61 protein-coding genes, 2 tRNA genes and 2 pseudogenes (1 of these 65 running past the window's edge) are annotated in these 56948 nt (G+C 46.9%); 24 read left to right on the top strand and 41 right to left on the bottom strand.

The window, feature by feature from the left end:
* The 8 genes from B0181_RS03405 to bioC all read left to right on the top strand — a co-directional run.
* Positions 1-267, top strand: the 3' end of a protein-coding gene (locus B0181_RS03405; RefSeq protein ID WP_078276082.1) for a Na(+)-translocating NADH-quinone reductase subunit C. The gene continues 543 nt to the left of window position 1, outside the view; 267 of the gene's 810 nt are visible here — the last part of the coding sequence; its start codon lies beyond the left edge, outside the window; the stop codon is at positions 265-267.
* Between the two features lie 2 nt (positions 268-269).
* Entirely contained in the window at positions 270-932 is a 663-nt protein-coding gene (locus B0181_RS03400) for an NADH:ubiquinone reductase (Na(+)-transporting) subunit D (protein WP_078276081.1), read from the top strand.
* Positions 932-1540: an NADH:ubiquinone reductase (Na(+)-transporting) subunit E gene (gene nqrE, locus B0181_RS03395; protein WP_078276080.1), complete on the top strand. Its 609-nt coding sequence runs from the start codon at positions 932-934 to the stop codon at positions 1538-1540. Before B0181_RS03400 ends, nqrE begins: the two co-directional genes overlap by 1 nt.
* Positions 1541-1556: 16 nt before the next feature.
* Complete coding sequence (gene nqrF, locus B0181_RS03390) at positions 1557-2792, top strand: NADH:ubiquinone reductase (Na(+)-transporting) subunit F (protein WP_172462143.1); 1236 nt, start codon at positions 1557-1559, stop codon at positions 2790-2792.
* A gap of 200 nt (positions 2793-2992) precedes the next feature.
* Positions 2993-3069, top strand: a tRNA-Pro gene (locus B0181_RS03385).
* Positions 3070-3395: 326 nt separating this feature from the next.
* Positions 3396-3728, top strand: coding sequence for a hypothetical protein (locus B0181_RS03380; protein WP_078276078.1), 333 nt, complete (start codon positions 3396-3398; stop codon positions 3726-3728).
* Between the two features lie 18 nt (positions 3729-3746).
* Positions 3747-4949, top strand: coding sequence for an aminotransferase class I/II-fold pyridoxal phosphate-dependent enzyme (locus B0181_RS03375; RefSeq protein ID WP_078276077.1), 1203 nt, complete (start codon positions 3747-3749; stop codon positions 4947-4949).
* Between the two features lie 51 nt (positions 4950-5000).
* Positions 5001-5771 carry a malonyl-ACP O-methyltransferase BioC gene (gene bioC, locus B0181_RS03370; protein ID WP_078276076.1) on the top strand — a complete coding sequence of 257 codons (771 nt, stop codon included), beginning with the start codon at positions 5001-5003 and terminating at the stop codon, positions 5769-5771.
* Between the two features lie 693 nt (positions 5772-6464).
* Here bioC and B0181_RS03365 read toward each other — a convergent pair.
* From B0181_RS03365 to ubiE, 25 genes are all read right to left on the bottom strand, one after another.
* Positions 6465-8684, bottom strand: a complete 2220-nt coding sequence (locus tag B0181_RS03365; protein ID WP_078276075.1) for a DUF927 domain-containing protein — start codon at positions 8682-8684, stop codon at positions 6465-6467.
* Complete coding sequence (locus tag B0181_RS12030; protein WP_158078927.1) at positions 8684-8854, bottom strand: hypothetical protein; 171 nt, start codon at positions 8852-8854, stop codon at positions 8684-8686. The genes B0181_RS03365 and B0181_RS12030 overlap by 1 nt, the downstream gene beginning before the upstream one ends.
* Positions 8851-9705: a hypothetical protein gene (locus B0181_RS11880; protein WP_133141516.1), complete on the bottom strand. Its 855-nt coding sequence runs from the start codon at positions 9703-9705 to the stop codon at positions 8851-8853. The genes B0181_RS12030 and B0181_RS11880 overlap by 4 nt, the downstream gene beginning before the upstream one ends.
* Before the next feature lie 92 nt (positions 9706-9797).
* The gene (locus B0181_RS03355; RefSeq protein ID WP_078276073.1) at positions 9798-9980 is read right to left on the bottom strand and encodes a hypothetical protein; all 183 of its coding nucleotides are present in this window, start codon (positions 9978-9980) and stop codon (positions 9798-9800) included.
* Positions 9974-10279 (bottom strand): hypothetical protein, encoded by a 306-nt coding sequence (locus B0181_RS03350; RefSeq protein ID WP_078276072.1) that lies wholly within the window; start codon positions 10277-10279, stop codon positions 9974-9976. Before B0181_RS03350 ends, B0181_RS03355 begins: the two co-directional genes overlap by 7 nt.
* Positions 10273-10479: a helix-turn-helix transcriptional regulator gene (locus B0181_RS03345; protein ID WP_078276071.1), complete on the bottom strand. Its 207-nt coding sequence runs from the start codon at positions 10477-10479 to the stop codon at positions 10273-10275. Before B0181_RS03345 ends, B0181_RS03350 begins: the two co-directional genes overlap by 7 nt.
* Positions 10480-10569: 90 nt before the next feature.
* Positions 10570-11559, bottom strand: a complete 990-nt coding sequence (locus B0181_RS03340; protein ID WP_078276070.1) for a hypothetical protein — start codon at positions 11557-11559, stop codon at positions 10570-10572.
* A gap of 95 nt (positions 11560-11654) precedes the next feature.
* The gene (locus B0181_RS03335; RefSeq protein WP_078276096.1) at positions 11655-12776 is read right to left on the bottom strand and encodes a GTP pyrophosphokinase; all 1122 of its coding nucleotides are present in this window, start codon (positions 12774-12776) and stop codon (positions 11655-11657) included.
* A 19-nt stretch (positions 12777-12795) separates the two neighbouring features.
* Positions 12796-13161: a type II toxin-antitoxin system death-on-curing family toxin gene (locus tag B0181_RS03330; protein ID WP_078276069.1), complete on the bottom strand. Its 366-nt coding sequence runs from the start codon at positions 13159-13161 to the stop codon at positions 12796-12798.
* Entirely contained in the window at positions 13158-13292 is a 135-nt protein-coding gene (locus B0181_RS12440; RefSeq protein WP_278044951.1) for a hypothetical protein, read from the bottom strand. The genes B0181_RS03330 and B0181_RS12440 overlap by 4 nt, the downstream gene beginning before the upstream one ends.
* A gap of 18 nt (positions 13293-13310) precedes the next feature.
* On the bottom strand, positions 13311-14342 hold the full coding sequence (locus B0181_RS03325; RefSeq protein ID WP_242620150.1) for a GTP pyrophosphokinase: 1032 nt from the start codon (positions 14340-14342) through the stop codon (positions 13311-13313).
* Positions 14343-14393: 51 nt separating this feature from the next.
* Positions 14394-14660, bottom strand: coding sequence for a DUF4298 domain-containing protein (locus B0181_RS03320; RefSeq protein WP_078276067.1), 267 nt, complete (start codon positions 14658-14660; stop codon positions 14394-14396).
* Entirely contained in the window at positions 14660-15040 is a 381-nt protein-coding gene (locus B0181_RS03315) for a rhodanese-like domain-containing protein (protein WP_078276066.1), read from the bottom strand. Before B0181_RS03315 ends, B0181_RS03320 begins: the two co-directional genes overlap by 1 nt.
* A 30-nt stretch (positions 15041-15070) precedes the next feature.
* The gene (locus B0181_RS03310; RefSeq protein ID WP_078276095.1) at positions 15071-15448 is read right to left on the bottom strand and encodes a type II toxin-antitoxin system VapC family toxin; all 378 of its coding nucleotides are present in this window, start codon (positions 15446-15448) and stop codon (positions 15071-15073) included.
* Complete coding sequence (locus B0181_RS03305; RefSeq protein WP_078276065.1) at positions 15445-15684, bottom strand: antitoxin; 240 nt, start codon at positions 15682-15684, stop codon at positions 15445-15447. The genes B0181_RS03310 and B0181_RS03305 overlap by 4 nt, the downstream gene beginning before the upstream one ends.
* A 105-nt stretch (positions 15685-15789) precedes the next feature.
* Complete coding sequence (locus B0181_RS03300; RefSeq protein WP_078276064.1) at positions 15790-16068, bottom strand: BrnA antitoxin family protein; 279 nt, start codon at positions 16066-16068, stop codon at positions 15790-15792.
* Positions 16055-16336 (bottom strand): BrnT family toxin, encoded by a 282-nt coding sequence (locus B0181_RS03295; RefSeq protein ID WP_078276063.1) that lies wholly within the window; start codon positions 16334-16336, stop codon positions 16055-16057. Before B0181_RS03295 ends, B0181_RS03300 begins: the two co-directional genes overlap by 14 nt.
* Positions 16337-16365: 29 nt before the next feature.
* Positions 16366-16776, bottom strand: coding sequence for a BrnA antitoxin family protein (locus B0181_RS11875; protein ID WP_147285854.1), 411 nt, complete (start codon positions 16774-16776; stop codon positions 16366-16368).
* A gap of 17 nt (positions 16777-16793) precedes the next feature.
* Entirely contained in the window at positions 16794-17129 is a 336-nt protein-coding gene (locus B0181_RS03285; RefSeq protein WP_078276061.1) for a type II toxin-antitoxin system HicB family antitoxin, read from the bottom strand.
* Complete coding sequence (locus B0181_RS03280) at positions 17122-17391, bottom strand: type II toxin-antitoxin system HicA family toxin (protein WP_078276060.1); 270 nt, start codon at positions 17389-17391, stop codon at positions 17122-17124. The genes B0181_RS03285 and B0181_RS03280 overlap by 8 nt, the downstream gene beginning before the upstream one ends.
* A gap of 248 nt (positions 17392-17639) precedes the next feature.
* Entirely contained in the window at positions 17640-19004 is a 1365-nt protein-coding gene (locus B0181_RS03275; RefSeq protein WP_078276059.1) for a tyrosine-type recombinase/integrase, read from the bottom strand.
* A gap of 151 nt (positions 19005-19155) precedes the next feature.
* Positions 19156-19242, bottom strand: a tRNA-Leu gene (locus B0181_RS03270).
* Positions 19243-19358: 116 nt separating this feature from the next.
* Positions 19359-20990, bottom strand: a complete 1632-nt coding sequence (locus B0181_RS03265; RefSeq protein ID WP_078276058.1) for an ABC1 kinase family protein — start codon at positions 20988-20990, stop codon at positions 19359-19361.
* Positions 20991-21122: 132 nt separating this feature from the next.
* A complete protein-coding gene (locus B0181_RS03260; RefSeq protein WP_078276057.1) occupies positions 21123-21824 on the bottom strand; it encodes a hypothetical protein in 702 nt (233 codons plus the stop codon).
* Positions 21825-21871: 47 nt separating this feature from the next.
* Entirely contained in the window at positions 21872-22750 is an 879-nt protein-coding gene (gene ubiE, locus B0181_RS03255) for a bifunctional demethylmenaquinone methyltransferase/2-methoxy-6-polyprenyl-1,4-benzoquinol methylase UbiE (protein WP_078276056.1), read from the bottom strand.
* 448 nt (positions 22751-23198) lie between these two features.
* Here ubiE and tauD point away from each other — a divergent pair, with 448 nt between their 5' ends.
* Both tauD and B0181_RS03245 read left to right on the top strand, forming a co-directional pair.
* Positions 23199-24044, top strand: a complete 846-nt coding sequence (gene tauD, locus B0181_RS03250; protein ID WP_078276055.1) for a taurine dioxygenase — start codon at positions 23199-23201, stop codon at positions 24042-24044.
* Between the two features lie 47 nt (positions 24045-24091).
* Positions 24092-25378, top strand: a complete 1287-nt coding sequence (locus B0181_RS03245) for an APC family permease (RefSeq protein WP_078276054.1) — start codon at positions 24092-24094, stop codon at positions 25376-25378.
* A gap of 57 nt (positions 25379-25435) precedes the next feature.
* Here the strand turns inward: B0181_RS03245 and B0181_RS03240 are convergent, their stop codons facing one another.
* Positions 25436-26107 carry a LysE family translocator gene (locus B0181_RS03240; protein ID WP_078276053.1) on the bottom strand — a complete coding sequence of 224 codons (672 nt, stop codon included), beginning with the start codon at positions 26105-26107 and terminating at the stop codon, positions 25436-25438.
* 272 nt (positions 26108-26379) lie between these two features.
* On the opposite strand from B0181_RS03240, the gene B0181_RS03235 reads away from it, so the two are divergent.
* Positions 26380-26871, top strand: coding sequence for an FKBP-type peptidyl-prolyl cis-trans isomerase (locus tag B0181_RS03235; RefSeq protein ID WP_078276052.1), 492 nt, complete (start codon positions 26380-26382; stop codon positions 26869-26871).
* A gap of 194 nt (positions 26872-27065) precedes the next feature.
* Here B0181_RS03235 and B0181_RS03230 read toward each other — a convergent pair whose 3' ends face one another.
* From B0181_RS03230 to B0181_RS03205, 6 genes are all read right to left on the bottom strand, one after another.
* On the bottom strand, positions 27066-28025 hold the full coding sequence (locus B0181_RS03230) for a PHP domain-containing protein (protein WP_078276051.1): 960 nt from the start codon (positions 28023-28025) through the stop codon (positions 27066-27068).
* Positions 28026-28175: 150 nt separating this feature from the next.
* A complete protein-coding gene (gene ftsZ, locus B0181_RS03225) occupies positions 28176-29333 on the bottom strand; it encodes a cell division protein FtsZ (RefSeq protein ID WP_078276050.1) in 1158 nt (385 codons plus the stop codon).
* A gap of 70 nt (positions 29334-29403) precedes the next feature.
* The gene (locus tag B0181_RS03220) at positions 29404-30717 is read right to left on the bottom strand and encodes a cell division FtsA domain-containing protein (protein ID WP_078276049.1); all 1314 of its coding nucleotides are present in this window, start codon (positions 30715-30717) and stop codon (positions 29404-29406) included.
* Between the two features lie 252 nt (positions 30718-30969).
* Complete coding sequence (locus B0181_RS03215; protein ID WP_078276094.1) at positions 30970-31707, bottom strand: cell division protein FtsQ/DivIB; 738 nt, start codon at positions 31705-31707, stop codon at positions 30970-30972.
* Positions 31708-32006: 299 nt separating this feature from the next.
* Positions 32007-32222, bottom strand: a complete 216-nt coding sequence (gene rpsU / locus B0181_RS03210) for a 30S ribosomal protein S21 (RefSeq protein WP_078276048.1) — start codon at positions 32220-32222, stop codon at positions 32007-32009.
* Positions 32223-32569: 347 nt separating this feature from the next.
* The gene (locus B0181_RS03205; protein WP_078276047.1) at positions 32570-32845 is read right to left on the bottom strand and encodes a hypothetical protein; all 276 of its coding nucleotides are present in this window, start codon (positions 32843-32845) and stop codon (positions 32570-32572) included.
* Positions 32846-33198: 353 nt separating this feature from the next.
* On the opposite strand from B0181_RS03205, the gene B0181_RS03200 reads away from it, so the two are divergent.
* Complete coding sequence (locus B0181_RS03200) at positions 33199-34113, top strand: DUF808 domain-containing protein (protein ID WP_078276093.1); 915 nt, start codon at positions 33199-33201, stop codon at positions 34111-34113.
* Between the two features lie 247 nt (positions 34114-34360).
* Here the strand turns inward: B0181_RS03200 and B0181_RS03195 are convergent, their stop codons facing one another.
* Complete coding sequence (locus B0181_RS03195; protein WP_078276046.1) at positions 34361-35128, bottom strand: SPOR domain-containing protein; 768 nt, start codon at positions 35126-35128, stop codon at positions 34361-34363.
* A 10-nt stretch (positions 35129-35138) separates the two neighbouring features.
* Entirely contained in the window at positions 35139-36980 is a 1842-nt protein-coding gene (gene argS / locus B0181_RS03190) for an arginine--tRNA ligase (protein WP_078276045.1), read from the bottom strand.
* Positions 36981-37407: 427 nt separating this feature from the next.
* Between argS and B0181_RS03185 the strand changes: the two genes are divergently transcribed.
* Positions 37408-37623 (top strand): DUF2788 domain-containing protein, encoded by a 216-nt coding sequence (locus tag B0181_RS03185; RefSeq protein ID WP_078276044.1) that lies wholly within the window; start codon positions 37408-37410, stop codon positions 37621-37623.
* Between the two features lie 204 nt (positions 37624-37827).
* On the opposite strand, the gene cmoB is transcribed toward B0181_RS03185, so the two are convergent.
* Together cmoB and cmoA are read right to left on the bottom strand one after the other, a co-directional pair.
* Entirely contained in the window at positions 37828-38838 is a 1011-nt protein-coding gene (cmoB, locus tag B0181_RS03180; RefSeq protein WP_078276043.1) for a tRNA 5-methoxyuridine(34)/uridine 5-oxyacetic acid(34) synthase CmoB, read from the bottom strand.
* A gap of 153 nt (positions 38839-38991) precedes the next feature.
* Positions 38992-39750: a carboxy-S-adenosyl-L-methionine synthase CmoA gene (cmoA, locus tag B0181_RS03175; RefSeq protein ID WP_078276042.1), complete on the bottom strand. Its 759-nt coding sequence runs from the start codon at positions 39748-39750 to the stop codon at positions 38992-38994.
* Positions 39751-39995: 245 nt separating this feature from the next.
* On the opposite strand from cmoA, the gene msrA reads away from it, so the two are divergent.
* A complete protein-coding gene (gene msrA / locus B0181_RS03170; protein WP_078276041.1) occupies positions 39996-40523 on the top strand; it encodes a peptide-methionine (S)-S-oxide reductase MsrA in 528 nt (175 codons plus the stop codon).
* A gap of 173 nt (positions 40524-40696) precedes the next feature.
* Here the strand turns inward: msrA and smc are convergent, their stop codons facing one another.
* Both smc and B0181_RS03160 read right to left on the bottom strand, forming a co-directional pair.
* Positions 40697-44302 (bottom strand): chromosome segregation protein SMC, encoded by a 3606-nt coding sequence (gene smc, locus B0181_RS03165; RefSeq protein WP_078276092.1) that lies wholly within the window; start codon positions 44300-44302, stop codon positions 40697-40699.
* 272 nt (positions 44303-44574) lie between these two features.
* Positions 44575-45381 carry a sulfite exporter TauE/SafE family protein gene (locus tag B0181_RS03160; protein ID WP_078276091.1) on the bottom strand — a complete coding sequence of 269 codons (807 nt, stop codon included), beginning with the start codon at positions 45379-45381 and terminating at the stop codon, positions 44575-44577.
* Positions 45382-45523: 142 nt separating this feature from the next.
* On the opposite strand from B0181_RS03160, the gene B0181_RS03155 reads away from it, so the two are divergent.
* Complete coding sequence (locus B0181_RS03155) at positions 45524-46453, top strand: biotin--[acetyl-CoA-carboxylase] ligase (RefSeq protein WP_158078926.1); 930 nt, start codon at positions 45524-45526, stop codon at positions 46451-46453.
* 266 nt (positions 46454-46719) lie between these two features.
* Positions 46720-47445, top strand: coding sequence for a type III pantothenate kinase (locus B0181_RS03150; RefSeq protein ID WP_078276039.1), 726 nt, complete (start codon positions 46720-46722; stop codon positions 47443-47445).
* Between the two features lie 114 nt (positions 47446-47559).
* Here the strand turns inward: B0181_RS03150 and B0181_RS03145 are convergent, their stop codons facing one another.
* Complete coding sequence (locus tag B0181_RS03145) at positions 47560-47979, bottom strand: MAPEG family protein (protein ID WP_078276038.1); 420 nt, start codon at positions 47977-47979, stop codon at positions 47560-47562.
* Positions 47976-48392 (bottom strand): OsmC family protein, encoded by a 417-nt coding sequence (locus B0181_RS03140; RefSeq protein ID WP_078276090.1) that lies wholly within the window; start codon positions 48390-48392, stop codon positions 47976-47978. The genes B0181_RS03145 and B0181_RS03140 overlap by 4 nt, the downstream gene beginning before the upstream one ends.
* Before the next feature lie 400 nt (positions 48393-48792).
* On the opposite strand from B0181_RS03140, the gene B0181_RS03135 reads away from it, so the two are divergent.
* From B0181_RS03135 to ubiM, 7 genes and pseudogenes are all read left to right on the top strand, one after another.
* Positions 48793-49290, top strand: a complete 498-nt coding sequence (locus B0181_RS03135; RefSeq protein ID WP_078276037.1) for an RNA pyrophosphohydrolase — start codon at positions 48793-48795, stop codon at positions 49288-49290.
* 284 nt (positions 49291-49574) lie between these two features.
* On the top strand, positions 49575-50447 hold the full coding sequence (gene lgt / locus B0181_RS03130) for a prolipoprotein diacylglyceryl transferase (RefSeq protein ID WP_078276036.1): 873 nt from the start codon (positions 49575-49577) through the stop codon (positions 50445-50447).
* An 83-nt stretch (positions 50448-50530) separates the two neighbouring features.
* The gene (thyA, locus tag B0181_RS03125) at positions 50531-51373 is read left to right on the top strand and encodes a thymidylate synthase (protein ID WP_078276035.1); all 843 of its coding nucleotides are present in this window, start codon (positions 50531-50533) and stop codon (positions 51371-51373) included.
* Positions 51374-51464: 91 nt separating this feature from the next.
* Positions 51465-52007 (top strand): annotated as a pseudogene (locus tag B0181_RS03120) (dihydrofolate reductase); the annotation flags it as partial.
* A 62-nt stretch (positions 52008-52069) separates the two neighbouring features.
* Positions 52070-53164, top strand: a complete 1095-nt coding sequence (locus B0181_RS03115; RefSeq protein WP_078276033.1) for an FAD:protein FMN transferase — start codon at positions 52070-52072, stop codon at positions 53162-53164.
* A 206-nt stretch (positions 53165-53370) separates the two neighbouring features.
* The gene (locus tag B0181_RS03110; protein ID WP_078276032.1) at positions 53371-53796 is read left to right on the top strand and encodes a hypothetical protein; all 426 of its coding nucleotides are present in this window, start codon (positions 53371-53373) and stop codon (positions 53794-53796) included.
* A 148-nt stretch (positions 53797-53944) separates the two neighbouring features.
* Positions 53945-55141, top strand: a complete 1197-nt coding sequence (ubiM, locus tag B0181_RS03105) for a 5-demethoxyubiquinol-8 5-hydroxylase UbiM (RefSeq protein ID WP_078276031.1) — start codon at positions 53945-53947, stop codon at positions 55139-55141.
* Positions 55142-55190: 49 nt separating this feature from the next.
* On the opposite strand, the gene B0181_RS03100 is transcribed toward ubiM, so the two are convergent.
* On the bottom strand, positions 55191-56576 hold the full coding sequence (locus tag B0181_RS03100) for a bZIP transcription factor (RefSeq protein WP_143821567.1): 1386 nt from the start codon (positions 56574-56576) through the stop codon (positions 55191-55193).
* A 191-nt stretch (positions 56577-56767) separates the two neighbouring features.
* Here B0181_RS03100 and B0181_RS03095 point away from each other — a divergent pair.
* Positions 56768-56948 (top strand): annotated as a pseudogene (locus B0181_RS03095) (IS1595 family transposase); the annotation flags it as partial.

Below are 56948 nucleotides of genomic sequence, written 5' to 3'. Positions count from 1 at the left end.
ACTCCGGGTCTAGGCTCACGCATTGAAGAAGCCCCTTGGCAAGCACAATGGGTAGGCAAAACGCTGTACAACGAAGACGGCTCAATGAAAATGGCTGTTACCAAAGCAGGTACAGCGCGTGAAGGTCAAGTGGACGGCATCAGCGGTGCAACTTTGACCATTCGTGGCGTGAACAATCTACTACAGTTTTGGCTGGGCGAAAAAGGGTTCAAGCCATTCTTGGACAACCTAAAAGCTGGCGCAGCTGGCAACGGTGAAGGAGCGTAATCATGGCTAATACCAAAAGCATTCTGACGACGCCGATTTTTAACAATAACCCAATCGCCCTACAAATCTTGGGTATCTGTTCGGCACTTGCGGTAACCACAAGCGTGGCAAACGCCTTGGTAATGTGTATCGCATTGACGCTAGTAACTGCGTTTTCTAGCTTTTTTATCTCGATCATTCGTAACAAAATCCCATCAAGCATTCGTATCATCGTACAGATGGTCGTAATCGCTTCTTTGGTGATTGTGGTAGATCAGATTTTGCAAGCCTTTGCCTATGAAATCAGCCGCTCGCTGTCGGTATTCGTAGGTCTTATCATCACCAACTGTATCGTAATGGGTCGCGCTGAAGCCTTCGCCATGAGCAACCCACCAATCCCAAGTTTCCTTGACGGCATTGGTAACGGTCTTGGCTACTCTGCGGTGTTGATTTTCGTTGCCAGCATTCGTGAGCTTATCGGTAACGGCAGCTGGTTCGGCTTGCAAATTTTGGAAAAAGCCACCGATGGCGGTTGGTACATTCCAAATGGCTTGCTGCTATTGCCACCATCGTCGTTCTTTATCATTGCAGGTTTTATCGCGATTATTCGCCTATGGAAAAAAGACCAACAAGAGCCTGCTGAATTTGTGATGAAGCCGCAGTCTAAAGGCATGGGGAGTCACTAATGGGACACTATATTAGTTTATTTATCACTTCTGTTTTCGTTGAGAACATGGCACTTGCCTTCTTCCTAGGCATGTGTACCTTCATTGCGATTTCAAAGAAAGTATCTACCGCCATCAGTCTTGGTATTGCTGTTGTGGTGGTGATGGCAATCACCGTACCGCTAAACAACCTACTTTACCAATACCTACTAAAAGACGGTGCATTGGCGTGGGCTGGCTATCCAAACGTTGATTTGTCGTTCCTAGGCTTGCTAAGCTACATCGCATTGATTGCGGCAACCGTACAAATCATGGAAATGTTCCTTGATAAATTCGTACCAAGCCTGTACAACGCACTGGGCGTGTTCCTGCCATTGATTACGGTAAACTGCGCCATCATGGGCGGCGTATTGTTCATGGTTGAGCGTGATTACAACTTTGGTGAATCTATCGTTTATGGTATTGGTTCTGGCTTCGGCTGGGCATTGGCAATCGCCGCCCTAGCAGGTATCCGCGAGAAACTAAAATACTCAGACGTGCCAGCACCGCTGCGTGGTCTTGGCATCACCTTTGTAACCGTAGGCTTGATGTCGCTTGGCTTTATGTCATTCGGCGGTATGTCGCTATAACAATTAGGAGTAAAGTATCATGTTTGGTACAGCATTTGGCGGCGTTGCCATGTTTACTGCCATTATCATGAGCTTGGTGGTGATTATTCTAATCGCCCGCTCACGATTGGTTAGTTCTGGCAACGTTACCATCAACATCAATGACGATCCCGACAACAGCGTCAGCACTGCCGCTGGGGGCAAATTGCTACAAACCTTGGCATCTGAAGGCATTTTCCTATCATCTGCTTGCGGTGGTGGTGGTACTTGTGGTCAGTGCCGCTGTAAAGTGGTAGAAGGTGGCGGCTCAATCCTGCCAACCGAAGAAGGTCATTTCACCCAAGGCGAAATCCGCGACAACTGGCGTTTGGCTTGCCAAGTGGCGGTTAAGCAAGACATGAAAGTGGAGATTGACCCTGAATTCTTTGGCGTGAAAAAATGGGAATGCGAAGTCATTTCTAATGACAACGTAGCAACCTTCATCAAAGAATTGACGCTAAAAATCCCTGAAGGCGAAGTCGTGCCTTTCCGCGCGGGTGGTTATGTGCAGCTTGAAGCGCCGCCACACGAAGTACACTACAAAGACTTTGACATTGCCGAAGAATACCGTCCTGACTGGGATCAGTTTGACTTGTGGCGTTACAGCTCAAAAGTGGACGAGCCTGTCATCCGCGCCTACTCTATGGCAAACTATCCAGAAGAAAAAGGCATCATCAAGTTCAACATTCGTATCGCCAGTCCACCGCCGCGCGGCCCAGAAGGCATTCCACCGGGCAAGATGTCATCGTACGTCTTTAGCCTAAAACCGGGTGATAAGATTACCGTATCTGGCCCTTATGGTGAGTTTTTCGCCAAAGACACCAAAGCTGAGATGGTATTCATCGGTGGTGGTGCTGGTATGGCACCGATGCGTTCGCACATCTTTGATCAGCTAAAACGCCTAAAATCAGACCGCAAAATCAGCTTCTGGTACGGTGCGCGTTCTAAGCGTGAGATGTTCTATGTGGAAGATTATGACGGCTTGGCAGCAGAGTTTGATAACTTTGAATGGCACGTCGCCCTGTCTGACCCACAACCAGAAGACAACTGGGAAGGCTACACTGGCTTTATTCACAACGTCTTGTACGAAGAATATCTAAAAGACCACCCTGCCCCAGAAGATTGTGAGTTCTATATGTGTGGGCCTCCAGTGATGAACGCCGCTGTCATCAAAATGCTCAAAGATTTGGGCGTAGAAGATGAAAACATCTTGCTTGACGACTTCGGTGGTTAATCACCTGACAAAACCAAAAGCCGCTCATCTGATGATGGGCGGTTTTTTATGATGGCAGTTTTTATGACGGTGGCTTTGCAACGATGAGTGATTTTTAAATACAAATACAAAAATAAACAATCAACCAAGGTGAACACTTCCTTATGATTAAGAAAAATACTTGCAATTTTTGGATTTATGGGTAAAATATGGGGTCTATTCGGGGTGTAGCGCAGCTTGGTAGCGCACTTGCATGGGGTGCAAGGGGTCGCGAGTTCGAATCCCGCCACTCCGACCAAACAACATATCAAGGCTTTTTGGCATAGTTCAAAAAGCCCTTATTTTTTCAAGAATATGGGTTTATAAGGGTTTTGGGTAGTTTAGTAGTTCGTTGTAATTCGTGGTAGAACGTTGCAAGACGCATAAAATTAACCTATAATTTAGCCTATACAAACCATCATAAATTGATTTACACCAATAAATACTTTCATCAAATCAAGCAAATCCGCACCATTTCCACCACAAATTTGTATCATCAATGTATCCAAATCTTTGCACGCTCGCCAAACTTTAGTATAATAGGCAAGTGCTATTTTTGGCATCTCACTGTAATTAGGAAATTTTATGAAAAAAATCGCTCTACTTGCCGCTGCTGCCGTTGCTTTGGCTGGCTGCAATGCTATGACTAAAACCGCTGACAAAGTATTCTACAAGCAAAGCAACTTCTCTCAGCTTGAAGACACTCAATACCCAGTTGGCGAAGGCCCTGAATTTGACGCAGACGTAAAAGCTCAAGCTGCGCTAGAAGATATGCAACGCACCCAAGCGGCTGAAGCACAATACCCAGCTGGCGTAAAACAAAAAATCGCTCAACCAGTCGCTGAAGAAGCAGCCGTTGAAGCGGTTGAAGAAGCTGCCACTGATGCAGCTGAAGCAGTAGCAGAAGCTGCTCAATAATCCCAAAACCGCTTGGCAATGGATATGCTATCTTGGTACGAAAACAAACTCAATGCCTTAAAATGTGCGGACAATCACCGCGCATTTAGCACATCTCGCCAAGCGGATCGCTTTATTTACCCCGCCACATCAGCCGATACACCACCTTTATTAAACCTTGCCAGCAACGACTATCTTGGACTAGCAAGCGACACTCACCTACGGCAACAATTTTTCACCACGCATAGCCAAGACAGCTTACGCCTAAGTGCGTCATCGTCTCGCCTGCTCACTGGCACATTTGACGAACACAGCACCCTTGAAAAGACTTTGGCAGACACGTTCAGTTTACACGCCAAACGCACGTTATCAGCACTCACTTTTAACAGCGGCTATCATGCCAATGTCGGTATTTTGCCTGCCATCAGCGATTCTCGCACGCTGATTTTGGCGGATAAACTGGTACACGCCAGTATCATTGATGGCATTTTATTATCCAAAGCGGCACATCTGCGCTATCCGCATCAAGATTGTCAAAGATTGACTGCACTCATTGATAAGCATTATCACGATTATGAGCGCATCATCATCGCCACCGAAAGCGTCTTTAGCATGGACGGTGATGTTACCGATTTGAAATTTTTAGTAAATCTTAAAAATAATTACCCAAAAATCTCGCTGTATGTTGATGAAGCGCACGCCATCGCTGTGCGTGGCAAACACGGACTTGGCATTGCTGAAGAGCAAGGCGTGCTGGGTGAGATTGATTTTTTGGTCGGTGCGTTTGGCAAGACGATGGCTTCGGTGGGTGGATTTTGCATTTGCCACCCTATCATCAAAGACTATCTGATTAACGCCATGCGTCCGCTGATTTTTAGCACGGCACTACCGCCCATCAATGCCGCTTGGACACGCCACGTCTTTGATTATATGCTTGATAAGCACCAAGCCCGCACGGATTTGCAGGCTTTGGCGATGGATTTTATTGCAAAGTTGCACGGCTTGGGATTTGACTGTCCGTCCCAAAGCCACATCATTCCTGTGATTATTGGTGATAATCGCCGCACCTTAGAATACGCCAAGGCACTAAAGGCAGCGGGCTTTTATGTGCTGGCTGTGCGTCCGCCCACCGTACCAAAAAACCAAGCACGCCTGCGCATTTGCCTAAACAGCCACATCACTCAAACGGACATTGACAAGCTGCTAAATATTTTAGAAAATCTTAAAAATAAAAGCCTATAATTCGGTGGATAATTTTAAAACCCAAGCCATATCTGAACACAAGGACGCACCATGACCAGTCCAAACGCCGCCATCGCACGGCGTTTCGCCAAAGCCCGCCACACCTATGACGCCGCCGCCCACGTCCAAAAAGTCATCGTGCGCACGCTGATGTCTTATGCTGCGCCGCACCTGCCGACAGCCGCCAAACGCACGCTAGAAATCGGCTGCGGCACAGGCGAATTAAGCCGCGCCTTACTGGAAAAAGTGCGCATAGATGTGCTGATTTTGAACGATTTATACCCAGAAATCAGACAAAATCCAGCCAATCCGCACGGTGAAACGCAGTATTTGATTGGCGATATTGAGCAATTACCGCTGCCTGATTCGCTGGATTTGGTGGTGAGCAGTTCGTGTTTGCAATGGCTTAAAGATTTGCCTGCATTGCTTGAGCGAGCGCATGGCGCATTACAAGATGATGGCGTGTTTGTATTTTCTAGTTTTAGCACAGAAAACTTGCATCAAATCAAACACTTAACCAATCAAGGCTTGGACTATTACAGCCTTAAAGACTATGAAAATCTACTGACTGCGGCAGGATTTCAAATTTTGCATTTGTCAGAACAACAATACGAGCTGAATTTTGACAGCCCAAAAGCTGTGCTAAAACACCTGCAAAACACAGGTGTAACCGCCACGAGTGCGGACTTTCGCTGGACGAAAAGCACGCTTACACAGTTTATGCAAGATTATCAGCGCAAATTCGCTTGGCAAGATGATGCAGGCAAATGGCATTATCCGCTGACTTATCATGCGGTGTATGGGGTGGTGGGGAAAGCGTAAGCGGACAGCAAAGACAATCTATCTCTGCCTAGCTTTACAGCAAAGCGCTTGAACACACCAAATTTCCACCGAAACAAAAACCCCCAAAAACTAAGTTTCGGGGGTTTTGTATATGGTACCAGTGGTCGGAATTAAACTAAGGCTTTAAGTCATTGATTTTATTAGTCTTGTATTTTGGTAAGTCAATTTTAGGTACTAAAATAGGTACTAAATTTGGTTGATACCCCCATTTTGGCGGCTCTGTATTTTGGGCAAATTCACCACTACATAGGGTTGTTTTCCAAGCTCCAATCTTGCCGCCCCGCTCTTTTTTATATCGTTCAAAAACCCTTTTTATACGGTTCAAAAATGCGAAAACTTACCAAATCTTAGGGAATTCGTCCAGTCTTACTCTTTTTTATAGCGTTCAGAAATCGCCGTAATCTCACCCTTTGCATGGGGTTGTTTTGCAAAACCTTGTGGCAATTCGCCAAATCTTGCCGCTTTTCATAACAAAAAAGCTTTTGAAAAGCCCCTTGTTATTTTATTTTCTTTAGCAAAAATACACAATAGCAGGCGTGATTTTGTAAAAGTGCTGCGTGTGTGTTTGCGTGTGTGTCAAAAAAGTGCGGGAACAGCGGGAACAGCGGGAACAACCTAGTGCCACAAGGCTTTGCACTGTGAACAAATTTGGGAACTGTTCCCCATTTTGCCCTAATTTTTGCTAAATTCTAGTATTTTCGCCTTGATTGCATAAAAACTTAGGGGGTTTTTGCCGTTTTCAATTCTGATTTTTGCCTTAAACCGTCCGCCGTCATTGCAATGCAAAAAATCATGATTTTTTAGAATATTTAAACAAACATCACGGCTTAAACCATGCTTTTTGATGGCTTCATCAAATGCGCTTTGATTGAACGCATAAACCACGCCTACATCCTTAATGTTCGTGATATAGCCTGCAAAGTTTGCCGTGTGTCTTATGTCTGATGGCGTAAAAGATGGCTCTGTAGCGTTCACAAAGCGGCTAAATTGGTGCTGCTCGATAAAATGCTGTATGGCTTCTATTGCTTGCGCTGTTTGTAAATCGTCCTTGTTATTGGCAAGCCAAACATGGTACAAATTAGCAATCGCTTGGCTTGCCTGCCCATCTTGCCAACCTGTAATGCCTGCTCTAGTCGCAAGCTCGCCAGCGGTCGCCATCAGCGCAAAATAGCCAAGCACTCGCCCTTGTTGCTGTGATAAATCCCCAAAACCTGCCATAAATTCATCATACAACCCGCCTGCAAGCTCTGCCATGCCCTTTTTATCGGCGGTCAAGTACTCAAGCCATGCCGTGCCAGCCGTGCCGTAAAAACGGCTTGCATAGTCGTTTAAACGGCTGTGCAATTTTCTGCCTTGCTCGCCCACTTCCACATCATCAAATACGCTGCCTTGCTCGCTGTTGGCGGGCAAATGTATCATACGCATAAGCTCGCCAGCATGGGCGGATTTGCCTATCTCGGCAAGTTTTTGGCTTAGGGTAATTTCACCAGTAGAAAGCCAGCACGTCCGCCACGTTCGCACATCTTGCAAGCTCAAATCTTTAGTAGCTCGCCCCTTGCCTGCGCCATTGCCAAGCATATAAACCACTTTGGCGGCTTCTTTTGCGCCAATCTGCCCAAGCTCGTCCAATGCCAAAAAGTTATCATTGTGCAAACTTACAATCATCTCTAAGCCGTTGGCGGTGAAATTCCAAGTTTTTAGTAAATCGCTCGGCTTACCCCACACACTACACGCCAAATTCAGCGTTAGCGTCTTGCCCTGTGATGATGAACTCACCAAATGAACGCCAATGCTTTGCATATTCATCAGCTCAAGCAACGCCCCGCCAAACGCCATGCACAAGCCAAGCGTTAATCTGTCGTGTTTGATACACTCTTTGGCGATATTCTCTTGCCAGTCGCTTAGGCTGCCTTTTTGGCTGTGGTGCGTGGCAAATTCTTTATCAAGCAGTACGTTATTTGCGCCAAATACGGCATTAGGCAAAACATACACATCGCCATGCCAGCCGCTACTTGATACGGTGGTGTAGCGTGTCTTGGTGGGGTGGCGGTGTAGATAATCGCTCAATAACTGCTTGGCGTGGGGCTTGTTGCTCGGGCTGCACCCATGCGCCGCCAATAGCTTGCGCCATTCTCTAGCGTCGCCCTGTAGCTTGTCATCGGTCAAAATAAAGCGGTGCGTGTTGCCGTCTTGGTCTTTGGTGCGTATGTATTTGCCCCAATTTGTGCCGTTTTTGTTGCGTGTTAAGCCGTCCACATACAAAGGCGGTGAAAGCCAAGTTTTTTTGCTTGGCTCATCGTCTTTTGCGTCTGTGATATGCCACAAGCCATCATCAGATAAAACAAACTCACCGCCAGCACATCGCCAGCGGTTCACGCCAAGCGGTATTTTTTCCACTTCATCGCCATTGTCTAAAATGGTCGCCAAATCGGTAATACCAAGCCATAATTCACCGTTCACGCCTGCCAGCTTTGCAAGCATTTCATCTTTTTGGTTTAGTGTGGCGGTGATGATGATTTGCTTTGCGCCAAATTCCTTTGCTGCGCTCACTTTAGCAGGCGTGATTAACACGCAAGCCGCCTTGTATTCGGTGTTTGGCAATACGCTAAATAACCGCTCGCCATCGTCCCAATCATCAACGATAAAGGCGGTGGGGGCGTGTATATCCCCCATGATGACGGCTGCGCCCTTTGGGTGCTCTACGGGGCGCAAATCATCGCCTGTAATGCTTATCAGCTCGCCTGCTGCGTTTTTCATTGGGTAGTAGGTTTTGCCCGCTGTGATGGCGGCTTCTTTGTAGTCCGTTTTTAAATCATGCAATGCCACATGCTCGCCAAATTGGGCGTTTTCTAGCTCTTTAAAATCCGTTTCCCATACTTCTGCAATGTTCATTATTCGCCCCCTTTATCCCAATACCAACCACGATTAAAACATACTTTGATTTTATCTTTGGCAAATTTAAGCGACTTAGCAAAGGCTACCGCTTCGGCTTTGGTGTCAAATAGGCGGTAAATATTGGCTTCCTTGCATTCTACACTGTAATATTCGTAATCATGCTTCATGCTGCACCCCCTAGCAAAACAAGGGCGCAAATAAAGGCGGTGGCGATAAAGCCAATGGCGAAAGATTGGATTGGGGAATAGTGAGAAATACGCTCTAAAAATGCGTTCATGGTGAACACTCCTACATAATTTTGAGTTTGAGAAATCACCGCTAAAAGGGTGATGGGGCTCACTCTCGGTCTATGTAGTAACCGCCCCACATATTCACCGATTGGCTTATTTTGTGGTGTCGCCCCATCATAAGATGATAGGTGCTTTGTCTGCGCAAAGTCCTTAGATGATGGGTTCACGCCTGCGCCTGTGGCGGTGTCTTGGCGTAAAAAAAGCCAATTTGAACAGTTTGGCGAACTGCTACATAAATTTTGAGAGAGATTTACATTATTGCAAAACTCACCCAAAAAGGCAAGGGCTTTTTTTGGTGATGGCAGGCGTGATAATGCGCCATAGAATGCGCCTGTTTTGCGTTCTACGCTTGCTTGGGTGGTTTGGATAGGGGTTTGTACTGGCAGATTGCCAAAAGCCGTATTATGGCGGTTTTTTGCGTTCATGGTGAACACTCCTAGAAGTTTAGTTAGTATCGCCCACATGGGTGGGCGGGCTTCAACTACCGCTTCTAGACGGCGGAACTTATTTCCCTGCAAAGGGTGTTTTATTAGGTTCTCTCGACCCGCCATAACTGGCAAAGTGGATTTTATGCGAATATTGCGAATGCAAGGCATAAAAATGCCGCAAGCTGTCGGGTGCGGATAACCGCTAGAAGATTTAGTAGTCCGTTCATCATAGCCCACGCCTGCGTTTCTGTCTATTTTAAAAATCTGATTAAAACTTGATATTTGTTTTGCAAAACTCATGATATAATACTCTTGTGAAATCGACCTGAAAATTTCATTTTCATTTTGCCAAGCCTTGATTTATAAGGGCTTGGCTTTTTTATTGCATTTTTTCATCTTGCATTTTGGTGATAATACCATTCATCAATCACCGCTTTTAAATCGCTAATCGCTTCATCTATGCTGTCATTGAGTATCGCTCTTGCGTTGCTCGTTTGCCCGTTCACAAAATACTGCTTAGCGGTGTGTTGGTCTACGATAAGCCGCTCGGTGATTTGCTCTAATCTGTCTAGCATGGTTGCCCCTTGAATAAATGCTTGTACTGTGTGGGAATTTCGCCAAACACTCGCAAAACGGCTTCTACGCTTGGCAATTTGACAAGCCTAAAAATGCGGTAATTTGCGCCTGTGTTTGGGTTTTTGCCAATGGTGAACACGGTTTCAAAGCCAAATCGGCGCAGCTCGCAAAGTCTGCGCTCTGGGCTTGATATGCTGTGCTGCTGCTTCATCTCTAGGTGCGTGAATGTTTTGCCGTCTAGCAAGGTTTGCGCCATGATTTGCTGTTGGCTCTTGCGGTTTTTGTCGGTGATTAGCATTTGATACGCTCCCATTTTGATGGGTCTTTTAGGTATTCCAAAACTTCGTTATTTTGCCAAACGGTCAAATTAGCATTTAGGCGTTTGGGTTTTGGGAATGTACCCGCCAAGCATTTGCGGTAAAGCGTGGTTCTGCTAAATGGCAAAAGCGGTAAAATATGTTTGGCTTGGCTCAAGCCGTCTTTTGGTAGGGTTTGCATAACTATATACCTTCTATGAATTGGTATGGGTGATTATGCAATGAATAGGCACCAAAAAACCCTAGTTAGGTTCTAACTAGGGTTTGGGGTTTATTTTGATTGTTCTTGGTTGGCGCTTTTTAACCATTTGGCTATCGTCTCTGGGCTTATTTGCAAGCCTAATTTCTCCGCTGCTCCCAATATTTTACCGTTGCTTTCATTGCCGTAAGGCGTTGTTATATCCATTTTTAAAAGCTCTGCCATCGCCGCTATCACTTTAGCTGCGTTATTTGCGGTGCGTGAGTGTAGCGGCTGATTTAATTTTGCTAAATGCCCTAATGCTGGCGTTTGCTTTTCGGGTATTGGGTCGCTGTTTAAAATATGGTTTTCTAAGGCTTTAAGGTCTTTATGAAAAATGATTAAATCTTTTAAGCCAATTTCAAAAAACGGGCATAACTCAAATTTTTCTGTATTTATTTCATAATGGGTAAATTTCAATGAAGTTAATTTCTTAATATCGTCTATGCTATAGACTTTTTCGCCCTGCACGTCCTCCAACCATAAGGCGTTTGTTACTGGCAAAAGATTAACGCTTTCTACTTCATCCCAAAAATCTTTGCCCGCCACGCCAAAAAAGTTTTCGTTATGCTCCCCATTTTCCCATGCTGTAGACAAATACCCATCAAAGATATTTTCATGAAAATTTAACGATTGAGTAGATTGCCCGTTATTTTCACAAAATAACACATGGCTAAGCATTACGTTACTTACTTTCAAAAAGCAGCCATCATAAAAAAGAAAATGATTTACAAGGTTTTCTATCTCTTTTTCAACAGCTTCCGCTTTTTGCTGCTGTCTTTTTTCTTTTTCCCAATCAAAACCGTCCGCCGCTCGCGCAATCTCATCTTTAAAAAAAACATCGCAAGCCATCACAGAAAAACCGCTGCCATACACATAACAAGGAATATCATAGCTAATCGCCTGCTTTAGCAGTTTTTGGGCGTTTATCACGCCTGCACCATGCTTTAAATTCAAATACTCGCTTGCTTCTTGTAGCGTGTAATATTCAGCTTTGGCAAAGTTTAACGCTGGATTACTCATGCTCTCATACCTTATCCATACCTTAAAAAAGGATTAGCAGGCGTGGCGGTCAAGGTATGAAAAAATACCGCCGTTCGGTAGCTACTCCTAGCCTGCTAAAAGGGTTTTTCGGATAAATCCGCCATCAAATCATCTATATTGTCAAACTTCGTCCCTTTGCCAGCGTCTAATTCGCTCATGGCTTGGCGTGTTTGCTTGTTTGGTATAGTTGCGCAAATCTTATTTAATCGCTTAATAAAATCCTGCGTGTCTAAAAAATAGTTTGGATAGGCTTTTTTCACCTGCTTTAAATCGCCCGCCGCTATCAATACCACTTCAATATTTGGCGTGTCTTTGGTATCCATCTCACGGGCTTTATAAAGCGTCTGCGCCTGTGTCATCTGCGATTTGGTGAAAGCGATAAGGTTTACCGCCCCTTTGTCGCTGTCTAGCTCCATCAAGTAATAATCGCTGCTCGTGTTGTTGGTTTCAATCTGCTTGGCGGTGATGATAATGCCTTGTAATTTGCTAAATATCTGCAAGCGTTTTTCTATCTCTTGCAATTCTTGCTTGATGGCTTGAGCGTCCACGCCTGCCAATTCGGCAAGTATGGGCTGCTTTTCATGATACGAAAACAACGCACTTGCCAGCTTAAAAAACCGCTTAATCTCATCACTGCCGCCGCCTGTTTTTAAAGACGATTTTTCAACAATGCCAAGCGTCTCTACGGCGGTCGCCCATGCGTGTTGTAGCTTGGTGCGTATTTGCAGCTCCACAAATAAGTCGTTTAGCTCTGGATTATCGCTGTTGTGGTATCTAAAAACTTGGTGTAAACTGCGGTAGCCGTCCGCCTTTGGCTGCTTGATATAATCATTCGGCGGTAATAGCGGTTCATGCTTACCGCCCATCAGCGATTTATGCAAGTGATACACGTCATCAATACCGCCCACAATCACCCTAAGCCCCCCAATGTCCTGCATTCTTGATAAATCCATATTGGGAAAACGCTGCAATTTGGTGATGATTGATGGCGTCCGTTTTAGCCTTTGGGCTATGATTGGGTTTTTGTATTTCTTGGCTTTGCGTCTTAGCAAGGCTTGAAAAGTGTTAATTGGGTAAGTGTGTAACGCCCGCCATTGTGATAATACCTGCATGGCGTTTTCGTACTCTTGCCCTGTGGCGTTTTTCTTTAACGCCTTACCCGCCTTTTGTATCTGTTTTTTGCTTGGTAAATTCACCACTCCCCCTGTTTAGCGTTTAAATCGTTAAATCTTTTAAAATCTCTGCAAGCTCGATATGGTTTATTTCGCTGCTTGCTACTTTCACCATTAAATCATCTAAGCCATTATCAGGGGCGATATTAACGCCTTGCATATCCAAGTAAGTTAGCATAACCACAAGGGCGGTTCTTTTGTTGCCATCATTGAAAGCGTGGGCTTTGGCTAATGCTACTGCGTAAAATGCCCCTATCAGATAAATATTATCTAACGGCTCATAGTTCATTTGATTGTCAATGCGTGATAAGCAACCTTCAAGGCTTGCCAAACTCGCAATGCCCTTTAGCCCTTTTTCATTTTCTAATATCTCGTCATGAATGGCTATCACAAAATCTATATCAATCATTTATCTGCCAATGCTTTAATTTCTTTTTTGTGGGCGTTCATTACACGCTTAGCGGAATTTAAAATAACTCGCTTACCTGCTTCGCCTGTTAGCTGTATAACAACTGGCTTGGTGTTGGTAGGTTTGCTCATGGTAATTGTTCCTTTTGTTTATGTCTTGATGGCTGCACAAATCTTGATTAAACTTTTAATAAAATCCTGCGTATCTAAAAAATAGTTTGGATAAGCCTTTTTTACCTGTTTTAGATTGCCAGCGGATAGTAACACCACTTCAATATTGGCATTATCTTTGGTCTTAATTTCTTGTGACTGGTAAAGTGTTTCAGCGATGGCTAATTGATTTTTGCTAAATGCCACAAGGCTAACCGTGCCTTGTTTGCTGTCCAGCTCGATTAGATAATAATCACCATCGTTACTGCTGCTTTCAATCTGCTTGGCGGTGATGATAATGCTTTTTAGTTTGGCAAAAATCTGTAAGCGGTTTTCTATCTCTTGCAATTCTTGGGCGATTTGATAGATATTCACGCCTGCCAATTCATCAAGCAAGGGCTGTTTTTCATGGTGTGAAAATAACGCACTTGCCAGCTTAAAAAAGCGTTTAATCTCATCAGTACCGCCACCAGTTTTTATGCTGGACTGCGTGGCAATGCCTAGCGTCTCTACTGCGGTTGCCCATGCGTGTTGCAGCTTGGTGCGTATCTGCAATTCTACAAATAAGCCGTTTAGCTCTGGCTTGTCGCTGTTATGATATTTAAAAACTTGGTGCAAGCTTCTATAGCCGTCCGCCTTTGGGGTCTTGATATAATCATTAGGTGGCAATAGTGGCTCGTGTTGGTGTTTGCCATTGATTAGCGATTGATGAAAGCGATACACATCATCGATACTGTCCACAATCACCCTAAGCCCACCGATGTCCTGCATTCTTGATAAATCCATATTGGGAAAGCGTTGCAGTTTGGTGATAATTGATGGTGTTCGCTTTAATCTTTGGGCGATGATGGGATTTTTAAAATCCTTTGCCTTTTTTCTTAATAGGGCTTGGAAGGTGTTAATTGGGTAAGTGTGTAATGAACGCCACTGCGATAGCACCGCCATAGCGTCTGTATATTCTTGCCCTGTGGTGTTTTTTGCTAGGGCTTTACCTGCTTTTTGCACCTGTTTTTTACTGGGTAAAATCATCATTCACACCTTCCAAATCAGATAGCAGGCGTGTAAAACCACCTGCTAAAACCTTTACATTTGCTTTAATGCCCTTTTTAAATCTGCATATCGCTCTAGGACATTAAAAATGGCGTCTTCTGATAAAACGCTAAAATTGCCATTTGTTTGTATGGTGAATTTATCAGCGTCATCATGCCACTGTAGCCACTCTGGGCGTTGGTAGAACTCATCAAGGCTATCACTTAGGGCTTTTGCTTCTTGCCATAATGATAAGCTGTTTTCAAGCTCCGATAAAATACTCAATAGCCTGCCGTAATCATCTTGGGCTTTTTGTATCATTATCGATACCCCTGTTGTAGCAAATTGTCATAGTCGCCTTGATTGATGGCGTTGTGATACCCTAATTGCTGCAATGTCTGCATGGCTTGGTTTGTGCATGGTTGGTTATCGCAATACACGTTGATAGTAGCGTTTTTATCTAAGGCTGTAATGCGTTTTGATAGCTGTTCTACAGGAATGTTAACAGCACCGCTTAAATGCCCTTGCTCGTATGCTATAGGGCTTCTTAAATCAATCCAATGCCCTTTATTTTTAATTTTCAGCCCTTGTGCTGTCTGTACTGGTGCTGGTGTTGTCTGCACTGAAACCGTTTGCACTGGGGCTGTCGCACAAGCGGCCAATAAGGCTGTTAATGCCATAGGGAATAGTAGCTTTTTCATATATGCTCCTTTTGTTGTCGTTAAATTTGTTCACGCCTGCACCCAATTCTCTAGCTCTATACCATAGCGTATAAAATCTTTGGTATTGTTGGTAACTAGGGTTAGATTATGGGTTTTGGCATAGCAGGCAATCAGTGTATCAAAATCGGCTTTATGGTCTGCTGTTTGCATATATTCGCCAAAAGTCATTGCTGCTTTTTCATCAAATGGCAAAATCTCAAGCAAGCCACGCAACCGCTCAAATTCTGCTTTAGGCTCGTATTTATCCAATCCACGCAACAGCTCCGCCCATGTGATAGCACTAATTGCCACATCGCCAATATTACAACTGGCAAAACGCTGTAATAGGCTTTTTGGCTGGTGTTTTAACAGATAAATACAAATGTTGGTATCTAATAAATACTTCACCAATCACGCCCCTTGTCGTCAAATTCCGTGCGTTTAAACTCATCATCGCCCATCTTATCGCCCAATGCCTTAAATAGGCTTGGTACTTCGCCAAGTGTGGTAACTGGGCGGATTGTGATAATGCCGTTTTCTTTACTCATCATTAGCGGTGTGTCTGCTGGATAGGCAAACTCTTTGGGTAATCTCACCGCTTGACTGTTGCCCGCTTTGATGGGCTTGGTGTGTATGGTTGGCATGATTTGCCCTTATGTGGTTATTGTGTGTAATCACCTTATAGCCAATATGGGCAGGCGTGGCAAATGCTTTAAATTCGTTCACGCCTGCACTGCTTGCGATTGCCATTAAACCTTTTGCATATCCTGTAGCATAAGCATTCTTAATAGGCGGTTGGCTTTGGTTTGATAGCCTTTGCCGTCTTTTTTCAGCCACGCCAAAACATCGCTATCAAGGCGCATGGTTACTTGTTTTTTGATGGGTTTAAATTGGGCAATCTGCTCATCTGACAGCGGTGGTATGTCGCTGTAATCTATATTGTCATCTTGCATTGCCTTTAGTTGCTCTAGTTCGTCATTAAGCGGCAATGCGCTGGCTTGCCCTAGGGTCATTCTAACGATAGCCATATTTTCTAACCTCCGATTTGCTCAATTTTCGTGCTGATATTAGGCGGTTTATTTCTGCTCCGTTGTCGTCTTTATAGGTGTGAACAACCAAAATCACCACCACGCCATCGATACTACCAATGGATAAAAAGCGCATTTCGTCTTGGCTGTAAATGTCTTGCGTGGTGATTAAAAATGGGTCTGCAAAAATACGACTTGCCAGCTCAAAACTTATGCCGTGCTTTTGGCGGTTGATGGTGTTTTTGTGTTCGTCCCATTCAAAAAGCATGGTTTAGCCTTGTAGTTACTTTTTTATCATTATATGGATAAAAAGCGCATAATGCAAATTATGAAAAATCCACCAGCTTTCACCATTTCGTTAAGGCTAGTCACGGCCAGTAAAGATATTTTCATTCGACCAGCTTGGTTCTGCATTTGAAATGCGGAATTGGTTACTAAAAATCCAGTAACCAAAATCACATCGCTATCAAGGCGCATAGTTACTTGTTTTTTGATGGGCTTAAAATGGGCGATTTGCTCATCTGTCAAAGGCGGTATATCGCTAAAGTCTATATCACTGTCTTTCATCGCCTTTAATCGCTCTAGCTCGTCATTTAGCGGCTGTGCTTTGATTTGCTCTGGGGTTTTTCTAACGATACCGCTCCGCTTTAGGGCTTTGGCGCGTTGGTCTTTGGGTAGACTTGCCAAACTATGATTGGTAAAGCTCATTTGTCTAGCCCCAAAGCTCACGCCTGCACCGCTTGCGCTAGGGTGTTTTTAACAAATTGGTTAATGCTTATGCCTTGCGCTATGGCGGTATGGGCTACTTGCTCGTGTAGCTCGCTTGGCAGGCGTGTCAAAATCCGCCCTGAATATTGTTGGTAAGGCTTTATGCCGTTTTCTTTGCAAGTCCGCAAAAAGGCTTGTAACGATAAATGGGCTTCACGCTGTAAGCCTTCCACTGTGTCGCTGTAAAAATCTGCACCGCCATTTAAGCCGATAAATTCACCCCTAAACATCTGTAAATCAGCGTCAAAGGTAATAAGGGCTTTATGATTGTCAATTATCATTGTGTTATTCATCTGCTTTTGCTCCGTTGTAACCCAAATCAATCAGCCATCTGCGAACACTCATCACCGCCCCTTTGTCAGTGTTTGGGCTGGGGTGTGGTCTATGAAATACCCTAACTTGCCCATCTAACACTACGGCTATTCGGCTGCCTTCTCGCTCGCTAATCTTTGCGCCCAATGCCACAAGCAGGCTTTCAATGTCTTTAAATTTAATGTTTGCACTGATGGGATTGGTAAAGATGGCTGTTAGCGTCTTTTGGTGTTTGCTTTGCATATTGGGCTTATTGGTTGGTTTTGTTTATGATAGCAAGTTTTGATACTATAAGCAATCATAATAAATAAATTTGTTCTACTTCTGTTCTCTATCTGTTCCCGCTCTGTTCCCGCCTTGTTCCCATCGCCAGCCCTTGATTTTATTGGCTGTTCCCGCTGTTCCCGCTGTTCTCACGTTTTTTTCTTCCAACATTTTTTATTCACCGCCATAAAAAACGCCCAAAACCTTTTAAGGCTTAGGCGTTTTCACTAGGAAAGCAACCTTATCAGCTCATCTCTGCCAAGCATTTGTAACAGCACTTTAAAAACTTCGGCGGGGTTTTCTCGGTATATGCCCTTGTATTTGGCGGTGTCTTTGCCTGCCGCTAAGTCGTCTATATAATCCGCCCACGTCTGCATAAGCTCGCACCGTCTTTTATACAAATCACCCCTTAAATACGGATTATCGCCGCCTTTCACCTTATGCCCTAGCACCATCTCCGTTATCATATCGTTATAGTCAAGTTCACTCATTAAGATGGTCTTGGCGGCTGCCCTAAAGCCGTGCGAACAGTGGCGGTCTTGGTAGCCCATGCGCTTTAATGCGGTGTTTGTTGCATTTTCACTGATTAAGCCCGTTTGATTGTCTTTTGCAAAAACGTACTTTTTGCCGCCTGTGAACTTTTGCCGCTCTTGTAAAATGGCGATAACCTGCCTTGATAACGGCACGGTCATTTTTTCAATCATACGTATATCGCTACTGCTGCCGCTTTTTTTGGGTGTCAGCTCCCACTTGCCCGCTTCTAGGTCAATATCCGCCCATTTCATTTCTCTAATATCGCCGTTTCTTACGCCCGTATAGGCAAGCAATAGCATATTATGACGGGTGTCGGGCTGCATGGTGGTATCTTTGAATATATCAGCAAGCAGGCGGGAAAACTCATCAGGCTTTACCAAGGCGGGGCGGTGTCCGTATTTTACTTGTTTTAACACATGGCTGCTTTTGGCGTTGGCGATTGGCTCGGCGGGGTTTGTCTTACAATAGCCGTGTAAAGTCGCCCACGAAAACAAACTTATCAGCCTGCCCCTGCACCTGCTCGCTTTGTCGCTTGGTAGCTCTGGATTATCTCGCTGGCGGTATTTGTCTTCAATATCTTTTAATAGCTCTATAATGTCGTCCGTGCTTATTTGGCTAATCGGCGTATCAGCGAACCACGCTTTAAAGATTTCTAGGTCTCTTTGTCGTCTTATGGTGGTGTTTGCGCTCCAGTTTTGTGTATCTGCCCATTTATCGCAAACTAAGCTAAATTTATTTTCGCTCTCTCGCTTTTGCTGTTTGGCTTTTTGTTTTTTGTGCTCGTTAAGGTCTACGCCCTGCGCTACTAGGCTGTTTAGCTCTTGCCAAATATCGCCCACGCCTGCCAAGCCTATATCGGGATAATCGCCGATTATGTATTTGCGCTGCTTTGCTGCAAAGGTGTAACGATAAACCCATGTTTTGCTAAAGCCGTTTTTGATGGGTCTTAGTCTGACAAATAAGCGCTCTTTACCCTTGATTGGTATAAAGCGTTCTTTCTGTCCGCTCTCAAGTTTAAGGGCTGCTAATTGGCTGTCTGTACTGATGGGCTTGCTCATGTTTTTTTGGGTACTAAAATAGGTACTTAAATGATAAAACACTATGCAAAGCTATGCAACAATGAAAAGACAACAAAAAACCCCAAAACCTTTATATATCGGGGCTTTGGGGCTTATTTTTATATTTTTGAAATGCTTTGAAAAAGCAAAATGGTACCAGTGGTCGGACTCGAACCGACACGCTTTTAAGGGCAACGGATTTTGAATCCGTCGTGTCTACCAATTTCACCACACTGGCATGAGTGGTTGTCGCTTGACATGGCGCATATTATAGCGGATTTTTGACAGCAGTCAAGCACTTTTTTAAAAAATTTGTGCTTTTTTTGAAAATTTTTTCGCCGCTCAATTTTTAGCTCACTGCAGCACACGCCACACCACAAATCCCAAGCCAAGCACATGAAAAATCACACCCAGCCACCAAATCGGCACGGTCAAGCCAATGGCAATGCACGCCAAAAATCCTGCCGCAGCAATCCAGTCATGACGGCGCTGATTGAGCAAATCCGCTCGCAAAGCCTGCAGCTCTCGCAGCTCATCATCTTGGCGCGCGCCCAATGCCGCCAAAGACTGCGCGCCTTGCGCAAACAGCTTGGGCAGCTCGGTGGTAGACAGCAAAATCTCAGGCAGCTTGTCTTTAATCTCACCAAGATTTTTCACAGGGTCAAGCTGATCTTTCACCCATGCGGTCAAAATTGGCTTGGCAAGCGCCCAAATATCCAGCTGCGGATACAGCTCACGCCCCAAGCCTTCCACATGAACCAGCGTCTTTAATAGCAACATCAGCTGCGGCGGAATGCTCATGCGATGGCGGCGCGCAATGCCCAGCACTTCAAACAAAATCCCCGCAAAATCCAGCTCGTCAATCGGCTTACTCACCATGGGCGATACCGTGCGTGCCATGTCCTTGACCAAAGCGTGCTTGTCAGCCGATGGCGGAATCCAGCCCGCTTGGGCGATGATTTCCACAAGCATATCATAATTGCCGTTCATCACCGACAGCAAAAGTCGTGCCACCGTCAGCTGATCGTCCTTAGACAGCGCACCCATGATGGCGCAATCCAAACCCAAATAACGTGGCTCAGCCACCGCCTTGCCATCAGGCAGCGTCTCCACAAAGATATTGCCGGGGTGCATATCCGCATGGAAAAAGTTATCACGAAAAACTTGGGTGAAAAAGATGGTCAAGCCCACTTCGGCAAGGCGCGCACGGTCATAATTGAGCGCATCAAACACGTCCGTCTTAGAAATCGGCACGCCAAAAATGCGCTCCGACACCATCACACCCTTAGTTGCCTCGTACACTTTTGGCACATAAATCATGCGTGAACCAGCAAAATTATCACGCATTTTCGTGGCATTGGCGGCTTCTAGCGTCAAATCCAGCTCACCAAGCATGACTTGGCGATAATCTTCCACCAAATCCACCAAATGCACGGCACGCGCCGCTTCCACCCTTACCGACACCCACGCTGCCATCTCGCGCAGCAGCTCAAAATCCGCCAAAATCGGCTCACGAATGTCAGGGCGCACCACCTTAACCACCACTTCTCGCCCATCGTGCAAAGCAGCGGTATGCACCTGCGCAATACTGGCGGCGGCAAGAGGCACATCGTCAAATCTAGCAAACAACTCGCCCAGCGGACGGCCCAAGCCCACCGCCTTATCTTCAATGCGTGCTTTGGCAATCACCACATCAAATGGCGCAACTTTATCCTGCAACAAAGACAGCTGGGCGATGATGTCAGGCGGCAATAAATCGGCGCGCGTGGACAGCAGCTGCCCAAGTTTTAAAAACAGCGTCCCCATCTCTTCCAGCGCCAATTTCACACCCAAAGGGTTGTGCTTTTTGCCGATGGCGGCTGGGTGCTTGGCAATCAAGCGGGCAAGCGGCGCAAGCTCTGGCACGTCCGCCAAATGTGTGTCAAGACGGTATTTGGCAGCGATACGATACAGGGAAAATAGGCGTTTGCGGTGCGAGATTAGCATAAGCGTTGATGGTAAAGTTGGCGTTAAAATTGGTGCTAAAATTGGTAATAGAAACGATTGAAAAACGGCTTAAAAAGAAAACATGACTTGAAATCAGCGTTAAAAATACAAACAAAATGACAAAATCATCTATCAAGCTGGCTTATTTGGCTCATCGTCTAGGTTAGCGTTATCCAAATTGGTGCTGTCTTGTTGTAGCTTGGCGATTTGCGCTTTGATGTGCGCCAAACGCATCTCTTCACGCTCAATGTCGCTTTGTAAGCGCAAAAGTTCTTGCTTTCGCACCGTGATGTCAGCATCGCTCACTGGCTCGCTTGCGCAATCTGCTGCCGTACGACACCACGCACCAAGCTCGCTCCGCACACCGCGCGCAAGCGGCTCAAGCACAGGCTTTGCTTGCTCGTGCAGCGCATAGGCATAGCTGCCTGCCGCCTTGCCAAACAGCGCTTCAAACTGCATGAACACATCAGGCGAAAAATTACGCCACAAAGTTTCCACATCCGCCAGCACACGATAATCGCCAGAAATCGGCAAATTGCCGCTTGGGTTTTGGGTCAATGCCAAAAGCGCACGCCAATCCGCCACATTCAGCGTACAATCTGGCGTACTGACGGCGGTATTTTCAAAAATCGCACGCGCCACAGGCTCAAAACGCAAATGCGCTTCGTCATCAGCACCACAAAACAGCACGTCCACCATCAATTCAGGCTCAGCCACGCACACACGCAGCGTCTTGCCAGACAAAGGCGCAAAGCTGGCATAAAAAGTTGGGTCGCTGCGTAAAGCGGTGTTAATCAGTCGCTCGGCAGCCGCCAAGGCAAGCACGGTCAGCATAGATTTCTCACGTTGTTGCGTATTAAATAGCAAATCAAACTAGGCAATCAGCGTGCTTTAAAGCCACGATGCACCGCCACAATGCCGCCTGTCAAGTTTTGATAATCGCAATTAACAAAACCTGCCTGCTCCATCATGCCTTTTAGCGTGGCTTGGTCTGGGTGCATACGGATAGATTCTGCCAAATAGCGGTAACTGTCCGCATCGTTTGCCACGATTTTGCCCATCATCGGCAATGCGGTGAACGAATACAAATCGTACGCCTTAGACAGCGGCTCAAACACAGGCTTAGAAAATTCCAGCACCAGCAAGCGTCCGCCCGGCTTTAGCACACGGTGCATGGCTTCTAGGGCTTGCTGCTTGTCGGTTACGTTGCGCAGTCCAAAGCTGATGGTTACCAAATCAAAGCTGTTATCAGCAAATGGCTCAAGCGTCTCAGCGTTGGCAAGCACAAAATCCACATTATTACAGCCAGCGTTAATCAGGCGTGTACGCCCCACTTCCAGCATGGCTTCGTTAATATCCGACAGCACCACACGGCCAGCACGCCCCACTTCACGGCTAAAAACTTTCGCCAAATCGCCCGTGCCGCCTGCGATGTCAAGCACGCGCTGACCTGTACGCACACCACTTAGACTGATGGCATAACGCTTCCACAAACGATGAATACCAAAGCTCATCAAATCGTTCATCACGTCATATTTGCGTGCCACAGACGTGAAAACTTCAGCAACTTTAGCTTGCTTGTCTTTGGCGTTCACGGTCTGATAGCCAAAATGCGTGGTCGCACCGATGTTTTGCGAATATTCTTGTGGATTGGCGTTCGCAGTTTCGCTGCCTGCTGGCGTTTGTAGCAAAGTTTGCTCTTGGGGCGTGCCTGTTGGCAAGATGTTTGGGTTGGTGAATTGGGTGTCGCTTGCTGTCATGATGAACCTATTTTGTTAAGTGGCTGTTTTCAAATGCCGATTTGTTAAATTTATTTAAAACTTTATTAAAAATAATTATGAATTACGATAACGCACTTGCCATTATCAAGCACGCCAATCAAATAGCCCTATGATACCACAAACCCAGCCACGCTGACACAAAAAAGCCATAAAATTGGTGCAAATCCTTAAAATTTCATCAGTTTTATGGCACTGCCTGCCACATATAAATTTAAAGAATAACGATAGCGAATGTTGGAATTTTGCCAAAAAGCCATTGTCCGATAAGCTAAGCAGCAATTTTAAGGGCAAATTGATGCGTTGTTGTCCATAAAAACATGAATTTTTGAAACATGAGTTTTGAAACGTTAATTTTATCAAAACATCAATCTACGCCCAATTTACCAATCTACTCACCAAAAAACCAACAAACACCGAAGGAATCATCATGAGCGCATTAAACACCACCATCATCAAACCTGCCATCGGCGCCATCGTGCATGACATCGACCTAAATCACATCACTGACGAGCAGATGAGCGCCATCAAAGCACTGCTTTTAGACCGTCAAGTCATCTTTTTTCGTGGTCAATCGCTATCACCAACGGCGCAAGCGGATTTTGCCAGAAATTTTGGCGAACTGCACATTCACCCAGTATTTCCAACCACGCCAGAAAGCCGTGAAATCATCGTGCTAGACAGCCACGCCACCGATTTGCGTGATAACGAACTGTGGCACACAGACGTAACTTTCAGCAAAACTCCGCCACTAGGCTGCGTGCTACAAGCCATTAAAATCCCAGAATCTGGCGGTGATACGCTGTGGGCAAGCTCAAAAGCCGCTTATGATGCACTGCCAGAAGACACCAAGCAAAAAATCAAAGGCTTGACTGCCGTACACGACATTCGCCTGTCTTTTCCAGAAGAGCGCTTTGGCATGTCGGACGAAGAAAAAGCGCGCCTAGATGAAATTTACGCCAAAAACCCGCCCGTTACCCACCCTGTCGTGCGCACTCACCCAGACACCAAAGCGCAAGGCTTATTTGTTACCGAAGGCTTTACTGATTACATCAAAGATATGCCGCGCGAAGACAGCGATGAGCTGCTGCAAGCACTGTTCGCCCATTCAGTAAAAGACGAATTTACCCTGCGCTGGCAATGGCAAGCAGGCGACATCGCCATTTGGGATAACCGCGCCACGCAGCACAAGGCATTGTTTGACTACGGTGATGCGCACCGTATCATGCACCGTGCCACTGTGCTTGGCGATGAGCCGTATTATCAAGAAGCCTAATCTAAAAGCCCAATCTAAAATTTTAACTCAACCACCCGAGCAAAACCATGCCACACCACAAACCTGCGCCACAACTCACCGCACTTCACGCCATCGCCATCAGCGTTGGTGCGATGATTGGCTGGGGTGCGTTTGTCATGCCGGGAGATTTGTTTTTAAATAAAACCAATCTTTTGGGCTCAAGCCTTGCGTTTTTGCTCGGTACGGCGATTATTTTGCTGGTGTCGCGCTCATACATTGAGATGATGGGCGTGCGTACGCATGGCACGAACAGCATTGCGTGGATTGCGCATTATTTTGGCAAAACGCACGCCAAAATTTATGGCGCAGGCGTGTTTTTGGGCTATTTGGCAATCATCGCGCTCAACGCCACCGCCATCACGCTGCTGATTCGTTATAGCCTGCCTGCTGAATTTCAGCTGGGATTTTTATACCAAATTCACGGCTGGGATATGTATTTGAGTGAGTTTTTGGCAGGTGCGCTGATGGTGGTGCTGTTTGCGTGGCTGAATTTTAAAGGCGTGCGCAGCGGTGCGAACGTACAGCTTGTGATTTCGCTGCTGCTTGTGAGCGTGATTGTATTTTTGACCGCTTATTCGCTGTGGGCGCATGAAGCGTCCACCAACTTGGCAGCACTATCCGCACAAACGCAGCACTCGTTATCAGCCGCCAATTTATTGCCAAATTTACGCCAAGAATTTGCCAACATTGGCGATGGCTGGCTTTTGGTGCTGGCGGTTGTGCCGTGGGCGTATGTCGGCTTTGAGACCACGCCGCACATCACCAAAAATATCCAAGCATCCAAAATCAAAAGCCGCCAAATTGTGTATTTGTCCATTTTTTCAGGGCTTTTGTGCTATCTTTTGGTGAATTATTTCACCGCACTCAATCTAAATTTTGACTACGCCGCCATCACAAATTCCGCATGGGCGACAGGCGAAGGCGTGCGTGTACGGCTTGGTGATTTTGGCTTTGGCTTACTGCTTTTGGCGATGGCGTGCGCGATTTTAAGCGGCATCAATGGCTTTACGCTGTCTGCTGTCAAGCTGCTAGAAAACATGGCGGACGCTGACATTTTACCCAAAAAATTGGCGCAAAATACCACGCACAAGCTCACATTCATCGCCATTGCCAGCGTGTGCATTGCCGCCACCTTGCTTGGGCGCAATCATCTGGCGACACTGGTTAATCTTGCGTCTTTGGGCATTGCTTTTGGTTTTAGTTATGTGGTGTGTACGCACATCGCTTATCAAAAATCCAAGATTCAAAAACTTGATAAAATCAGCATGGCGGCACTGCTGGCGAGCTTGTGGTTTGTGTGGTTGATTTTGTAGGTGAGTTCATCATGGATTTTATCACCATAAGTTTTTACAATATTTTAGTAAAACTTCTCAATCGCTCAATGCTACTTTTGCACCCATGCCCACAAAGACCACCCCTGAACCAATATCCATGACTTTTTTGGCTTTAAGACTGACGAGCCATTTGGCTAAAATTGACCCAGCCAAAACCGCAAGCAATACCAGCCATACCGCAGAAATCACAGCATACAAAGCACCTAAAACCAAATATGGCAAAGCCTGAGTGCTCATGCTTGGCGTGATAAATTGCGGAAAAAATGCCAAGAAAAACAGTGCCACTTTTGGATTTAAAACATTGGTTAATAGACCTGAGTAAAAGGCCTGTATAGGCTTGATGATTTTTTCAGGATTTGCTGCATCTGCTGCATTCATGGCAAGCGCTTGCGGATTTTTCAGCGCTGTATAAATACTCACCACACCCAAATACACCAAATAAGCTGCACCCAAATATTTAATAACACTAAACAATAAAGCCGACTTTGCCACCACTGCAGCCAGCCCCACAGCCGCAAATAAAGTATGCACCAAAACGCCTGTCGCCACACCCAAAGACGCAAATGCACCGATTGCCTTGCCGTGGCTAATGGCACGATTTAGCACAAACACCGTATCAATCCCCGGTGTCATCGCAAAAATCATCACGGACGACACAAAAAGCGCAAATTCCTTAACACCAATTTGTAATAACCACTCCGCCAGCATAATCACTCCTTTTTAGCAAATTTATCATCAATTTTTTGCTTGGTTTTATTGCCAATTTGATTGGCAAACACGCCATTTTTTACTCAATTCATAAATTTATTGTAATCCACCCATTTATAAAAGCAAGCAATTTTTAAAAATTCATTTTGTTTTCTCGGGTTAATTTTAGTAAAATGATGCAATGCTCACAATGCTTTGGTGGCTGGCAACCTTACCAAATATACCGCCAAAACACACATGATTAACCCAAATCCAACAACAAAAGACAACTTATGAACACACCCATTCTCCCAAACGAAGAAATCCGCATCAGCGATGGCAGCCATGTGGCGCTGCATTTTGAAGTCAGCCTGCCAAGCGGCGAAGTGATTGACAGCACTTTTGGGCGCGCTGAGCCTGTGGAGCTGACCATCGGCGATGAAAGCCTGCTCGCTGGCTTTGAACAAGTACTCATCAACCTAAAAGCGGGCGACACCCGCACCGCACACCTGCCGCCCGAGCAAGCCTTTGGCGAGTGGAATCCTGAAAATGTGCAAACCTTTTTGCGCGCGCAATTTAGCCTGTCTGAGCCAAATCCTGTGGTCGGCATGATGATGGAATTTGCCGACAAGGGCAAAAACACGCTGGCAGGCGTGATTAGTGAAGTTAATGACGACACGGTTAAGGTGGATTTTAATCACCCGCTGGCTGGGCAAGACGTGCTGTTTAAGGTGCAGATTTTTAAGGTAACACCAAAAGGCGAAAGCAGCCTAAAATTTGTGTAACTGATTTTTGTGTAACCGCTTGGCGATTGATTTTGATTGCGCCAAATAAATTTTTGAATTACGCCAAGCAAAAAACTTACAAAAACGGCTTGATGGTATAAAACCGCCAAGCCGTTTTTTGTGTGATTGATTTGATTTTGTAAAAGTTGGGCTAGTTATTTGAATTTATGGGATTTTTCTAAATTCCGCCCAAATCACAAATCCCACGTTTGCCAAATCGGCACTTGCTCGGCTTTTGGTTTGGCAGTTGCGCCCAGTTTGCGCCACGGCATATTCGTTCCGTGAAAATCGCTACCCACCGACACTTTTAGCCCATGCTCAGCAATGCTGCGATCTATCATCGCACGCAAGCTGTCGGGTTCTTGGTTTGGCAGCTCACAGCCATCGCCGCCCATCATCGCAAAATCCGCAATCAAGCGTCTGGTGCGAGTTGCCGACAGCCCATAGCGTGTTGGGTGCGCCAACACCGCCACGCCGCCACACTCATGAATCAAGCGCACAGCGTCCGCCATGCTGATGGCGTCAATCGCCACATAGGCAGGCTTGCCGTCTGCCAAATATTTATCAAATGCCGCCTGCACATTGGCAACCACGCCCACATCTTTTAGCACCTGCCCAATGTGCGCACGTCCCACCGCCTTGGCATTGCTGCCTGCTTTTTGTAGCACCGCACGCCATAAAACATCACGGATTTGGCTGGCGGCGCTTGACTTATCCGCTTCATCAAAACAAGGCGCGTCCAGCACCTGCGCTGTCAATTTTTCGTCCTGCGCCAAAATCTCACCCAGCTTTTGCACCATTTGCCAGCCACGCTGCTCACGGCTGTCTTGCAATGCCTGCAGCGCCTTATCCATGCGTGGCAAATCTGTCATATCCAGCGCCACCACATGAATGATTTTATCAATGCTTTGGTGCTTGCCATAGCCACCAGACAGCGCATGACGGCAGCTAATCTCCACCCCAGAAATCAGCGTCATACCAAGCGATTTTGCTGCCATGCTCGCTTCTTGCACGCCTGACACCGTGTCATGGTCGGTCAATGCCAGCACATCAATACCCACGCTGTGCGCCAGCTGCACCAACTCGCTTGGGCTAAACGTGCCGTCTGAGCTTGTGCTGTGGCTGTGCAAATCTATGCGCAAATTTTTTGTCATATTCTCTCTTTTGTTCTTTTGCTTTTTGATTTATAAACTGCGGATTATCCATCAAAACCATGCATCAAGCAATCAATAAATCCACAAAAACAAAGCCCTGCAATCACTGCAAGGCTTTATTGATAAACTCATCAATAGGCGTTCAACCCATCAGTTTTTTTGCTGATGTTGTTGCAAATAAGTGCCTACGCTGATAGGTTTTGCCACTGGGCGAGTTGGCGCAGCTTGGGTTTGCACTTGCGCTTGTGGCTGTCTGGCTTTTGAAAGCGCACTCTCATGATCCACAGGTGCTGACTGATGGATTGATTGCGCACCTGCAGGTTTTGCGCTGTCGTCCAAAGTCAAACCAGTTGCAATCACGGTTACTTGCAATTCATCGCCCATGCTTTCATCGCTCACCGCACCGTAGAAAATGTTGCCGTTTTCTAGGTCAATGATAGAATCCACGATGGCTGCCACTTCTTCAAGTTCGCCAAGCATCAAGTCGCCCGTTACGTTGATTAGCAGGCCTTGTGCGTTTTCTAGGCGCAAATCATCAAGCAGTGGTGAGCGGATTGCTTTTTCTGTGGCTTCACGAGCGCGATCTTCACCGCTTGCACGGCCGATACCCATCATTGCATAGCCTTTTTCGGTCATTGCAGTGCGCACATCGTTAAAGTCGGTGTTGATGACGGTGTTTTCATCGGTAGTTACGATTTGCACCAAGCCATTCACCGCATTTAGCAATACGTCATTTGAACGCTTAAATGCGTCTTTTAGGTTCATTTGACGATAAACTTTCAATAGTTTTTGATTTGGTACGATGATGATAGAATCCACATATTGCGACAGCTGCTCGATACCGCTTTTTGCCGCCATCGCACGTTTTTTACCTTCTAGGTCAAACGGTGTGGTAACTACCGCCACAGTCAAAATGCCCATTTCTTTGGCAATGCGTGCCACCACAGGCGCAGCACCAGTACCCGTACCACCGCCCATACCAGCAGTGATGAAAATCATATCATAACCTTCAAGCACCGCACGGATTTGGTCTTCATCACCTTCAGCCGCTTCACGACCCACTTCAGGATTTGCACCAGCACCCAAACCGCGTGTGGTTACTTCGCCAAGCTGCATTTTATTTGGTACAGTCAGCATATTTAGCGCTTGCAAGTCGGTGTTGGCGCAAATAAAAGTAACGTTGCGCACGCCTTGTTGCACCATGTGTTCTACGGCGTTACCACCGCCACCGCCCACACCAAATACGATAAAACGTGCTTGGCCGTTTGACTCAAACATCATATCGTCTGACATACTGTATTTTGACATAACTCGCTCCGAGAAAACTCTATAAATCAACAGATAAATTTAAAACAACTTCAATCGCCCAAACGAGCCACTAAAACCACTTTCTTATATTTTGAACAAAGGTCTGCCAACCATGCGACACCTTGTCAAATAACCCTTGTGCGTCATATTGGACAATGTATTCAGGCTGATCAAGCAAGAACTGATCGCTTTGCTGATACAGCAACGAACCAACCACGCTGTGCAGCTTATTATCTTCAAGATAGCTTTTTAATAAGGTGATGTTATCATCGCTTAAATTTTTTGGGCAAATGCTGACTTGAGCATTTGGGTGCGTCATGCGCACTGGCACGCCCCAATTTTCTGACAAGAAATTCGCCAAGCCGTCCATTTTTGCCGCACCACCTGCCAAAACCACGCCAGATGTGGCAATACCCATCAAATATTCATCAAACGAACCAAAAACTTCATTAAAAATAGCACGATAACGCTCAGCAATGATGCCCGTCAAGCGGTAATGCATGATGGTGATTTCACCGCCAGAGCGTCTTTTGAGCGGCAAAAACTTGCTTTTATTCATTGGGTCAAGCGACACCGTGCCATGCTGCACTTTTAGGCTTTCGGCTTCTATCAATGACAGCTTCAAATCGGCAGAGATGTCCATGTCCACCATGTTGCCGCCTGTCGCAAAACAGCGGCTGAACAGCAAAATGTCATCATAATACACGCACACTTTGGTCGTGCTTGCGCCAATATCAATAAAGCACACGCCACGGCTGCGCTCTTCGGCACTCAAGGCGTATTCTGCGCTCACCACGCCATCAAACAGTGTGCTGTGCACTTCTGCGCCTGACGACTCTACGATGTCTGATAACTGCTGCAACTGGCTTTCAGGCAGACTCATCACATAGTTTGCCACCTGCACTTGCGCAGCGTATTGTCCGATGGCGTCTTTGCTTTCTTCGCCATCCACATACACCGCTTGGCGAGTGATTTGCTGTGCGCCCAAGCCTTGTCTGACAAGCTCGTCCAGCGCCATTTCGTACGCTTCGGTAAGATGTTCTTGGGTGATGATTCCATGCTCGGTAATCTCACCTTGCTCATTGGTGCGCCCAACTGTAATGGTGCGAAAATCGTTTTTTGATGCCATTGCTGGGGACGCAAACGATAAGCACGCATCGTGAATTTTCACGCCTGCCATGTCGCTGGCTTCTTGGATAGACTTATGTAAAGCCTGCGCAAGGTGCTCTCTGTTGCGGATTTGCCCGCCAACAAAGCCTTCGTTACTCGCCAAACCCACCGCCACAATCTTGACACGGCGGTTTTCAGGCGCACCTTCAAAGTAGCCAATGACCGTATAGACAGCCGTTGAGCTTAAATGTATTGCAACCTGAAGTTCTGGCATGACTTTCCTTTAACAAACGATGGCAAAACCATCACCCAAATCGGTGAACTCACCACAAACAAAACAATAAATCAAAAATGATTAACGAAAAACAATCAATTCAATCACAAAAAATACGATTGCTAAGGGCGTAATTTTTTATTTTTCGCCCAAATAAGCACATTGTAACACATTTACATACAAATGTTCACAAGCTGTCTTAATATTTTATACAAAATTACTTAAAATGAGCGTTAATTGGATAAATTTTACTCACTTACTGCCCGATTTCCACGCCACAGCAAAGCCGTTTTTGTAGCGCAAATCCACCGACTGCATTTTTGGCAAATCATTTTTTAGATTGCCACCAAGCAACGCCGCCAAGGTGTGTAATTTTTGCTCGGTGTTTTCGTGATCCACAATCACACGCAGCCCATTATTAAAGCGAATCACCCACGTTTGGCGCGGTGTCAAAATCACGTCTTTGGCAGTCAATCCCAGTGGCGCAAACCACTCATTCACACGCTGCATTTGGCGCATGATGGCGTCCGCCATTTCAGCATCGCCATACAAATTCACAAGCTTATGGTTCATCAGCTCGTGTTCGTCCGCAGGCACAAAAATCGTCCCTGCTGCGTCAATCATATGCTCGCTGCCAAAATTCGCCACCGCTTGACGTGGCACGACTGACACCAACACACCCTTTTGCCAATCACGCACCACACTTGCGCTCTCCACCCAAGACAGCTTGCTCACCGCTTGATGGATATTTGCCAAATCCACGCTAAAAAACTGCACATCGCCCATGGCTTGCGTGGCTTGCTTGAGTGATTGTAACTGCGCTGCGTTTAAGTTGCTTGTGTGAATTTCAATCGGCTTGGCAGGCGCATTACTCACCAGACGCACCGCCGCAAAACCAAACACAAAAAGCAGCAGCACCATAATCAAGGCGGACTGCCACGGCTTGAAATTCAGACGTGAATTCTTTTGGGTTGGCGCTTGGGCAATCATCACATCGCTCGATTTAACCGCAAAAGCGGTCGCAAATTGGCACAATAAACAAATTCTAAGATAAATGCTATATGATAGCGTATTTTACTCGTGATTAAAAGATAAATTATTGGCAAAAGTGCAATTTGTAATATTGATTTACATTTTAATGACCAGCACCCTACTCGCTTAGCGCACTCAAAAACAAACTCAAAAAACGCATCCAAAAACAAAACCCCAAATCTTAATGACTTGGGGTTTTCGTGCGACTGCGCTTATCATCAGCGCAATGCTATGCCGGTCAAACCAACACTGGCAAATTAGTATTTGCGCACAGTGCGGATTTGCTCACGCCATACTTTTTTCTTGTAGCGTTTTACGGCAGCGGCTTTTTTGCGCTTACGCTCTTGAGTTGGCTTTTCAAAGAATTCTTTTTTACGAACGTCTGCCAATACGCCTGCTTTTTCACAAGCACGCTTGAAGCGGCGGATTGCGATATCAACTGGTTCGTTCTCTTTTACCTTAACTGAAGGCATGATAAACTCCTAAAATTCAAGACAGATGGCATCAATCAGGCTGTGTTATTCATATATAGCGTTGCGGTCTTGGGCGCAGGCATCAGCTCAGATCGGAAAAAAATAAACACAAAGACAACCTTTCATCTTTGCGATTGCTTTTATGGGCTTAAAGTGATAAGTTTAAAGCCAAATAATAAAAAAGCAATCTCGCCATTTTATCAATAAAATTCATTCAAAGCAAGTAAAATTTTAATTTATCCGCAAGTTTATCAATCAAACGCTTTGCGATTTTATATTTACGCACTTTTACTTGCGCACAAAAACCCCGCCAAAGCAGGGTTTTATATCACATCAACAAGCCTTAATTATTGTGCAGCTTCTTGGGTTTCAACGGTCGCTTCGGCTGGTGCAGCTTCGGCAGTAGCTTCAGCGGTTTCTGCGTCTGCATCGGCAGTGGCTACAGCAGCGGCTACAGGTGCTGTGCCTTCATCAGCAAATTTGATTTCTTCAGCTTTTGGGGCGTTGGCTTTTGCTGCTGCTTCAGCTTCTGCCACTTTATCCACCGCTTTTACACCGCTGCCGCCACACGCGGTCAGTAGAGTTGCCGCCAATACCGCGCCAAGCATTGCTTGAATTTTCATAACGTCTCCAATCTTAATCACACCGCCAAAGCGGCAAAAATCACATCTCAACTATCACACCGCTTAGGCAAACGCCCAAACGCTTGATAAACTTGTCTTATTATGCCACATTTTATGAGCGTTGAGAACTGGCAAAACATCGCCGCTTGGTAAAATCTTGGCAAATCTTATCAAAATCGCTCTACACCAACTCAAATTTAAAACCACATTACCAAAAATTACACAACGCACGCACATTTATCTATATAATACCCAGCGTTTGCCAAGTTTTGCCGATGATTGGTTTATTGCACAGCTTGGCGTACTTTGAATTTCAAGACAATTTTAAAAAAATCATCAAAAGAGAGAAAATTATGGCTGGCAGTTTGCTGATGTTATTTGATGACATCGCCACCATTTTGGACGACGTATCCGTATTGACAAAAGTCGCCGCCAAAAAAACCGCAGGCGTACTGGGCGACGATTTGGCGCTAAACGCCCAGCAGGTAACGGGCGTGCGTGCCGACAGAGAGCTGGCGGTAGTGTGGGCGGTTGCCAAAGGCTCATTCGTCAATAAGCTGATTTTGGTGCCTGCTGCTTTGCTCATCAGCGCAGTGGCGGCATGGCTCATCACGCCGCTACTCATGCTTGGCGGCTTATTTTTGTGCTTTGAGGGCGCGGAAAAAGTGGTGCATAAATTTGCGCCAAACCTTTTGCCGCACGATTTGGACGATGAAGAGGCGCACCAAGCACGTCTAGAAGCCAACGCCAAAGGCGAAGATTTGGTGGCGTTAGAGCAAGAAAAAATCAAAGGCGCGATTCGTACTGATTTTATCTTGTCGGCAGAAATCGTGGTGATTTCGCTTGGCGTGATGACCGCTGCCACGCTTGCCACAAAGGCGCTGTCTTTGGCGACCATCGCCATTTTGATGACGGTTGGCGTGTATGGCTTGGTGGCACTCATCGTCAAACTGGACGATGCTGGCGTGCATTTGATGAATAAATCGGACGGTTTTAGCCAAAAACTTGGGCGCGGTTTGCTGGCATTCGCCCCAAAACTGATGAAATTTTTATCCATCGCAGGTACGATTGCCATGTTCTTGGTGGGCGGCGGCATTTTGGTACATGGCGTTGATGTGCTGCACCATCAAGCGGCAGACTTGGCGGCATTGTCAGGCGTATTTGGCGGCTTGACAGAAGCTTTGTACAATGGCGTGATTGGTCTTGTGGCTGGCTTGATTATTTTGGCGATTTTCATTGGCGTTAAAAAGATGAAAAGCGCTGCTTAAGCTAATTTAAAAGCCAATTTGCAAAACCAATTTGTAAAATTTGATAACTGCAAATTAAAAAAACAGCCCTGAATTTTCAGAGCTGTTTTTTTATGGTCGTTTAAAAGTCTGCCAAATCAAAAAGCGTTTTTGGTAAATTGACAAGCCGTGCGTGGTAAGTTTATCAAACCAAAAAACCGTTTATAACAAGCGTACCAAAAAACCCTTCGTGGTGAGCCTGTAGAACCATGACGGTTTTTATTTTCGCTTATTTACGGCGTTGCTCCACCACCAAGGCGTCAATGCCATTATCACGCAAACGGCTCATCGCAGCACTCGCTTCGCTGCGACTTGTCATCGGCACAGACACCACTTGATAGATGGTGCTGTTTTGGTCGCTGCGGCGCACCACCACCGCATCCACGCCTGCCATCAGCACTTCAGCACGCTTGCGGTCGGCTTCTTCTGCGCTTTCGTAGCTGCGAATTTGCAAAATAAACGTCGTTGCTGGTGTGCTTTTCTCTGCTTTTTGGCTTGGCTGACTGCTTTGTGGCGCAGCAGCTTGCGCATTTGATACTTCTTGGCGGTTTGCGCCATCATTATCAGTGCCATCATTTGCGTCGTCGTAAGTTGCGTCTTCTTCTACGATGTCAATTTGCATGGTCTCGGCAGGCTCTTGGGCGTTGTCGCTGCCACGCACCACCGCATCCACAGGCACACCTTCGCTGACACCGCCAACTTGCTCTTGCACGCTGACGCCTTGTGGCACGCTGCTAAATTCCTGCTGCGGCAAAATGTCGTAAAATTCATACTCAGGCGCAGGCTCGCTCGGCTGCTCAATCGGCACAACAGGCGTTTCTGGCTCAATCACCACCGTGTTACGAAAGCCGTCAAATAAGGGCGACAAGTACACAAACACCGCAATCATCACCGCAATCAGCGCACCAACAAACATCCACAAAAGGCTCGCCAAGCCAGAACTGCGCTTGGCTTCTGTTTCTTTGTACACCGCTGACGGCTTGTGTTTATAACTCATAACGCTGCCCTTACATGGATTCTGGCGCAGACAAGCCAAGCAGCGTCAAGCCATTTGCCAGCACTTGCTTCACCGCCAAAGACAGACGCAAACGTGCCTGCATTAACGCCAGCTCATCATCGCTTGCCGCACCATTTGCCAGCTCTTTTGGCAAAATACGCTCTTCGTTATACCAGCCATGGAACAGTGCCGCCAAATCTTTAAGATAATTGGTCAAAACGTGCGGCTCACGTTGATTTGCCGCACGCAGCACGCTCTCGCCATAAGCGGACAACAGCTTCACAATCTCGCCTTCGCTCTCGCCAGTCAAAAGATTTTCGTGCGCCTTGCCAGCCACCAAATCCACCGCCAAACCAAGCTCGGCAAGTTTTTCTAGCACTCGGCAAATGCGCGCGTGGGCGTACTGAATGTAATACACTGCGTTGTCCTTGCTTTGCGATTTGGCAAGCTCAAGGTCAAAATCCATATGCACATTTGGCGTGCGTGCCACATAATAAAAACGTGCCGCATCATTGCCCACTTCTTCACGCAGCTCACGCAAAGTGATGAACTGCCCAGAACGGCTAGACATCTGCACTTTTTCTTCGCCACGATACAAAGCCACAAACTGCACCAGCATCACTTCAAGGCGATTTGGGTCAATGTTCATCGCTTGCAATGCCGCCTTGACACGCGGAATGTAGCCGTGATGGTCTGCGCCCCACACGTTAATCACCGTGTCAAAACCACGGTCAAATTTGTCTTTGTGATAGGCAATGTCAGACGCAAAATACGTCAAAAGTCCGTTGGCACGCTTGACCACACGGTCTTTTTCATCGCCAAATTCGGTAGAGCGAAACCACACATTGCCGTCTTTTTCGTACAAATAGCCATTATTATCAAGCACTTGCAATGCTGATTCAATCTTATCAGCCAGCGTGCGCTCTGAATACCAACATTCAAAATTCACGCCAAATTCTGACAAGTCTTCTTTAATATCATCTAAAATATTATTCAAGGCATATTCAAGGAATACATCGTAGCCGTCCTTGCCAAGCAGCGCTTTGCTGTTGGCAATCAAGCCGTCAATGTGCGCTTCTTTATCGCCAGAAATCAGCACTTTTTCGCCATTTTGCACTTCGTACACTGCGTCCGCTGGCACATCGCACCACACAGCGTCCGCCGCTTGGCGGTAAGTGTCGCCATATTGGGCGTGCAATGTTTTGCCAAATTCTGCCACATAGTCGCCTTGATAAGCGTTGGTCGGGAAAGTAATACGCTCACCGCACGCCTGCAAATAGCGCAAATAAGTGGACGTCGCCAAAATATCCATCTGGCGGCCTGCGTCATTGACATAATATTCACGGCACACTTCAAAGCCAGTCGCTTCTAATAAATTCGCCACGCTCATGCCGTACGCCGCACCACGTCCATGCCCAACGTGCAAAGACGATGTTGGGTTGGCGGAGACAAACTCCACCTGCACTTTTTTGTCTTGATTGACATCAGACAAGCCAAAACGCTCCGCGCGTGCAAACACATCGTCCAGCACGGCAAATTTTGCGCCCGCATTCAAAAACACATTGATAAAGCCTGCGCCTGCCACTTCCGCCTTACTCACCAAAGCAGACGCTTCAAGCCCTGCCAAGAATCGCTCGGCAAGCTCACGCGGATTTTTGCCCGCTTTTTTGGCACTCATCAAGGCGATATTACACGCCAAATCGCCATGTGCAGGGTCTTTGGTGCGCACCAATGAAATCGGCGGCGTAAAATCGGCAGGCAACGTGCCATCTGCCTTAAGCTCATCTAGCGTTGCTTGAAACAAAGCGGTCAATGCCGCAAGCTGTGGGTCGGTTTGGGTTTGTGCTGTCATTGTGTTCTCGGTTTGTCTTATCAATCTTAACTTGTCAATTTTGGTTTGTCTTATTGGCGCATCTTTTGCCAATGGTAAACGGTTTTGCCAGTGATTTGGCAACGTTTAAAAATACATCGGTTTAAAATACATCAAAGCCACAAATGGGCGTAAAAATTAGGCGTGTCAGCGCATTATTATTAAAGCCGTAGCCAAATCATTTTCATGTAAAAGCAAATGGCTACAAACTTTCTATTTTAGCAAATTTTTATAATTTTGGGGAAAAATAAAGCACGAAAAATCCGCCATTTATGATAAAAAGATGAAATCATCAAAAAAATTTGTAACAAATCATCAGCACACGCAGCCACAATCCGTCATCAAGCCGACAAATAAGCCTGCCAAATGTGATATAATGCCATCATCACATCAATTCACAGGATAAATCATGACCATTTCTGCCGATACCATCACCACGCTTGGGCTGTATGTGCTGTTGCCTGTTTTTATTGCGTTTTTGTTTTTTATCATGTGGGATATTTCCAAAAAATCTAACGCAGGCAGACAAGGCACGTTTTGGATTTTTGTGGCGTTAGGCGCAGGATTTTTTGGCTTTTTAGCAAAAGTAGTGATTGAATTTGTGCTGGAGCATTGGGTACTGTAAACCATTTAGCAATTTAGCTTGCGACTTACTCGCTCGTAAATTGAGCAATTTAAACGTACAAATCACCCATTAAAATTGGCAGCACTGTCATTAACGATACTCTTATCTTAAAAAATAAGCCGACTGTATCATTTGTCGGCTTATTTTAGGCTTGTTTTGGGTGCGTGCTTTTAAGCGGATTTACCAAACTTAACCAAGTTAAACTTAGCGCACCGCCACCATCACCGCACGTTTTGGCGCAGGCAAACCTTCTACCGTCAAAGCAGGATTGTCTTTATCCAAAAAATCCGCCAAAGAATGATAATCCATCCACTGAGTCGCGCGCTGCTCATCGGTGCTGGTCGTATCCACGTCCACGCAGCGCACATCACGAAAGCCTGCTTTCGTCAGCCACAGACTCAGCGCCGCCACACTTGGCAAAAAGTACACATTATTCATCTGCGCATAGCGGTCTTGTGGCACAAGTACCGTGCGCTCATCGCCATCAACCACCAGCGTCTCCAGCACCAGCGTACCGCCTGCTCGCAGCTGCCCTTTTAGCTGCTCTAAATGCTCAAAAGGCGACGCACGATGATACAGCACACCCATACTAAACACCGTGTCAAACAGCTCACTTTTGGCAGGCAAACTCTCAAGCGGCACAGGAATGTAATGCACGGGCAAATCCACACCTGCAAAGTGCTTGACCGCCATAAACTGATGATAAAACAAACAAGACGGATCAATCACCACCACCGATTTTGCGCCTGCGCCCAGCATACGAAAGCCGTGATAGCCAGAGCCGCCGCCCACGTCCAGCACACGCTTGCCTGTCAAATCAATGTGCGGCAACACTCTTTGCCATTTAAAATCCGAACGCCATTCGGTGTCAATGTGGATTTGCTTATCCGCGCCATCGCCAATAAAAAACGGCCCTTTGCGCCACGGCATCAGGTTTTTTAGCAGGCTTTCGCTTTTACGATAATCGCCCTGCTCCCACGCCAAACGCACGCAAAATTCGTCCGCCAAATCCACGCTTTGTGGCGTGATGACAGGCAATCTGGCAACGGCAGACGCATAAAACGGTGCGTGCGCATAGCGGCTTTTATCCTTGATGGCAGCAAGCCAAGACGGCAAATTGGCAAGCCACTCACCCGCTTTTGGGTGGTGCTTGCTGGTTTGTAATAAATGCAAATACAAGGCTTGCTCGGCGGCAAAAATGGTGTTGTTGGTCATAAGGTGTTTTTGTTGGTTGTTAAATTGGTTTTTTAAAAGTGGTTGATTTTAAAAAATGGTTTTACTTAAAAGCGATTAGCTTAAAAATATGTTACAAAGCCGTTTTCAAAAACAAACCATTTCCAAAAAATATAAAAATAAATTTAAAATCAATCACTTAAAAGCAATGATGGACGCAAAGTTTAAAAAACGAAACCATGTCATTTGGCGCATAAAGCCAGCCGCTTCTAGCCTTGCGTGGTGCTGCTCTAGCGTGTCGGTAATCAGCACATTTTCTAAGGCATTACGCTTACCGCTGATTTCCAGCTCGCTGTAGCCGTTGGCACGCTTAAAATCATAATAACGCTCCACTTGCCAAGCGTCATTTTGCTCATCTGGCAGGTGCGTTTTTTCAGTGAGAATCAAAATGCCGCCACTGGCAAGTGCTTCATGGCATTTGGTGAGCAGTGCCAGACGCTTGGCAGGGTCAATAAATTGCAGGGTGAGATTTAGCACAATCAAATCGCACGGCTCCAGTGCCACATCGCACACATCATCGGTAATCAGCGTGATGTCATGATTGGGATAATGCGCGTCAAGCAGCGTGCGTGCCTTGTCAGTCATGGGTTTTGAGACGTCCACGCCAATCATCTGTAAATCCTGCTCGCCAAATTCTGCCGCCAACGAAAACAGCACCGCCCCCAAAGACGTACCCAAATCATACACACGACTAAAGCGTCTTTCGCCTGCACTTTGGCGAAAATGGCAGTGCCGCTTGGCGAAAATCGGCAACATAGACAGCACCTGCCCATAACCCGGCACACTGCGGCGAATCATATCAGGAAAGCACGCCACGACATTTTCATCAAAAGAAAAGCGTGCGTCTTTGTCCAAAGGCGTAGTAAATAAAGTGTCTGGGCGAGCGTGGTTCATGGTGGTTTACGGTTTACGGTTTACGGTGGTTTATGATATGCTAATCGCTGATTTATGCTAATTTTTTGATTTACAGTGCGGCAACGCACAATTTTAAATTTACATATAAAGTTGGCTGCAACTTTGATTAAAATTGCGATAAAATTTGCCAAAATTTCAAAACCTTTATCAAAATAATTTCATCACAGCGGTTTTATTACAACCATTTCATCAAATTTAAAAACTGAATAAAAACTGGAGTAATTATGCAACGAATTATCCTAGGTGGCGGCTGTTTTTGGTGCACCCAAAGCGTCTTTTCGCGCGTGCGTGGCGTCAGTGCAGTTACCGCAGGCTACGCAGGCGGCAGTGCACACACCGCCGATTATCAAAGCGTCTGCACAGGCGAGACAGGACACGTTGAAGTCATTGACGTGGCGTTTGATGATGGCGTGGTGTCGCTGGATGTGCTGCTGGACATCTTTTTTGCCACGCATGACCCCACCACGCCAAACCGCCAAGGCAACGACATCGGCACGCAGTACGCTTCGGTGATTTTTTATACCGATGAAGCTCAGCTTGCCATCATCAAGCAAAAACTTGCCGAGCTTGGCAAACTTGGCATCAACGCCGTTACACGCATTGAGCCTGCGCCCAAATTTTATGCGGCAGAAGACTACCATCAAGATTTCTTTGCCAAAAACCCAGAACAAGGCTACTGCAATTTCGCCATTCCGCCAAAACTTGCCAAACTGCGCACCGTCTTTGGCGAATGGGTCAAAGATGGCGCATGATTTTGGTTTTACTCTTAAACTTTTACATCGCAATTTGCGCCAAGTGTCAATTTCACGCTTGGCGTAGTTTTTAATAGGTTTTTAAAATGACAAAACTTGCCAGCGGTTTTGTCATTTTTTAAGCAATTTCAAGCGGTTTTCAGTCCAATTTCAAGCAATTTTTCAATCTAGATTCAAGCGTCAGGCTCAAGGTATTTTTCCGCTTCTTCTAAGTTCACCGTTACCAAGCTGGAAATGCCAGCGGTCGGCATGGTAATGCCTTTGAGTTCGTCCGCAATCTGCATGGCAAGTTTGTTATGACTGATAAAAATGAACTGCACGCTGTCGGCAAGCTCGTGAATCAGGCTTGTAAAACGCCCCACGTTTGCGTCATCAAGCGGTGCGTCCACTTCGTCCAGCACACAAAATGGCGCAGGGTGCTGCTTGAAAATCGCAAAAATCAAACTTAATGCCGTCAAGGTTTTCTCACCGCCAGACAGCACCGCCAAGCGTGAATTTTTCTTGCCCTTTGGCTGCGCCATCAGCACAAGTCCCGCACGCCAGCGATCCGCCTTGGCAAGCGTCTCATCTTCCATCAGCGTAAGGCTTGCTTGTCCACCGCCAAACACCTTAGAAAACAGTGCGTTGAGCTCAGCATTCACTGCATCCAAAGCCGTCAAAAACAGCGATTTGGTTTTCTCGTCAATCGCACGAATTGCGTCTTGCAGCTTAGTCATGCTGGCGGTGATGTCTGTGATTTGTGCGTCCATCGGCGACACACGCTCTTCAAGCTCGGCAAGCTCAGCCGCTGCCGCTAGGTTCACCGCACCCAGCTTAGTGATTTCTGCCTTGATGGCGTCAATGCGTGCGCTGTTATCCTTGAATTTGGGCGGTTTGGCACGCACGTCCACCAGCCATGCGTCCAGATGAAAACTTTCGTCAAGTTTTGCCACTTCATCGCTCAAATCCTGCAAGCGGCTTTGACCCACTGCCGTATCGGCACTGATTTGGGCGGTTTCGGCTTGCGCTTTGGCAAAATCTGCGTGTGCTTGGGTGAGATTTTCTTGTAATTTCACCTGCATCAGCTGCAATGCCTTAGCGGCAGCTTCATGCTCTTCGCTGGCGATTTTTGCTGCAGCGGTGAGTGCTTTGGCGTCTTTAAATGCCGTCTCCAGCGCAGGCAATTTAGCGGTCAGCTGCTCTTGCGCCTTTTTGACAGCGATGATGTCGTCATTGGCTTGGGCGGCATTTTTATTGGCAAGCGCCAGCAATCTTTCGGTGTGCGCCTTATTTTGGCTTAAGGTGCCGTGCTGCAACTGCAAGGCTTGGTGTGTCTCGCTGGCACGCTTGGCGGCTGCATTTAGCTCATCAATGCGCAGGCTTAACGTTTCCAGCGATTTTTGCGCCTGCTCATAGCGTGGCAACTCTGCCGCCAGTTTTTCTTGAGTGGCGGTAAGCTCGCTGTCCAGCTGCTTTAATTCTTGCTGAATTTCAGTTTTTTCTTCGTCCAGCGCAGCTTTAGTTTTGGCGAAATTTTCTCGCTTGATGGCTTCGGTTTGCGCCTTGGCTGTCAGTGCCGTGCGCTCTTGTTCTGCCTTGTGCAAACTTGCCGTGGCGGCAGTCAGCTGGGCGGCTTGCTCTTCTAGGGCGATTTTTTGCGCTTCTTGCTGAGCGGTCAAATCCTTGATGGCGCGCGCCTTATCTTCCATCTCATCTTCAAGCGCAGTCAGCTCATCTTCTAGCACCGCCAAACGCTTGGTATGCTCGGCTTTTTGCGCCAAAAAGTTTTCGCTCGTGCGCCCAAATTTACTCGTGTGCAGCGCACCAAACGCACCCACAAGCCAGCCTGTCTGCGTAAAAATCACGCCACCATCGCCAATCACCCCTGCGTACTGCTCGGCAATCTCATCAGGCGTTTTATTCGCAGTGTCCACATCCACATAGCAACGCTCAAATGCCGCAAGCGCAGGCGTAATCAGCGTATTCACCGCAAGTAAGCCTGTCTGCGTGGGCGTGGCAAAGGGCTTGGTTTGGGCAAGTACAGCGGTCGGTGCGTCTTTATCAGGCGTACCAAGCACAGCAGCAAACTGCGCCTGCACGCTTGATTTTTCATCTGGTACGCCCACACGTGCGTCCAGCCAAAATCCCAAAAGCGCATCCAGCGCGCCTGCCACCTTTTCACCTGCACTCGTCAATCGCAAGCCGTCTTTTAATAATGGCAAATGCGCCAAAGCTGCCTTATCCGTGCTGGCGTTGGTGTTTTGCGCCTGCGGATTTGGCTTGGCGTACACCATTTTATGCAAAATGTCGTACTCGCTGGATAAGCTGGCATGGCGTTTTTCGCGCGCGGTTTGCTCACTTGTCAAAAGCTGTAACGCCTTAGCACGCTCATCAAAAGCGCTTTTGGCTTCGTGATTGTCCTGCAAGCCATCAATTTTCACTTTCAGCGTGGCAATTTGCCCATCCAGCACCTTCAGCGCTTCTTCGGTCTTGCCATCATCAGCAGCTGGCTGCTCGCTTGTCATCAGCGCATTGTGCTTGGCAATCCATTTTTCACGCAAATTTAGCACACGTTGCTTTTGAGATTCGGCAAGTTTTTGGGCGTTTTCTAGGCTGTTTTTTTGGTTTTGTAAATTTTGTACTTCGCTGCGTGCGCCTTGCCAATGCTTTTCATGCTCGCTAAGTTTGTCTTGGGCGGTTTTTAGCTCGTTTGCCGCCGCACTAAGTTCAGGCTCAAGCAAAGACAATGTACTCGTGAGTTTGGCAAGCTCGGCGGTGGCGTGCGCTTCGTCTTCGCCTGCTTGTTTTTGGGCTGCCGTCAGACGTGCGATTTTCTCGTCCGCTTGTCCAAGTTCTTGATTTACCGTATAAAAATTGTGCTGCGCTGTCTGCTCTGCCATCTGCGCATTGTGGTATTTATCCTTGGCATCGTCTTTTAGCCACTGCCCTTCAGCCACTCGTGCCGACAGCTTATCAAGCTCGGCTTTGGCTTTATTGACCGCTGTTTCAAGTGCGCTCAAGCCTTCGTTTGCCGCCGTGTGTTCTTGGGTTTTGGTTTCGTGATATTGCCACGCTTCAAATAAGCGTTTTAGCAAATCTTCCTTGTGCATTTTTTCAAGCTCGGCATTCAGCTCTTGGTATTTTTTCGCCGATTCAGCTTGGCGCATGAGCGTGCGCTGCTGCTTTTTTAGCTCGCCTTGCAAGTCGCTAAGCCGCTCCAGATTATCACGCGCTTCGGCAAGTTTTTTCTCGGTTTCTTCACGGCGCGCCTGATAACGCGACACGCCAGCGCCTTCTTCAATGAACTCACGCAGCTGCATGGGGCTAGATTCCACAATGCGCCCAATCATGCCCTGCTCAATCACCGCATAACTGCGTGCGCCAAGCCCCGTACCCAAAAACACGTCCACCACATCACGGCGGCGCACACGCTGTCCATTGATGAAATAATCCGACTTACCGTCTTTGGTAACTTGGCGGCGCAGCGTCAGCTCGTGGTATAAATTCAGCGCATGGCGAATGCCTGTGGTCTCATCTTGGGTATGCTCAAAGGTCAGCTCCACACTCGCCAAAGACTTGCCAGCACGCCCTTCCACACCAGCAAAAATCACATCGCTCATCGCCCCGCCACGCAGCTGTTTGGCAGAAGTCTCGCCCAGCACCCAGCGAATCGCATCAATCACGTTGGATTTGCCGCAGCCGTTCGGCCCGACAATGGCGGTGATGTCGTGCTTGAAAGTAAAGGTGGTTGGGTTGGCAAAGGATTTAAAGCCAGCTAATTTTAGGGATTTTAGGCGCATGACAAAGCAAAAACCAAGCAAATAAAACAAACTGCTTAGTTTAGCAAATTTTTGTAAGGTTTGGGAAATTTTAGGCAAAAGAATTAGTAAAAGATTTTGGCAAATGGCGGATAAATCACAAAATTCGCTTTTAATTGGTTTTAATAAGTTTTAAAATCCACGCCAAGTTTGCCTTTCAATTACAAACAAACCGCCTGACAGCCGAGACCATCAAGCGGTAAATCAAAATACTCAATCAAATCACGAAATGTTTGGCGTTTGGTGATGGGCAATCACCCCACCACCCCACTATACACCAGCTGGCAGCCCACCACCAAAAGCAGGCAGCCGAACGCACGTTTTAGCGTTTGTGCGGGCAGGACGTGGGCAAGTTTTGCGCCCACTTTTGCCATGATAAAACTTACCACACTCACCGCCACAAATGCGCCAATATGCACAAAGCCAATCGTGCCTTCCACCGCCAAATTATCCACCGACACACGCCCAAACCACATAAATCCAGCCGCGCCAGCGATGGCAATCGGTAAGCCACACGCCGCACTCGTCCCCACCGCCTGCTTCATCGGTACGCCATTATGCGACAAATACGGCACGGTCAAGCTGCCGCCGCCAATGCCAAAAATCGCCGACAGCATGCCAATACCTACGCCTGCCGCACCCAGCGCATAAGGCTTTGGCGTGGGTCGGTTGGGATTTTCTTGATTGGGGAAAAACAGCATTTTAATCGCCATCAAAACCGCACCACCGCCAATGATAGCTTGCAAAGACTTACCATCAATCATCGTGGCAATCCACGCCCCCACAAGACTGCCCAGCACCAGCCCCTTTGCCATGTGGCGAAAAATCTCCCAGCGCACGCCGCCACGCTGATGGTGCGCACTCATAGAGCTGATGGACGTTAAAATGATGGTCGCCAATGCCGTCCCCACCGCAACGTGCGCCACCACATCGCTTGGCATGCCATAAGCAGACAAAATCCACACCAGCGCAGGCACGATAATCAAGCCGCCGCCCACGCCAAACAGCCCAGCGCACACGCCAGCAAACGCCCCAGCAATCACAAACCACGCATACATCATATCATCACCTTTTTTAGGCGCACTGCCATTATCATTTTTAAAACTTACGTTCACCGCACACGGTCAAATGTGCTATTATAACGCAATTTTGCGCCACTTTTTACACTGCTGCGCTTTTTGTATTATTTTTAGGAAAATTGGCTTGCACACACATCAATACCCATGGCACAGCCCAGATTTGGATTTGGCGGTCAAAGACTTACTCAAGCACCGCCACATTCACACCGCTCACACCGCCAGCACAAACAGCGCCTTGATTGAGCTTGTGGTATCGCACGCTTTGGCGCAGGATTTGCCCCACCTTTTCACCACCGACACTCAAAGCGCAGGCAAAGGTCAGCACGGCAGAGCGTGGGCAAATGGCGCAGGCAATGTGTTTTTGTCGCTGTATGTGCCGATGACAAACGCCAAAAACACGCCCAATCCTTTATCGCTTGGGCGTTTATCAGGCGTATTATCACTGTTAATTGGCGTGCAAATTTGCCAATTGCCAAGCATTGCCAAGTACAATGAATGTGCCGCCACGCAAAACCTTACCGCCAAAAACCTTGCCAAAATCGGCGTAAAATGGGCAAACGACATCGGCTATTATCAGCAAAAAACCTTTCACAAGCTAGCAGGCATTTTGATTGAGCCTGTGTTTTGCCAGCAAGCCAAATCGCTTGTCGGCGTGGTGATTGGCGTTGGGCTAAACGTACGCACCACGCCTGCGCTTAAAAGCACGCACGCCATGCCTTATTTTGCCACAAGCCTTAGCGAAATTTTGGCAAATAGCGGCATCGCCTGCCCCAGCGCACATGAAATGTACGCACCGCTGACGCAGCTTCTTGCACTTGCACTGGCGCGCTGCAACACACTTACCCATGATGACAGCCAAATGACGGCATTCATCACAGAATTTAACGCCCTACACCTGCTGCACAATCAGCCCATCGCCCTACATGGCGCACCGCACACACCGTCAGACGCACAAATCGGCACTTGCACAGGCATCAATCACGATGGCGCGCTGCTGTTTGCCAAAGACGGTGTGCAAACGCCCATCTTTGCAGGTTCGGTGCAGCTTGTTTGATGATGCGCTGGATAAATTCACTTGATAAATAAAAAGACGAGCAAATTAACAAAATCACTTTTCATGCAAACTGACACGCCAAACCACACAAAGCCAACACACTGCAACACAAAATCACCACAAGTTTTGGCAAAATTTGCTACAATGCGCACTTTGTTAAGTTCAAAAATTTATGCTTTTTAAGTACGACTTACACAATTTTGCTTGGCAAATCGTTTTAAGTTACACCCAAACTCACACCAAATCCACACGGAAAAAATCCCACCATGTCGCAACTTTGGCTTGATCTTGGCAACACACGCCTAAAATACTGGCTGATGAATGGCGAGTGCCTGCTTGACCATGACGCACGCCTGCATTTGCAAGCCCCAGCCGAGCTTTTGCTGGGCTTGTCGGATAAATTCATGCGCCTAAAGCCTGAATTCATCGGCATTTCGTCCGTGCTGGGCAAAGAGATCAACGCCCAGGTTACCGAAATCTTAGACACCATGGGCATTGCTTATGAATTTGCCAACGTCAATGCCGCCCACCCTGTGCTGCAAAGTCGCTATGCGCCAGACCAGCTGGGCGTGGATCGCTGGCTGCAAATGCTGGGCGTGACAAAACCTGCCGTCAATCAATGCGTCATCGGCTGCGGCACGGCAATGACGCTGGACGTCATCAGTGATGGTGTGCATCTAGGTGGCTATATTTTCCCAAACGCACGCCTACAAAGACAGGCGCTGTACGCTGGCACGCAGCAAATTGACGTGCAAACTGGCAACATTGACAGCACCGCCCTTGCCACCACCACGCTTGATGCGGTCAATCACGGCATTTTACTGTCCATCGTGGGCGCAATCCACGAGCTGCACCGTGCTTATCCTGCGCACCAATTCATCGCCACAGGCGGGGACGCACCCATCATCGCAAGGCATTTGTCTTTTGATGTAACAATCCATCAAGACCTTGTGCTGCGTGGCTTAAAACGCTATTTTGCTGGGCGGTTTTAAAATTTCACAAAAAATTTGTCAGCCGTACAAGATTGGCAAATTAGCAGGCTTGCAAAAATTTGATAAAAATTTCATAAGAAAAAGGGCTTATCATCATAAGCCCCATCATCAAAATTACACCAGCATTGCCGCAAACACAAAAAGCGCCACGCATATCATCATGCCAAGCAGCCACACCACAGAGCGCAGCGTGGCAAAATTCAGCGCATAGCACGCCGCATAAGCCGTGCGCAAAAGCACATACAGCCACGCAAAAGCGTTCACCACATTTTGTGGCACAAAGCAATACATCGCCACCATCACCGCCGCCAAAAATATCGGCAAGCCTTCAAAGGTGTTGGCTTGTGCGGCATTTAATCTGGCTGCCATGCCATTAGTTTTTGCCAAAAATTCACGCGGATTTTCGTTGTCTTGCCAGCGAAAACCGCCCGCCACTTTTGCCAAAAGCGCCCACAGCAGCGGCTGAATGCACGCCGCCAGCATGGCATACACTGCCAGCGAAATGTCAGGCGAAAATGCCGCCACCCAGCTCATTGCGCACTCTCGATGATTTGATAATCGTGCGTGATGTTCACGCCGCCATCGGCAAGCATTTTTGACGCTGAGCAGTATTTTTCTGCCGATAAATCAATGGCTTTGGCAACTTGCGCTTCTTTGATGTTCTTGCCCGTTACCACAAAATGCAGGTGAATGTCGGTGAACACCGCAGGAATGGCGTCGGCGCGCTTAGCACTCACTTCGCAGCGCACATCGTCAATGGCTTGGCGTGATTTTTGTAAAATGCTCACCACATCATAGCTGGCACAGCCGCCAAGCCCCATCAAAATCAGCTCCATCGGCTTTGCGCCCAGCGTCTGCGCTGAGTCAATCACCACTTTATGCCCAGAGCCGCTCGTGGTTTCAAAGTTAATCACGTCATTTTTTAGCCAAGCGACACTGGCACTCATATCAGCCATGTTTTTTCCTTATTTTAAATTGATAACTTATTGATAAAGCTAGAAAAATTATTGACAAAACGCTTAATGAAATTGACAAAAATGATGATAACTTGCGCACCGCTTATGTATCCGCCACGCCATTTTTTAAAACGCCGCCATCGCCAAATCATCAGCGCATAAACTTGCTATCATAATAACACCCTTGCCCAAAATTTCAAGGGCTGACCGCCCAGCACTTTAAATGAAAACCGCCTGCTCGGCGTACTTTTGGCGGTCAATGGCAAGAAAGATGATTTTATGGTGTACTTTTTGGCAAAAATTTGGTTTAATAGCAAACAGTTACTGCGTCATTAAAAATTTTGATTGGCGCACGATTATCATTTAAAAAATCTAAATATAGAGTTTCGTCATGATTGATTCAGATGGCTTTAGAGCCAACGTCGGTATCATCTTGGCAAATACACAAGGGCAAGTGCTTTGGGCAAAGCGCATTGGGCATGACAGCTGGCAATTTCCCCAAGGCGGCATTGATTATGGCGAGACGCCAGTTGATGCCATGTATCGAGAACTGTACGAAGAAGTGGGCTTGCTGCCCCATCAAGTAGAAGTTTTGGCGGTAACGCGCGACTGGCTGCGCTATCGTCTGCCCAAACGCTATGTGCGTACAGGGCAAGAACCTTTGTGTATCGGACAAAAACAAAAATGGTTTTTGCTCCGCCTAGATGAACAAAACGCCCAGCAAATCCGCTTTGACATCGCCAAACCTGAGTTTGACGAGTGGCAATGGGTCAGCTACTGGTATCCGTTAAACCAAGTTGTGCCGTTCAAACGCGGCGTGTACCAAAGAGCCTTGCAAGAACTGGTGCGTGAATTACCCCTAAAAAACGAGCTAAAAATCCAAGCCTAAGATTTTCTTAGCGATTTAGCCGCCAAACCGCCAACGCATTTTACTTGTCAGATTTATAAAATGGACAAGTCGGCTGCTTGGCGGTTTTTGTCGTTTAAAATTCATCGTTTAAAATTCATCACCAAGCCCACCGCCTAATTTTTCCCATCATTTTGCTAAGCTATTGCCAAGCGTCCGCTTTGGTCTGATTTTTCCATGATTTATCCATCTGTCAGCACCGTAGCACTACAATCCAACGCCCAAATCCGTTATAATAGAGCAAATTTTTAACGCTAAGACATTTTATGACCATGCTCCACCCACAAATTGACCCAGTCGCACTGGATTTGGGCTTCATTCAGCTGCATTGGTATGGGCTGATGTATTTGCTTGCCTTTGCTTTTGCTTATGGCATCATGCATTGGCGTGCCAAAAAACGTGGCGATTTCACGCCAGAAATGGTGTCTGATTTGATATTTTTTGGGGCGGTTGGCGTGATTTTGGGCGGTCGCATTGGCTATGTGCTGCTGTACAATTTTGGCGAATTTCTTGCCAATCCGCTGTATTTATTCCGTGTGTGGGAAGGCGGCATGAGCTTTCATGGTGGCTTTGTGGGCGTGCTGGTTGCCATGTGCTATTTTGCCTACAAGTATAAAAAAGCACCGTTCACCGTGCTGGATTTTATTGCGCCAGCTGTGCCGACAGGTTTGCTGTTTGGGCGTTTGGGCAATTTCATCAATGGCGAGCTGTGGGGGCGTGTGTCGGACAGTGGCGCTGCGCAGCTGATGCTATTTCCGCAGGCGGCGCACGCAGATTTTGAGCTGCTAAACGCCAATCCTTCGCTGCATTCGCTTGCCGAGACGGTAAACGGCTACGCCCTGCTGCCACGCCACCCATCACAGCTATACCAAGCCTTGACCGAAGGCGTGCTGCTGTTTGTGCTGCTGTGGTGGTTTAGCGCCAAGCCACGCCCACGCTATGCGGTGTCGGCGCTGTTCTTGCTGGGTTATGGTATCAGCCGCTTTATCACCGAATTTTTCCGTCAGCCAGATGTCGGTTATGCGCTGATTTTTGGCTGGATGAGCAAAGGTCAGCTTTACAGTCTGCCGATGATTATCGCAGGCGTGATTTTGCTTGTCATGGCACGCCAAAAACGCATTTACGATTGGCAAAACTGATTAGCCATTGATTGACTAAAGATAAATTCACAAACGCATTTATAAACCCAAGCACCCAACAAGCCGTCATCGCAAGGCATTTTATGAAACAATACTTACAATTACTTGAACATATTTTAAATAATGGCACAGACAAAGGCGATCGCACCGGCACTGGCACACGCTCGGTTTTTGGTTATCAAATGCGCTTTGATTTGTCGGCTGGCTTTCCTCTACTCACCACCAAAAAAGTGCATTTTCACTCGGTGCTGGTGGAACTTTTGTGGTTTTTAAAGGGCGACACCAACGTCAAATATCTCACCGACAATAAAGTCAGCATTTGGGACGAATGGGCAACCGCTGAACAAACCGCACGCTTTGACCGCCCAGCAGGCGAGCTTGGGCCTGTGTACGGTCATCAGTGGCGCAATTTTGGCGCAAGCAAAAACACCGATGGCAGCTACAAGTCAGACGGCTTTGACCAAATCGCTTGGCTAATCCAAGAAATCAAAACCAACCCAAATTCACGCCGCCTTATCGTCTCTGGCTGGAATCCTACCGAAGCGAGCGCAGTCGCTTTGCCGCCTTGCCACACGCTGTTTCAGTTTTATGTGGCGGACGGCAAGCTGTCTTGCCAGCTGTATCAGCGCAGCGCCGATGTGTTTTTGGGCGTGCCGTTTAACATCGCAAGCTATGCGCTCTTGACGCACATGGTAGCGCAGGTGTGTGGGCTTGGCGTGGGCGAATTTATCTGGACGGGCGGCGATACGCATTTGTATCACAATCATTTTGAGCAAGCCAAGCTGCAGCTGAGCCGAGACACTTTACCACTGAGCCAGCTGCGCCTAAATCCTGAAATTGACGATATTTTCGCCTTCACTTATGACGATGTCAGCGTAGAAAATTATCAGTCGCACCCTGCCATCAAAGCACCTGTGGCGGTATGATTTAAGAAAACGGATTTAACCAAAGCAGATTTAGCCAAGCAGATTTGGTAATTTTGACAGCCCAAATTAACAAATTAAAACCAAACAAACCATGACAAGCACTCATAGCACCGAAAAAAACAGCGCAGACAGCACGCATATTGATGTTGTGCATATTGTCGCCTGCGATCGCAATCACTGTATTGGCAAGGACAATCAGCTGGCGTGGCATTTGCCTGCCGATTTGCAGCATTTTAAGACGCTGACCACAGGCGGCGTGATTGTCATGGGCAGAAAAACCTTTGATTCTTTGGGGCGACTTTTACCAAAACGCAGCCATCACGTCATCACCAGAGACACCACTTGGCAAGCCGATGGTGTGAAGGTGGCGCACAGCTTGGCAGACGCCATCGCTCACGCCAAAGTGGACGCAGCCGCGCGTGGACTGAGTGAAATTTTCATCATCGGCGGCGGCGAGATTTACGCCCAAAGCCTTGCGCTTGCCGACCGCTTAGAAATCACGCGCGTGGATTTGAGCGTTGATGGCGATGCGTTTTATCCTGCCGATTTATCAGATTTTGTGCTGACTTGGCAATCAGATACGCAAAGCGATGAAAAAAGCGGTGTACAATTTTATTTCACCACTTACACTCGCCAAAACGATAAAAGCGCACAAAATTCTCAAGGCGCAACCAAGACCGCACAAGGAATGAACGCATGAATTTCACCCAAATTTTTGCAGCCAAGCACGCTTTTATACCAAGCGTGCTGTGCGCTGTTTTGGCGTGTGGTACGCTAAGCGCTTGCACGCCTAATACAGACGCAATCAACCAACAAGCCAGCTATCAGCGCCTAGAAGGACAAACGATGGGGACAAGCTACCACATCACCTTTAAAGTGCCTGCAAATGCCGACATCAGCGCCATTCAAGCCAGCATTGATGCGCGCCTAGACACCATCAACCAAAGCATGTCCACTTACATGGACGACAGCACCATTTCTAAATTTAACCGCCTAGATGCACATCAGCCGATGGTGGTAGACGCAGATTTTATCAAGGTTTTACAAGACAGCCGTGAAATTTTCACCAAAAGTGGCGGCAGCTTTGACCCAACGGTTTATCCACTGGTGGAGCTGTGGGGCTTTGGTAGTAAATTTAGCGTAGAACGACTGCAATCACCGCCAAGCCAAGACGAAATCGCCGCCGTCAAAGACAGCATAGGGCTGGATAAAGTTGCGCTTGATGGCGACAAACTTAGCAAAACGCACGCTGGCGTGGGTCTGGATTTTTCCGCCATCGCCAAAGGATATGGCGTGGACGTCATCGCCCAAGTGCTGCATGACGACTACCAAATCCAAGATTATCTGGTGGAAATCGGCGGCGAAGTGGCAAGCCGTGGCACAAATGCTAAATCCCAAGCGTGGACGCTGGCGGTGGACGCACCCATCGCAGACAGCACCACCGCCAACCGTGAAATCATCGCCACCATCACGCAAACAGACGGACAGCTGAACATGGCAACGTCTGGCGGCTACCGCAACGCCATAGAATATGATGGCGTGCGCTACAGCCACACCATTGACCCACGCACCGACAGCCCTGTGGCAAACAGCGCACCAAGCGTTACCGTGCTGGCAGACACCACCGCACTGGCGGACGGCTGGGCAACGGCACTCACCGCCTTGCCTTATGATGAAGCACTCGCCCTTGCCAACACCCAAAACATCAAGGCACTGTTCGTCATTGAAAACCCAAACAGCAAAGGCTTTAGCGTGGTAAAAAGCGAAGCCTATCAAAAACTGGGCTTATGATACTTTCGCACACTTTCACAATTAAAATATTTGGTTTACAATGGCAATGACAAGCCATCAAATTTGGCAAAAGTTTTAATATGCTTTTAATGACGCTTGCAAATTCGGCTCAATAATTGCATTTGCAAATCACAAACGCACACTTATTTAAAATACGCATTTGGCAACCAAACCAAAACGCACCAAGAACGCATCAAGGACACATTATGGCAACTTTCTCACCCACTTTGCAATTTCAAAAACGCTGGCTTGCCGCGCCTGCCGCTGTCAAACAAGCCTTTCATCAAGAACTCAGCGACATCATTCACATGATGGGCAGCGACATTGCCGCCAAAGATTACGCCTTCACCAACCCTGATTTTGGGCGCACGGTGAGCGAGCTTTTGCAAACGCAGCAAACCGAGAGCGCGCCTGCCAAAAAGTTTGTGCAAAACATTGACACCACGCCTTTATCAGACGCAGGCGAAGCGCACTTTAATCCGCAAGATTTGGCAGCGGTGGAAGCACGCATTACCAGCAAATTATCAGCGCAGATTGATGATTTTTTGGGTGAGCATTTTGCGCAGCTGACGGACGATTTGAAGGCTTGGCTACAAACAGCCGTCAAAAACGAAATGGCAAAATACAAATAACACATACAAATAATTAAGCCCCTTTGGCAAATTTACCAAAGTAGATGCGCTCTGCACTCTTCGCTGGGCGGACGATAACGCACCAAAACGTTTGGATAGTTTCGGGGTAATTTTAGGGTGATTTTGGGGGCAGTTTTAAGGCGATTTTATGAACCACACACACCACAGCGACATCGTGATTGTTGGCGCAGGTCCTGCTGGGCTTGCCTTTGCACGTTATTTTAAAGGCAGTGATTTGCGCCTGATTATCGTTGAGAAATCAACGCTGAGCGCCATTGAAAATCCTGCTTATGACGGCCGTGAAATCGCCCTAACGCACCACTCAAAAGAGATTTTACAAAATCTTGGCGTGTGGCAACGCATCAATCCAGACGACATTTACCGCCTAAAAGACGCCAAAGTGTACAGCGGCACGTCTGATTATGCGCTGCATTTTCAAGTACCAAAAGATTTAAAACTGCTGTCGTCCATTGACCGCTTGGGCAATCTGATTTCTAATCACAACATCAGAAAAGCGGTGTACGATGAAGTGCGTGAGCTGGATAACGTTACAATTTTAACGGGCGCTGCCGTAAAAAGTGTGCAAACCGACAGCCAAGCTGCCGAAGTGGTGCTGGATAATGGCGACACCATTCGTGCGCGCCTGCTCATCGGCGCAGACAGTCGTTTATCCTTTGTGCGGCGTACGCTTGGCATTGGTGCGGAGATGAATGACTTTGGGCGCACAGTGATTGTGTTTCGTGTGTCGCACCCTTTATCTAATGGCGCAACCGCCCAAGAATGTTTCTACTATGGGCGTACGCTGGCACTTTTGCCGCTGACCGACACACTCACCAACTGCGTCATTACCCTTGATAACACCCAAGCTGCCGAGCTGCTTGCCATGTCGCCAGAAGCGCTCACCGCCGAAGTGCAGCGCATGATGAATGACAAACTTGGTGCGCTTAGCATCGCTGGCAGCGTTCATCATTATCCGCTGATGGGCGTACACGCCAAGACCTTTGTCGCACCGCGTGCTGCGCTGATTGGCGATGCGGCGGTGGGTATGCACCCTGTAACTGCGCACGGCTACAATCTTGGCTTGGCAAGTGCCGACACGCTTGCGCCTTTGATTTTACAAGCCGCCAAATCTCACCAAGACATCGCTGCGCCTGCTTTGCTTGCCAAATACGACCGCATACACCAAAGACACACACGTCCGCTGTATCACGGTACCAATGCGATGGTAACGCTTTTCACCAATAACACACCGCCAGCACGCCTGCTAAGAGACGCTGCCTTGCGCATCAGCAATCATCTGCCGCCCGTCAAACGCTGGATTTCTGGACAGCTGACAGGTAGATAAATAATAAAACAGCCAGCGTGATTGCGTGGCTGTTTTTGTTTGACGATGATTAAGGAACTTTAGGAAAGCTATCAACAATCGATTTTGTGCTACCTAGTTCATTTTCTAGCTGGGTTTTATCATGCTTAAGCTGCTCGTTTTCCGTCTTTAGCTTTGCAACCTCTGCTTCAAGTTTGCTCACTTTTTCTTGCTCGAATCTTAACTTTTTGGCATCGCCATTATTTAGAGCAAAAGCACCGATCGCCATCATCAATACAATAATAACAGCAGCAAGCACACCCCATGTCAAAACACTCCACTTGCCGCCACCTGATTGCAGTGCATTTTTTGACAAAGCAATCTTGCCCCCATCCTCGCTTTGCGCACCATAATTTGGCGCAGTTGGGGCTTGAGCCATGTTCACAAGTCTTTGAATGGACTCTCGCAACGGCAAAAGCACAGCTTCTATCTCTTGTTTGTTCATATTGGCAAGATATTGATATTGCTGCAATTTATCGTTTAGCTCATTCTTTTCGTTTTCAAGCTGATTGCAATGATTGTTCAGAGCATCAATCTGCTTCTTACTATCAAGATTTGCATTGTATAACTTTTGCTCGGTTTGCATTTGACACTCATCTCTTACTTGACGGAGTTTTCTTTGATGCTCGTTTTCTAATTGCTGCTTCTCGATTTGACTATTGACAGCCATAAGCATATACACCTGCGCATCTTCTGCAAACACACGCAATTCAGCAATGCTTCTTTTATCAACAGATGGAATTTTTTGAAAATGTGCTATAATCTTAGAATGACTGGAAAAATAAACTTTGGAATATCGCTCCGTATAACGACCTGCTTGCAATAGCTTAAACACCTGCTGCTTGTCCTCATCTACAGCCAAAGGAATAAACAGCTCTTTATCACCTGAATTAATTACCGAGTTGGTTGATACATACTCCCACCCTTTTAAATCCACCGGTGGACATGAATTACCCGCAAGGTTTTTTGTATACGCCTTGTTGCCAAAATCAACAAAATTCCCAAGCTGATGCATGACCAGCGATTTCAAAACCTCAAAAATTCGCTGGCTATTTGCCTGACCCAAAGACGCATTCGCCACTCCGATAAACGCCCCCAAATATGTATCTGAGCGATACGAGCCTTTTTGGCGAAATGGGTGGTACTGAGCAATGCTGTCAATCCAACCGATTTGTTCATTATATTGTTGCTGCATACAATACAACGTCGGAAGAGAGTCAGACTCAGCAAAAAATCCCTCAGAATGAAAAGATCTGGCACCCTCACCCGTTAGGTCGCGCTGCTGCACCAAATCAATAATTTCGCGCGCGCCTGCGCAGCTGTTTTGAAAACCATCTGGAGTACCAATCATGCCGTAGCCGACATATTGCTCCACTTCCCTATCTTTAGTATCCATCATCAACCTCTCAACAGCCATGCTTTAAAACGTTGCCAACAACTGGGTTTTTCAATCACACTCACACCCGCATGCACCGTGCCATACACCCAATCAAATAATTTTTCTGGACAAGTATGGTCAAATTTATCCAAATCATCATACTTGGTAAACGTACCCATCTGATAAAAAATGGGGCTGTACTAGAATAACAACCATGTTATACTAGTTTTATGAAGATAACCCATTGTAAACTAAGTAAAAAAGTTCAAAAAAGACTGCTTGAATTTTTTGTACTCGAAGTTACTGCTAGAAGTGCAGCTGATTTACTGGGTATTCACCCTAATTCAGCAGCCCTTTTTTACCACAAAATCCGCCTTGTGATAGAATGCCACTTAGCTCTTGAAGCCAACA

This window comes from Moraxella caviae (assembly GCF_002014985.1).
Taxonomy (GTDB): domain Bacteria; phylum Pseudomonadota; class Gammaproteobacteria; order Pseudomonadales; family Moraxellaceae; genus Moraxella; species Moraxella caviae.
This window is presented reverse-complemented; position numbering and strand designations above follow the sequence as displayed.

Excerpts from the sequence above, each read along its gene's own strand:
- B0181_RS03400 (WP_078276081.1), top strand. The coding sequence starts at position 270 with ATGGCTAATACCAAAAGCATTCTGACGACGCCGATTTTTAACAATAAC.
- nqrE (WP_078276080.1), top strand. The coding sequence starts at position 932 with ATGGGACACTATATTAGTTTATTTATCACTTCTGTTTTCGTTGAGAAC.
- B0181_RS03380 (WP_078276078.1), top strand. The coding sequence starts at position 3,396 with ATGAAAAAAATCGCTCTACTTGCCGCTGCTGCCGTTGCTTTGGCTGGC.
- B0181_RS03375 (WP_078276077.1), top strand. The coding sequence starts at position 3,747 with ATGGATATGCTATCTTGGTACGAAAACAAACTCAATGCCTTAAAATGT.
- bioC (WP_078276076.1), top strand. The coding sequence starts at position 5,001 with ATGACCAGTCCAAACGCCGCCATCGCACGGCGTTTCGCCAAAGCCCGC.
- B0181_RS03365 (WP_078276075.1), bottom strand. The coding sequence starts at position 8,684 with ATGAACATTGCAGAAGTATGGGAAACGGATTTTAAAGAGCTAGAAAAC.
- B0181_RS12030 (WP_158078927.1), bottom strand. The coding sequence starts at position 8,854 with ATGAAGCATGATTACGAATATTACAGTGTAGAATGCAAGGAAGCCAAT.
- B0181_RS11880 (WP_133141516.1), bottom strand. The coding sequence starts at position 9,705 with ATGAGTTTTGCAAAACAAATATCAAGTTTTAATCAGATTTTTAAAATA.
- B0181_RS03355 (WP_078276073.1), bottom strand. The coding sequence starts at position 9,980 with ATGCTAGACAGATTAGAGCAAATCACCGAGCGGCTTATCGTAGACCAA.
- B0181_RS03350 (WP_078276072.1), bottom strand. The coding sequence starts at position 10,279 with ATGCTAATCACCGACAAAAACCGCAAGAGCCAACAGCAAATCATGGCG.
- B0181_RS03345 (WP_078276071.1), bottom strand. The coding sequence starts at position 10,479 with ATGCAAACCCTACCAAAAGACGGCTTGAGCCAAGCCAAACATATTTTA.
- B0181_RS03340 (WP_078276070.1), bottom strand. The coding sequence starts at position 11,559 with ATGAGTAATCCAGCGTTAAACTTTGCCAAAGCTGAATATTACACGCTA.
- B0181_RS03330 (WP_078276069.1), bottom strand. The coding sequence starts at position 13,161 with ATGATTGATATAGATTTTGTGATAGCCATTCATGACGAGATATTAGAA.
- B0181_RS12440 (WP_278044951.1), bottom strand. The coding sequence starts at position 13,292 with ATGAGCAAACCTACCAACACCAAGCCAGTTGTTATACAGCTAACAGGC.
- B0181_RS03325 (WP_242620150.1), bottom strand. The coding sequence starts at position 14,342 with ATGATGATTTTACCCAGTAAAAAACAGGTGCAAAAAGCAGGTAAAGCC.
- B0181_RS03320 (WP_078276067.1), bottom strand. The coding sequence starts at position 14,660 with ATGATACAAAAAGCCCAAGATGATTACGGCAGGCTATTGAGTATTTTA.
- B0181_RS03315 (WP_078276066.1), bottom strand. The coding sequence starts at position 15,040 with ATGAAAAAGCTACTATTCCCTATGGCATTAACAGCCTTATTGGCCGCT.
- B0181_RS03305 (WP_078276065.1), bottom strand. The coding sequence starts at position 15,684 with ATGCCAACCATACACACCAAGCCCATCAAAGCGGGCAACAGTCAAGCG.
- B0181_RS03300 (WP_078276064.1), bottom strand. The coding sequence starts at position 16,068 with ATGGCTATCGTTAGAATGACCCTAGGGCAAGCCAGCGCATTGCCGCTT.
- B0181_RS03295 (WP_078276063.1), bottom strand. The coding sequence starts at position 16,336 with ATGCTTTTTGAATGGGACGAACACAAAAACACCATCAACCGCCAAAAG.
- B0181_RS11875 (WP_147285854.1), bottom strand. The coding sequence starts at position 16,776 with ATGAGCTTTACCAATCATAGTTTGGCAAGTCTACCCAAAGACCAACGC.
- B0181_RS03285 (WP_078276061.1), bottom strand. The coding sequence starts at position 17,129 with ATGAATAACACAATGATAATTGACAATCATAAAGCCCTTATTACCTTT.
- B0181_RS03280 (WP_078276060.1), bottom strand. The coding sequence starts at position 17,391 with ATGCAAAGCAAACACCAAAAGACGCTAACAGCCATCTTTACCAATCCC.
- B0181_RS03275 (WP_078276059.1), bottom strand. The coding sequence starts at position 19,004 with ATGAGCAAGCCCATCAGTACAGACAGCCAATTAGCAGCCCTTAAACTT.
- B0181_RS03265 (WP_078276058.1), bottom strand. The coding sequence starts at position 20,990 with ATGCTAATCTCGCACCGCAAACGCCTATTTTCCCTGTATCGTATCGCT.
- B0181_RS03260 (WP_078276057.1), bottom strand. The coding sequence starts at position 21,824 with ATGCTGACCGTGCTTGCCTTGGCGGCTGCCGAGCGACTGATTAACACC.
- ubiE (WP_078276056.1), bottom strand. The coding sequence starts at position 22,750 with ATGACAGCAAGCGACACCCAATTCACCAACCCAAACATCTTGCCAACA.
- tauD (WP_078276055.1), top strand. The coding sequence starts at position 23,199 with ATGAGCGCATTAAACACCACCATCATCAAACCTGCCATCGGCGCCATC.
- B0181_RS03245 (WP_078276054.1), top strand. The coding sequence starts at position 24,092 with ATGCCACACCACAAACCTGCGCCACAACTCACCGCACTTCACGCCATC.
- B0181_RS03240 (WP_078276053.1), bottom strand. The coding sequence starts at position 26,107 with ATGCTGGCGGAGTGGTTATTACAAATTGGTGTTAAGGAATTTGCGCTT.
- B0181_RS03235 (WP_078276052.1), top strand. The coding sequence starts at position 26,380 with ATGAACACACCCATTCTCCCAAACGAAGAAATCCGCATCAGCGATGGC.
- B0181_RS03230 (WP_078276051.1), bottom strand. The coding sequence starts at position 28,025 with ATGACAAAAAATTTGCGCATAGATTTGCACAGCCACAGCACAAGCTCA.
- ftsZ (WP_078276050.1), bottom strand. The coding sequence starts at position 29,333 with ATGTCAAAATACAGTATGTCAGACGATATGATGTTTGAGTCAAACGGC.
- B0181_RS03220 (WP_078276049.1), bottom strand. The coding sequence starts at position 30,717 with ATGCCAGAACTTCAGGTTGCAATACATTTAAGCTCAACGGCTGTCTAT.
- B0181_RS03215 (WP_078276094.1), bottom strand. The coding sequence starts at position 31,707 with ATGATTGCCCAAGCGCCAACCCAAAAGAATTCACGTCTGAATTTCAAG.
- rpsU (WP_078276048.1), bottom strand. The coding sequence starts at position 32,222 with ATGCCTTCAGTTAAGGTAAAAGAGAACGAACCAGTTGATATCGCAATC.
- B0181_RS03205 (WP_078276047.1), bottom strand. The coding sequence starts at position 32,845 with ATGAAAATTCAAGCAATGCTTGGCGCGGTATTGGCGGCAACTCTACTG.
- B0181_RS03200 (WP_078276093.1), top strand. The coding sequence starts at position 33,199 with ATGGCTGGCAGTTTGCTGATGTTATTTGATGACATCGCCACCATTTTG.
- B0181_RS03195 (WP_078276046.1), bottom strand. The coding sequence starts at position 35,128 with ATGAGTTATAAACACAAGCCGTCAGCGGTGTACAAAGAAACAGAAGCC.
- argS (WP_078276045.1), bottom strand. The coding sequence starts at position 36,980 with ATGACAGCACAAACCCAAACCGACCCACAGCTTGCGGCATTGACCGCT.
- B0181_RS03185 (WP_078276044.1), top strand. The coding sequence starts at position 37,408 with ATGACCATTTCTGCCGATACCATCACCACGCTTGGGCTGTATGTGCTG.
- cmoB (WP_078276043.1), bottom strand. The coding sequence starts at position 38,838 with ATGACCAACAACACCATTTTTGCCGCCGAGCAAGCCTTGTATTTGCAT.
- cmoA (WP_078276042.1), bottom strand. The coding sequence starts at position 39,750 with ATGAACCACGCTCGCCCAGACACTTTATTTACTACGCCTTTGGACAAA.
- msrA (WP_078276041.1), top strand. The coding sequence starts at position 39,996 with ATGCAACGAATTATCCTAGGTGGCGGCTGTTTTTGGTGCACCCAAAGC.
- smc (WP_078276092.1), bottom strand. The coding sequence starts at position 44,302 with ATGCGCCTAAAATCCCTAAAATTAGCTGGCTTTAAATCCTTTGCCAAC.
- B0181_RS03160 (WP_078276091.1), bottom strand. The coding sequence starts at position 45,381 with ATGATGTATGCGTGGTTTGTGATTGCTGGGGCGTTTGCTGGCGTGTGC.
- B0181_RS03150 (WP_078276039.1), top strand. The coding sequence starts at position 46,720 with ATGTCGCAACTTTGGCTTGATCTTGGCAACACACGCCTAAAATACTGG.
- B0181_RS03145 (WP_078276038.1), bottom strand. The coding sequence starts at position 47,979 with ATGAGCTGGGTGGCGGCATTTTCGCCTGACATTTCGCTGGCAGTGTAT.
- B0181_RS03140 (WP_078276090.1), bottom strand. The coding sequence starts at position 48,392 with ATGAGTGCCAGTGTCGCTTGGCTAAAAAATGACGTGATTAACTTTGAA.
- B0181_RS03135 (WP_078276037.1), top strand. The coding sequence starts at position 48,793 with ATGATTGATTCAGATGGCTTTAGAGCCAACGTCGGTATCATCTTGGCA.
- lgt (WP_078276036.1), top strand. The coding sequence starts at position 49,575 with ATGACCATGCTCCACCCACAAATTGACCCAGTCGCACTGGATTTGGGC.
- thyA (WP_078276035.1), top strand. The coding sequence starts at position 50,531 with ATGAAACAATACTTACAATTACTTGAACATATTTTAAATAATGGCACA.
- B0181_RS03115 (WP_078276033.1), top strand. The coding sequence starts at position 52,070 with ATGAATTTCACCCAAATTTTTGCAGCCAAGCACGCTTTTATACCAAGC.
- B0181_RS03110 (WP_078276032.1), top strand. The coding sequence starts at position 53,371 with ATGGCAACTTTCTCACCCACTTTGCAATTTCAAAAACGCTGGCTTGCC.
- ubiM (WP_078276031.1), top strand. The coding sequence starts at position 53,945 with ATGAACCACACACACCACAGCGACATCGTGATTGTTGGCGCAGGTCCT.
- B0181_RS03100 (WP_143821567.1), bottom strand. The coding sequence starts at position 56,576 with ATGGCTGTTGAGAGGTTGATGATGGATACTAAAGATAGGGAAGTGGAG.